Annotated in this window: 56 protein-coding genes (1 of these 56 cut by a window edge); 19 read left to right on the plus strand and 37 right to left on the minus strand. The window is 54.5% G+C overall.

Going from position 1 to position 57,532, the window contains the following annotated elements; translation table 11 throughout:
• Positions 1-285: 285 nt before the first annotated feature.
• Both BT142_RS13710 and BT142_RS13715 read right to left on the minus strand, forming a co-directional pair.
• A complete protein-coding gene (locus BT142_RS13710; protein WP_072418756.1) occupies positions 286-1,626 on the minus strand; it encodes a sensor histidine kinase in 1,341 nt (446 codons plus the stop codon).
• A complete protein-coding gene (locus BT142_RS13715; RefSeq protein WP_072418757.1) occupies positions 1,623-2,336 on the minus strand; it encodes a LytR/AlgR family response regulator transcription factor in 714 nt (237 codons plus the stop codon). The genes BT142_RS13710 and BT142_RS13715 overlap by 4 nt, the downstream gene beginning before the upstream one ends.
• 329 nt (positions 2,337-2,665) lie before the next feature.
• Between BT142_RS13715 and BT142_RS13720 the strand changes: the two genes are divergently transcribed.
• Positions 2,666-2,878, plus strand: coding sequence for a hypothetical protein (locus tag BT142_RS13720; RefSeq protein WP_139182247.1), 213 nt, complete (start codon positions 2,666-2,668; stop codon positions 2,876-2,878).
• 69 nt (positions 2,879-2,947) lie between these two features.
• Here the strand turns inward: BT142_RS13720 and BT142_RS13725 are convergent, their stop codons facing one another.
• The 10 genes from BT142_RS13725 to BT142_RS13770 form a co-directional block, all read right to left on the minus strand.
• Complete coding sequence (locus tag BT142_RS13725; RefSeq protein WP_072418759.1) at positions 2,948-4,408, minus strand: zinc ribbon domain-containing protein; 1,461 nt, start codon at positions 4,406-4,408, stop codon at positions 2,948-2,950.
• A gap of 3 nt (positions 4,409-4,411) precedes the next feature.
• On the minus strand, positions 4,412-5,479 hold the full coding sequence (hisC, locus tag BT142_RS13730; RefSeq protein WP_072418760.1) for a histidinol-phosphate transaminase: 1,068 nt from the start codon (positions 5,477-5,479) through the stop codon (positions 4,412-4,414).
• A 47-nt stretch (positions 5,480-5,526) separates the two neighbouring features.
• Positions 5,527-6,141, minus strand: coding sequence for a TIGR04100 family radical SAM protein (locus tag BT142_RS13735; protein WP_072418761.1), 615 nt, complete (start codon positions 6,139-6,141; stop codon positions 5,527-5,529).
• A 36-nt stretch (positions 6,142-6,177) separates the two neighbouring features.
• Entirely contained in the window at positions 6,178-6,678 is a 501-nt protein-coding gene (locus BT142_RS13740) for a hypothetical protein (protein ID WP_072418762.1), read from the minus strand.
• On the minus strand, positions 6,678-7,928 hold the full coding sequence (locus tag BT142_RS13745; RefSeq protein ID WP_072418763.1) for a hemolysin family protein: 1,251 nt from the start codon (positions 7,926-7,928) through the stop codon (positions 6,678-6,680). Before BT142_RS13745 ends, BT142_RS13740 begins: the two co-directional genes overlap by 1 nt.
• 19 nt (positions 7,929-7,947) lie before the next feature.
• Positions 7,948-8,964 (minus strand): PLP-dependent cysteine synthase family protein, encoded by a 1,017-nt coding sequence (locus BT142_RS13750; RefSeq protein ID WP_084659495.1) that lies wholly within the window; start codon positions 8,962-8,964, stop codon positions 7,948-7,950.
• Between the two features lie 142 nt (positions 8,965-9,106).
• Positions 9,107-10,363, minus strand: coding sequence for an ABC transporter permease (locus tag BT142_RS13755; RefSeq protein WP_072418764.1), 1,257 nt, complete (start codon positions 10,361-10,363; stop codon positions 9,107-9,109).
• Between the two features lie 17 nt (positions 10,364-10,380).
• Positions 10,381-12,228, minus strand: coding sequence for an efflux RND transporter periplasmic adaptor subunit (locus tag BT142_RS13760; protein WP_072418765.1), 1,848 nt, complete (start codon positions 12,226-12,228; stop codon positions 10,381-10,383).
• Positions 12,225-12,917, minus strand: a complete 693-nt coding sequence (locus BT142_RS13765) for an ABC transporter ATP-binding protein (protein WP_072418766.1) — start codon at positions 12,915-12,917, stop codon at positions 12,225-12,227. Before BT142_RS13765 ends, BT142_RS13760 begins: the two co-directional genes overlap by 4 nt.
• A gap of 12 nt (positions 12,918-12,929) precedes the next feature.
• Positions 12,930-14,327 (minus strand): efflux RND transporter periplasmic adaptor subunit, encoded by a 1,398-nt coding sequence (locus BT142_RS13770; RefSeq protein ID WP_072418767.1) that lies wholly within the window; start codon positions 14,325-14,327, stop codon positions 12,930-12,932.
• 265 nt (positions 14,328-14,592) lie between these two features.
• Between BT142_RS13770 and BT142_RS13775 the strand changes: the two genes are divergently transcribed.
• Together BT142_RS13775 and BT142_RS13780 are read left to right on the plus strand one after the other, a co-directional pair.
• On the plus strand, positions 14,593-16,863 hold the full coding sequence (locus tag BT142_RS13775) for a glycoside hydrolase family 95 protein (protein ID WP_084659490.1): 2,271 nt from the start codon (positions 14,593-14,595) through the stop codon (positions 16,861-16,863).
• A 21-nt stretch (positions 16,864-16,884) separates the two neighbouring features.
• On the plus strand, positions 16,885-18,744 hold the full coding sequence (locus tag BT142_RS13780) for a glycosyl hydrolase (RefSeq protein WP_072418768.1): 1,860 nt from the start codon (positions 16,885-16,887) through the stop codon (positions 18,742-18,744).
• Positions 18,745-19,404: 660 nt separating this feature from the next.
• Here the strand turns inward: BT142_RS13780 and BT142_RS13785 are convergent.
• Positions 19,405-20,061 carry an epoxyqueuosine reductase QueH gene (locus BT142_RS13785; RefSeq protein ID WP_072418769.1) on the minus strand — a complete coding sequence of 219 codons (657 nt, stop codon included), beginning with the start codon at positions 20,059-20,061 and terminating at the stop codon, positions 19,405-19,407.
• Between the two features lie 162 nt (positions 20,062-20,223).
• Between BT142_RS13785 and BT142_RS13790 the strand changes: the two genes are divergently transcribed.
• The 8 genes from BT142_RS13790 (at position 20,224) to BT142_RS13825 (ending at position 27,347) form a co-directional block, all read left to right on the plus strand.
• Positions 20,224-21,234 carry a stage V sporulation protein AD gene (locus BT142_RS13790; protein WP_072418770.1) on the plus strand — a complete coding sequence of 337 codons (1,011 nt, stop codon included), beginning with the start codon at positions 20,224-20,226 and terminating at the stop codon, positions 21,232-21,234.
• Positions 21,231-21,587, plus strand: coding sequence for a SpoVA/SpoVAEb family sporulation membrane protein (locus BT142_RS13795; RefSeq protein ID WP_072418771.1), 357 nt, complete (start codon positions 21,231-21,233; stop codon positions 21,585-21,587). Before BT142_RS13790 ends, BT142_RS13795 begins: the two co-directional genes overlap by 4 nt.
• Before the next feature lie 289 nt (positions 21,588-21,876).
• Entirely contained in the window at positions 21,877-23,091 is a 1,215-nt protein-coding gene (locus BT142_RS13800) for an ABC transporter substrate-binding protein (RefSeq protein WP_072418772.1), read from the plus strand.
• Between the two features lie 173 nt (positions 23,092-23,264).
• On the plus strand, positions 23,265-24,146 hold the full coding sequence (locus BT142_RS13805; RefSeq protein ID WP_072418773.1) for a branched-chain amino acid ABC transporter permease: 882 nt from the start codon (positions 23,265-23,267) through the stop codon (positions 24,144-24,146).
• Between the two features lie 15 nt (positions 24,147-24,161).
• A complete protein-coding gene (locus tag BT142_RS13810) occupies positions 24,162-25,235 on the plus strand; it encodes a branched-chain amino acid ABC transporter permease (protein ID WP_072418774.1) in 1,074 nt (357 codons plus the stop codon).
• A gap of 1 nt (position 25,236) precedes the next feature.
• Positions 25,237-25,995, plus strand: coding sequence for an ABC transporter ATP-binding protein (locus tag BT142_RS13815; RefSeq protein ID WP_072418775.1), 759 nt, complete (start codon positions 25,237-25,239; stop codon positions 25,993-25,995).
• Between the two features lie 13 nt (positions 25,996-26,008).
• Positions 26,009-26,719, plus strand: coding sequence for an ABC transporter ATP-binding protein (locus BT142_RS13820; RefSeq protein ID WP_072418776.1), 711 nt, complete (start codon positions 26,009-26,011; stop codon positions 26,717-26,719).
• A gap of 16 nt (positions 26,720-26,735) precedes the next feature.
• The gene (locus BT142_RS13825; RefSeq protein WP_072418777.1) at positions 26,736-27,347 is read left to right on the plus strand and encodes a cytidylate kinase-like family protein; all 612 of its coding nucleotides are present in this window, start codon (positions 26,736-26,738) and stop codon (positions 27,345-27,347) included.
• A 36-nt stretch (positions 27,348-27,383) separates the two neighbouring features.
• Here BT142_RS13825 and BT142_RS13830 read toward each other — a convergent pair whose 3' ends face one another.
• Genes BT142_RS13830 through BT142_RS13840 form a run of 3 tightly spaced genes read right to left on the minus strand, consistent with a single transcriptional unit; the run spans position 27,384 to position 29,417 of the window.
• Entirely contained in the window at positions 27,384-27,809 is a 426-nt protein-coding gene (locus BT142_RS13830; protein ID WP_072418839.1) for a GNAT family N-acetyltransferase, read from the minus strand.
• 26 nt (positions 27,810-27,835) lie between these two features.
• Positions 27,836-28,528, minus strand: coding sequence for a tRNA threonylcarbamoyladenosine dehydratase (locus BT142_RS13835; protein ID WP_072418778.1), 693 nt, complete (start codon positions 28,526-28,528; stop codon positions 27,836-27,838).
• Positions 28,521-29,417 carry a tRNA lysidine(34) synthetase gene (locus BT142_RS13840; protein ID WP_347497701.1) on the minus strand — a complete coding sequence of 299 codons (897 nt, stop codon included), beginning with the start codon at positions 29,415-29,417 and terminating at the stop codon, positions 28,521-28,523. The genes BT142_RS13835 and BT142_RS13840 overlap by 8 nt, the downstream gene beginning before the upstream one ends.
• A gap of 182 nt (positions 29,418-29,599) precedes the next feature.
• Here BT142_RS13840 and yajC point away from each other — a divergent pair, with 182 nt between their 5' ends.
• Positions 29,600-29,923 carry a preprotein translocase subunit YajC gene (gene yajC / locus BT142_RS13845; protein ID WP_072418780.1) on the plus strand — a complete coding sequence of 108 codons (324 nt, stop codon included), beginning with the start codon at positions 29,600-29,602 and terminating at the stop codon, positions 29,921-29,923.
• 57 nt (positions 29,924-29,980) lie between these two features.
• Here the strand turns inward: yajC and gltA are convergent, their stop codons facing one another.
• The 7 genes from gltA to BT142_RS13880 all read right to left on the minus strand — a co-directional run bounded on the left by gltA (position 29,981) and on the right by BT142_RS13880 (position 39,784).
• A complete protein-coding gene (gene gltA, locus BT142_RS13850) occupies positions 29,981-31,387 on the minus strand; it encodes an NADPH-dependent glutamate synthase (RefSeq protein ID WP_072418781.1) in 1,407 nt (468 codons plus the stop codon).
• On the minus strand, positions 31,387-32,217 hold the full coding sequence (locus BT142_RS13855) for a sulfide/dihydroorotate dehydrogenase-like FAD/NAD-binding protein (protein ID WP_072418782.1): 831 nt from the start codon (positions 32,215-32,217) through the stop codon (positions 31,387-31,389). Before BT142_RS13855 ends, gltA begins: the two co-directional genes overlap by 1 nt.
• Positions 32,218-32,359: 142 nt before the next feature.
• A complete protein-coding gene (locus BT142_RS13860; RefSeq protein ID WP_072418783.1) occupies positions 32,360-33,613 on the minus strand; it encodes a glycoside hydrolase family 10-like protein in 1,254 nt (417 codons plus the stop codon).
• A gap of 92 nt (positions 33,614-33,705) precedes the next feature.
• A complete protein-coding gene (gene gatB / locus BT142_RS20020) occupies positions 33,706-36,576 on the minus strand; it encodes an Asp-tRNA(Asn)/Glu-tRNA(Gln) amidotransferase subunit GatB (protein ID WP_072418784.1) in 2,871 nt (956 codons plus the stop codon).
• A 14-nt stretch (positions 36,577-36,590) separates the two neighbouring features.
• Entirely contained in the window at positions 36,591-38,045 is a 1,455-nt protein-coding gene (gatA, locus tag BT142_RS13870) for an Asp-tRNA(Asn)/Glu-tRNA(Gln) amidotransferase subunit GatA (RefSeq protein ID WP_072418785.1), read from the minus strand.
• A 24-nt stretch (positions 38,046-38,069) separates the two neighbouring features.
• Positions 38,070-38,348, minus strand: a complete 279-nt coding sequence (locus tag BT142_RS13875; protein ID WP_072418786.1) for an Asp-tRNA(Asn)/Glu-tRNA(Gln) amidotransferase subunit GatC — start codon at positions 38,346-38,348, stop codon at positions 38,070-38,072.
• Between the two features lie 167 nt (positions 38,349-38,515).
• Entirely contained in the window at positions 38,516-39,784 is a 1,269-nt protein-coding gene (locus BT142_RS13880; protein ID WP_072418787.1) for a diaminopimelate decarboxylase, read from the minus strand.
• Between the two features lie 232 nt (positions 39,785-40,016).
• Between BT142_RS13880 and BT142_RS13885 the strand changes: the two genes are divergently transcribed.
• From BT142_RS13885 to BT142_RS13915, 7 genes are all read left to right on the plus strand, one after another.
• Positions 40,017-40,220: a DUF951 domain-containing protein gene (locus tag BT142_RS13885; protein ID WP_072418788.1), complete on the plus strand. Its 204-nt coding sequence runs from the start codon at positions 40,017-40,019 to the stop codon at positions 40,218-40,220.
• Positions 40,210-41,283, plus strand: coding sequence for a peptide chain release factor 1 (gene prfA, locus BT142_RS13890; RefSeq protein ID WP_072418789.1), 1,074 nt, complete (start codon positions 40,210-40,212; stop codon positions 41,281-41,283). Before BT142_RS13885 ends, prfA begins: the two co-directional genes overlap by 11 nt.
• A 17-nt stretch (positions 41,284-41,300) precedes the next feature.
• Positions 41,301-42,326: an L-threonylcarbamoyladenylate synthase gene (locus tag BT142_RS13895; RefSeq protein WP_072418790.1), complete on the plus strand. Its 1,026-nt coding sequence runs from the start codon at positions 41,301-41,303 to the stop codon at positions 42,324-42,326.
• On the plus strand, positions 42,323-42,943 hold the full coding sequence (coaE, locus tag BT142_RS13900; protein ID WP_072418791.1) for a dephospho-CoA kinase: 621 nt from the start codon (positions 42,323-42,325) through the stop codon (positions 42,941-42,943). Before BT142_RS13895 ends, coaE begins: the two co-directional genes overlap by 4 nt.
• Positions 42,921-43,604, plus strand: a complete 684-nt coding sequence (locus tag BT142_RS13905) for a lytic transglycosylase domain-containing protein (RefSeq protein ID WP_072418792.1) — start codon at positions 42,921-42,923, stop codon at positions 43,602-43,604. Before coaE ends, BT142_RS13905 begins: the two co-directional genes overlap by 23 nt.
• On the plus strand, positions 43,555-44,964 hold the full coding sequence (locus tag BT142_RS13910; protein ID WP_072418793.1) for an aminopeptidase: 1,410 nt from the start codon (positions 43,555-43,557) through the stop codon (positions 44,962-44,964). Before BT142_RS13905 ends, BT142_RS13910 begins: the two co-directional genes overlap by 50 nt.
• A 135-nt stretch (positions 44,965-45,099) precedes the next feature.
• Positions 45,100-45,933, plus strand: a complete 834-nt coding sequence (locus BT142_RS13915) for a polysaccharide deacetylase family protein (protein ID WP_072418794.1) — start codon at positions 45,100-45,102, stop codon at positions 45,931-45,933.
• A 420-nt stretch (positions 45,934-46,353) separates the two neighbouring features.
• Here the strand turns inward: BT142_RS13915 and purD are convergent, their stop codons facing one another.
• The 14 genes from purD to purM form a co-directional block, all read right to left on the minus strand.
• On the minus strand, positions 46,354-47,706 hold the full coding sequence (purD, locus tag BT142_RS13920; protein WP_072418795.1) for a phosphoribosylamine--glycine ligase: 1,353 nt from the start codon (positions 47,704-47,706) through the stop codon (positions 46,354-46,356).
• Between the two features lie 158 nt (positions 47,707-47,864).
• Positions 47,865-49,316, minus strand: coding sequence for a hypothetical protein (locus BT142_RS13925; protein ID WP_072418796.1), 1,452 nt, complete (start codon positions 49,314-49,316; stop codon positions 47,865-47,867).
• A gap of 27 nt (positions 49,317-49,343) precedes the next feature.
• Positions 49,344-50,744, minus strand: coding sequence for a hypothetical protein (locus BT142_RS13930; protein WP_072418797.1), 1,401 nt, complete (start codon positions 50,742-50,744; stop codon positions 49,344-49,346).
• A gap of 41 nt (positions 50,745-50,785) precedes the next feature.
• Positions 50,786-51,628 (minus strand): hypothetical protein, encoded by an 843-nt coding sequence (locus tag BT142_RS13935; RefSeq protein WP_072418798.1) that lies wholly within the window; start codon positions 51,626-51,628, stop codon positions 50,786-50,788.
• 1 nt (position 51,629) lies between these two features.
• Entirely contained in the window at positions 51,630-52,382 is a 753-nt protein-coding gene (locus BT142_RS13940) for a hypothetical protein (protein ID WP_072418799.1), read from the minus strand.
• Between the two features lie 90 nt (positions 52,383-52,472).
• On the minus strand, positions 52,473-53,654 hold the full coding sequence (locus BT142_RS13945) for a phosphoribosylaminoimidazolecarboxamide formyltransferase (protein ID WP_072418800.1): 1,182 nt from the start codon (positions 53,652-53,654) through the stop codon (positions 52,473-52,475).
• A gap of 16 nt (positions 53,655-53,670) precedes the next feature.
• Positions 53,671-54,390, minus strand: coding sequence for an IMP cyclohydrolase (locus tag BT142_RS13950; protein WP_072418801.1), 720 nt, complete (start codon positions 54,388-54,390; stop codon positions 53,671-53,673).
• Between the two features lie 67 nt (positions 54,391-54,457).
• A complete protein-coding gene (locus BT142_RS13955) occupies positions 54,458-54,832 on the minus strand; it encodes a DUF6054 family protein (protein ID WP_139182245.1) in 375 nt (124 codons plus the stop codon).
• Between the two features lie 10 nt (positions 54,833-54,842).
• Positions 54,843-55,523: a CPBP family intramembrane glutamic endopeptidase gene (locus BT142_RS13960; protein ID WP_072418803.1), complete on the minus strand. Its 681-nt coding sequence runs from the start codon at positions 55,521-55,523 to the stop codon at positions 54,843-54,845.
• A gap of 74 nt (positions 55,524-55,597) precedes the next feature.
• Positions 55,598-56,008, minus strand: coding sequence for a DUF3592 domain-containing protein (locus tag BT142_RS13965; protein WP_072418804.1), 411 nt, complete (start codon positions 56,006-56,008; stop codon positions 55,598-55,600).
• A gap of 33 nt (positions 56,009-56,041) precedes the next feature.
• Positions 56,042-56,665 (minus strand): phosphoribosylglycinamide formyltransferase, encoded by a 624-nt coding sequence (purN, locus tag BT142_RS13970; protein ID WP_072418805.1) that lies wholly within the window; start codon positions 56,663-56,665, stop codon positions 56,042-56,044.
• A 40-nt stretch (positions 56,666-56,705) separates the two neighbouring features.
• Complete coding sequence (locus BT142_RS19890) at positions 56,706-56,834, minus strand: hypothetical protein (protein WP_278277574.1); 129 nt, start codon at positions 56,832-56,834, stop codon at positions 56,706-56,708.
• Between the two features lie 81 nt (positions 56,835-56,915).
• The gene (locus BT142_RS13980) at positions 56,916-57,482 is read right to left on the minus strand and encodes a DUF2262 domain-containing protein (protein ID WP_175444961.1); all 567 of its coding nucleotides are present in this window, start codon (positions 57,480-57,482) and stop codon (positions 56,916-56,918) included.
• A 20-nt stretch (positions 57,483-57,502) separates the two neighbouring features.
• Positions 57,503-57,532: the end of a phosphoribosylformylglycinamidine cyclo-ligase gene (gene purM, locus BT142_RS13985; RefSeq protein ID WP_072418808.1), read on the minus strand. It continues 1,005 nt past the right edge of the window; only the last 30 of its 1,035 coding nucleotides appear in the window; its start codon lies off the right edge, out of view; it ends in the stop codon at positions 57,503-57,505.

The raw sequence follows: 57,532 nt of genomic DNA on the forward strand, positions 1-57,532 counted from the left end.
GGGCAAAAACAACATCAAAACAGAGTTCATTTTGCTCGGGCTGGCATACAACATAAAGAAACTTTTTACGAAGATCTCGGGAAACCGACTCGGAATATCTCTTTTTGAACTAAAATCGGCATAAAACCAACAGAACAAAACACCCCCGAGTTCTCTTTTTGAAGAGGGCTTGGGGGTGTGCGCGCTGAAAATGCCTATTTTACAAAGCATTGTATTTGACGGGTTTGATGTGCGGATATTGAGAGGGAGTGCTGATGGTGCAACAGCTCCTTTTTTATGCCGTATTCATATCATCTGTTCCACATCGAAGGTCTCCCTGCCGTCGGGCAGCTCGATGACCGCGGTCGCCTTCACCGAACCGCTGCCCGAGCTTATGGTAAGCTCGCCGCCGTGTGCCTGACAGATGTCGTTGACGATGCGCAGTCCGTAGCCGTGACCCTTGCCTTTCGAGGTCATGATGCTGAAGGAACCCGCGGAACTGTTCTCGCACCTCAGCACGAACATACCGTTTTTCACGCCGCTTTTGAGGGCGATATATTTACACTCGGACTTCTCGGAACGCAGGCAGGCCTCAACAGCGTTGTCGAACAGGTTCGAGAACAGCGAGCATAGCTCCACGGGTTCGAGCCCCGAAGCCTTGCAGCCGTGCAGGTCGGTAGTCACATTTATGCCGTCAAGCCGTTCGTCGCTGAGCTTTACGGTCAACACCGCGTTCACGGTGCGGTCGTCGCAGTAGTTGACGTTCCTCACCGACAGCAGACCGCTCTGCATCGACGAGAGTATGCGCTCCGCCTGTTCGCCGCCGTCGGGCTCGTTCATCAGACGGATAGCCGTCGTCAGCTGATTCTGCATCTCGTGGCGCAGCTTCGATATCTCGTCGAACTTCTCTTCCGCCAGCTGGTAGTAGCGGTACTCGTTCTCACGCACGGCGCGGAGCTGTTCGAGCTCCTGCTCCGTCCTGATAAGGTCGCGCCGACGCAGGCTCCCGAAGTAGTGCATCAGCAGCAGCGTATACATCAGCGTCTGATAGGAGAGCTGGATGAGGTTGTCGGTATCGCTGAGTACAGAATTCTTTTCGACGCGGCTGTGCATCACAAGGAACATGAAATGCAGCGTCACGAAGAACGAGAGAATGTGCATATCGTAATGAATTCCCTGACTCACCAGCGATTTTCGGCGGGAAATCATGATGACCGCAACGTAGCCGAGAAACAGCACGTCGGTAAAGACTATGCGGTAGAATGCGAGCGTCGTGTCGTCGCTGCTCGCCAGATAGCCGTAGTTCGGTATCTCGTCGAAGATCACGACCGCGAGGGGTATCGTCAAAAACTCTAACGCGAAGGACAGCGCATAGAACGAAAAATACTGTATAAGCCGCCTTTTCAGCGAGCCGCCGAACATGGTCAGCACGAAGCACAGCAGTATCAGACCCCTCAGCCCCGCCTGCACGAAAGGAGGAGTTGACGGGAACATCAGCCCGAAAAGACCGTATGTTGCCGCCATCGGCACGAACCAGATAACAACGCTGAACATGAAGCTCTTCTTCGGTTCGCCCGTGCAGAAAAGGTAGAAGGTCGAGATCAGCTGCTGCACGAACAGTCCGAGCAGGTATACTACATCGCTCACAGTGTATCACCCACGTATTCAAAGTATCTCTGCCGCGCTTCCTTGAACCGCGACTGGCTTATCGGCAGTTCCATCCCGCCGCTGAGGGTGAAGATGTATCTGCTGATGGAGACCACGCAGGAAAGGTTCACGATGAAGCTCTGGTGACAGCAGACAAAACTGTCGGGCAGACGCTTCATAAGCTGTGACAGCTTCAGGTCGCGGAAAGTGCCTATTGGTTCACAGGACTTGTTGTACACGGTGAGTTTCCGCGCGGAGCTTTCGATGTAGGAAATATCGGAAACGCGGACGGTCTGCGCCGAATTCTTGCCCGTGGCGAAGGTTATGCACCCGTCGGAAGCGTGCTTGCGTTCGACTATCGCCAGAGCCCTTTTCACGCTTTCCTCCGCGAAGGGCTTTATCAGCATGGCATCGGGAGCCGACTCGAACACCTGTTCGCAGTAGCGCATATGAGCGGTCACGAACACGAGAGCCGCATCGGGATGGTCTTTCCTCATGGAATTCGCAAGCTCGATGCCGTTCCTGCCATCCTCAAGCTCGATGTCGAGAAAGATGATGCTGCACCCCTGCGCAGCGTACCCCGACGCAGTTTCGTAGTCTGTCGCCTCGAAGATCTCCGCGTCGGCACACAGCCTGCTCAGCATATCCGACAGCGTCCTGCACTGTGCAGGCTCGTTGTCATATATCAGTATCCTTTTCGTTACAGCCACCCCATCCCGAAATTAATTCACATCCCGTACCGAAAGGTCTCGGGACTCTTTTATTATATACCATTTTTCTGTCAAAGTCAATCAAGAATGTTAATTTTTTGTCAAAATTTGAGAATAGATAGTCAAACTATCAATTATTTATCAAAATTTCTGTTATTAAAATGTTTTTTACAGATAAAAAAACAGGAAATTCCCAAAAACTCTTGACAAATAAATATATACGCATTATAATTATATTATATAGATATAATTCTTTTATCCTACACGGAAAGTATGGATGGAACATAAGCTAAGGAGTGGTAAATGAAATGAAAGAGTTTTATTACACTATGATCGTTAAAGCTAATGGGCTCAAGGCCTATTACGGAAAACGAAATACAGAAGTGTTCCCGATAAAGGGCACCGTCGATGCCGAGGATTCGGCAGTCGGCTATGAATCAGAAGAGGAAGCGGTAAAGAATCAGAACTTCATTGAGAACTACTGCCGTACAATGGGTATTGCAGTGTCAGAAATGAAAGCCGTTGCTCTTGAAGGAGAATAAAACCCCCTTATGAAAATTTTATCGGTATCGCCCGAACTACCTATGAGCGATACCGACTTTTTTTTGCTTTTATAGCGGCTTATGGGAGAATCTGAAAGTCTTGTAGGTGTATTTGTCGCCTATCTTCGTATTCTTCCATTTGTCGAATTTTTCTTCGGAGCTTTGTTTGTCGCCCCATTTGTCCGTAATGACTATGTAGTACTTGCCCTTCCTGGCACCCTGTCTGAGGTCACCGTAACTCGGGTCGGTACCGTCCTTGTAGGTCACGATGCCCGAAAGGTCTGCCCACTTGGGTTCGTGGTCGCTTCCCTTGGTGTCCTCGGTGCGTATCTCGACCCACTTGTCGATGTCGTAGTAATACTTTGTATCGTACACGGGTTCGTTGCGGTAAACGGGTTCCTGGTAGGTCTCAGTCTCGTACTCCGTCCTGTATCTCGGAGTCTGAACTTCCTCGAACTGACCGTTTCCGAGGTCACGGTAGTGAGTATCGTAGCCGTCCTGTACCTGATGCGCCACCTGCCGCGTCCGCGTTTCGTAGTGGTCGAGGACCTGTCGGTAGGAGCGTATCTCCTCCTTTTTCTCGTGGAGATTCGCACCTTTCGGAAGGGTCCAGTCGCTTTCGTCAACGTTCTTGAATTCCTCAACGCCGACCGTTCTCTCCCACTCGAAGCCTGAGACTTCGGCGGTGCGCTTGACGGGGACGAAGATGAAGAGCAGTACCGCCGCCAGCACAGTGAACACGGCGAGTCTCTTCTTGAATTTTTCAACAGCCCTGTTTTTGTTGATCTGCCGCATCTGCTGAATGGTATTCACAGCTTCGCGCTTGTGTTCGCCGCAGTAGGGGCAGAATTTGTATTCAGGGTCGTCGGGAATGTTCGCGTGGCATTTTGCGCACACCCACCTCTTTCCGACAGACGGCGTTTCGTTCTCCGTCGGCTCGTAGTACTCCGTGTCATCGGGCTTTGCATCGCCGCATCTCGGACAGAAACGGTAGTTGCCGTACAGCCCGATCTTGGAACAGCACCCGCAGTCCCAGCGAAGCCTTCGCAGGGCGTGGCGTTCCTCACGCTTAGCGTGCCTTTCCTCGGTGGAGGAAACCGCAGGCTTTTCAGGCTCGGGATTCTCGGGCGAGGGAGCGTTCGGATTCGGAGCGCCGCATTCGGCGCAGTTGAGCGCTGTCGGCGGGTTCGTCTGACCGCAGTATCCGCAGGTCCAGTCTGCCGACGCACGCTGGACGGTTGGCTTTTCCAACTTGCCGAAGTAGTTCCGCGAAGCGTCGCCCTTCGGAGAGCCGCAGTTTCCGCAGAAGAGGTCTTCGTTTGCGTTCTGGGTACTGCAATAGTCGCAGACCCAGTTGGCGACGGAGCGCATATCACCCTCGGCGACATACTCCACCGCGTTCGGATCCATGTAATATTTCACATTCGCGGGTATCGGCGCACCGCAGTTGGTGCAGAACTTCTTGTCGCCGCGGATGTGTTTTTTGCCGCATTGGGGACAGTCCCAGTAGCCCCAGACGTGCTTTGACATAGGTCAGATCAGCTCCTTTACCGCCTCCACGAGTTTATCCATCTGTTCGTCCGTGCCGACAGTTATCCTGAGCCTGTTGGAGATGCGCGGCTTGTCCCAGTAGCGGATGAAGATGCCTTTTTCTCTCAGGTGAGTGAAGATCTCCTTGGCAGAGAGGGTCTTGTGCTCGGCGAAAAGGAAGTTCGTGCCGCTGTCGGGAATATCGAAACCGAGCTCTCTCAGTTCCTTTGTGATGCGCTCACGGGTCGCGATGACCTTTGCGGTCGTCTCGCGCAGGTACGCCTCGTCGTTGACCGAAGCCACGCCTGCCTCTATCGTCACCCTGTCCATCGGGTAGGAATTGTAGCTGTCCTTGACCGCGCCCATATAGCGGATAAGTTCGGGATCTCCCATCGCCATGCCGATTCGCATACCTGCCATCGAGCGCGACTTTGAGAAGGTCTGGGTCACCAGCAGGTTCTCGTACTTCTCGATAAGGGGAACTGCCGACTTGCCGCCGAAGTCTATGTACGCCTCGTCGATGATAACGACGCTGTCGGGGTTATGCTCCAGAAGCTCGGTAACGAAGTCAAGACTCTCGCAAATCGAAGTCGGGGCATTCGGGTTAGGGATGACCACGCCGCCGTTCTCGCCGAAGAAGTCGGAAACGTTGATGCGGAAATTCTCATCCACCGCAGGCGTTCTGAAGGGTATCTTCAGAAGTTCGCACCACACGGGGTAGAAGGAATAGGTCACGTCGGGGAACAGCACGGGCTTATCCGAGTTAAAGAACGCCCTGAACGCTGTAGCGAGCACGTCGTCCGAGCCGTTGCCGATGAACACGTTCTCGGAGGTCAGCTTGGTGCCGTTGAGCGAGTTGAGACGTTCCGCGACTGCTTTTCTCAGCGGTGCGGCGTCCATCGAGGGGTAAAGTCTCAGACTCTCCGCTTTGAACTTCGCGATGCACTCATTAACGGCAGGCGAGGGCGGATAGGGGCACTCGTTTGCGTTGAGCTTGATTATGTCATCACTTTTCGGCTGTTCGCCTGCTGTGTAGGGTTCGATGTTGATAAGGTTATCTCTCCAGCTCATAATATATTATCTGCCTTTCTGTAAAGGTTAATTTTCCGCGTCCGAGGTCAGTCGGGGATGTACTCTCTCACTCTCAGCTTCACGCCTGCTTTTTCGGCTACCGCTTTTGACTGTGCGACTTTTTCTTCGCCGATGATATCGACTACCGTCAGCACCACCTCGGGAACATAATCCTTAACCTCCGATGCGAATCTCAGCATAGCATCGAAGCTCCTGATGCCGAAGCTCGGTCTTGTTACCTCGTTGTACTCCTCGGCGGTCGGCGCGTTCAGGCTAATGGAGACGCAGTCGATAAGTCCCTTGAACTCCCCTGCCGTTGACCTGCCGTTTATCAGGTCTGACAGACCGTTTGTGTTGATGCGGAGCGGAGTCTTTGTATGCTCCCTCAGCCACTTCGCAACCTGCTTGACCATCTCGATCTCGCAGGTCGGCTCGCCGTAGCCGCAGAAAACTATCTGCTTGTAGCTGTCGAGGTCGCGCTTTGAAAGGTCGGCGGTTATCTCCTCGAAACTCGGCGTATGTTCGAGCCACAGGGGGTCCGAGCCGTAGGCGGTGTCGCCGTTCTGTCTCAGGCAGAAGGTACACGCACAGGGACATTTGTTCGTAAGGTTGAGGTACAGGCCTTCGCCGACCTCGTAGGAAATTGTCATTGCTTTTCTCATACTTTTCACCATCTATCCGTTTTTTTGTACTTATCGTTATTTTTTGAGTATCAGCCGCAGGCTCGCGAAGAATCCCACAAACATTGAGAGCACCATGCTGAACAGCAGAAGTTTCCACGCGGTCTGCTGATTTGCCATAAAGGTCGCGAAGCTCACGCCGCCGACTATCTTTCTTGCGGTGCCCTCCGCGCCGAGGGACGAACAAAGCAGTGCCAGCGCGAAACGCGTGTTTATCAGCGCCGAGAACGCCGAGATGCCGCTTCCGATGGAAGAGAACAGAACGCTGTAATTCTCGCGCTTATGGTACACGATGATACCGCTCGCAAGATGCATCGCCGTCAGCACAAGGAACGCCGCGAACGCCGCGAAGAAACCGATGCCCAGTGCGACATTCGGATCCTTGTCCTTGTTCAGAAAGCTCATTATCGCAAGGAGAAGCGCCCCCAGCGAGAAGGATGCGAGCATCGCGAACACCGCAAAAGCGCGGTTCCTTCTTACATCCTTAGGTATCTCTTCGGTCTTTATCTGTTTTGGCATTATCCATCTTCCTTTTCATTCTTTTGTACGTATCTGACGATCAGGCTGTCGATGCGCTGGTCGTTCTCCATCGAGACGGTGACGGAAAAACCGTCCAGCTCGACTGTTTCGCCGTCGGTGGGGAAACGTTCGAGACGTTCTGTCACCCAGCCGCCGACCGAGTTCGCGTCAGCCTCGATAAGATCCTCGTCAAGTTCGGCTTTTTCGAGGAAGTCGGAGACCGAAAGCTCGCCCGAGACCTGCCAGCTGTTCTCGCCGAGGCTGATGAAGCTGTCATCCTCCTCGTCGCGCTCGTCGTATATCTCGCCCACAAGCTCCTCGATTATGTCTTCGAGGGTGCAGATGCCTGCCGTGCCGCCGTACTGATCGACCACGACCGCCATGTGGACTTTCTTCTTCTGCATCAGCTTCATTACCTCGGAAATACGCTTCGTTTCGGAGATATACACGGGGCTCGACATTATCTCGCCGATATCCCTACCTCCCTCCATGTACAGCTTGAAGAAGTCTATCTCATGGACGATGCCGACTATCGAATCCAGCGACTTCTCATACACGGGAAGGCGCGAATAGCTGTTTTCGAGGAACACCTGACGTATCTTCTCCATATCGAAGCCGCGCTCGATACCGATGACGTTGACGCGTGGCACCAGCACCTCTTCGATGGTAGTCTCGTCGAAGTCCAGTGCCGAGCGGACAAGTTCGCTCTCCTGTTCTTCGAGCACGCCCTCGGTCTCGCTCTCGTCGATGATGTATTTGAGCTCTTCTTCGGTAAAGGACGGCTGTTTTTTCTTGCCGCCGAGGATCATATCCACGCCCTTCTTCACGAACCCGAAGAACCATATGGCGGGGGTGAGTATGAACATCGCCGCCGAAAGTGGTGCGCTCATCAGCATCGAGAAGCTCTCGGCGTTCTCCTTCGCCAGGGATTTCGGCAGTATCTCGCCGAATATCAGCACCAGCACGGTCAGCGTCAGCGTCGCATATGCCACGCTGTTCGAGCCGAACTTTTTCGTGAACAGCACCGTCGTCAGCGAGGACGAAAGGATGTTCACCACGTTGTTGCCGATGAGTATCGCCGTCAGCGCCTTATCGAAATTCTCTGTTATGTCGAGCGCCTTTTTCGCGCTCTTTTTTCCCGAAGCCGCCATATTCTTGAGTCGTATGCGGTTTGCGGACGAAAACGCTGTCTCGGTCGCAGAGCATACTGCCGACAGCGCGAGCAGTATACAGATAATAAACACGTCCATGTTTTTTTGAGACCTTACCTCACATTCCTACAGTTCTCACGCCGAGGAGTTTCAGATGTCGGGTCATGTACTCTTCCCTGACCTCGAACTCACTGCAATAATCGGTCGAGAGATATTTCTTGTTGTCGTCTGCGAACACGGTGACGATGGTCTTATCGCCGCCGATGCGGTCGCCTGCTTCGAGTGCTCCCAGCAGATTCGCGCCCGAGGATATTCCGACGCCGATGCCGAGCTCTCTCGACAGACGCTGAGCCGCGATTATCGAATCGATGTCGTCTATCGACACCACGCCGTCGCACTCGTCGAGCTTCATTATCTGTGGGATGAACTCATCCGAGATGCCCTGTATGCGGTGCGAACCCACCTTGTAGCCCGTTGAGAGGGTAGGCGAGTTGAGCGGTTCCAGGGGGAACAGCTTGCAGTCTGGGTTGACGGTGCGCAGTCTGCGTCCGATACCCATGATAGTGCCGCCTGTTCCCACGCCTGCGACTACCGCGTCGGCAGTCAGCCCGAGCTTTCCGAGCTGAACGATGATCTCCGCGCCCGTCGTCTCGTAATGCGCGGTGCAGTTGTCCTCGTTGGAGAACTGACCGGGCAGGAAGACCTTCGGGTCGTCATTCGCCAGCTGTTCGGTCATGGCTATCGAGCCTAAGAAACCGCCCTGTTCACGGGAAACGGGGCATATCTCCGCGCCGTAGCTCTTGATAAGATTCACGCGCTCGATACTCATCCAGTCTGGCATGAATATGCGGACGTGATTTCCGAGATACGCGCCAACCGCCGAGAACGAGATGCCCGTATTGCCGCTGGTGGCTTCCACGATGACGCTGTTCTCGTCCGCAGCTCCGCTCTCGTATGCGCGGCGCATTATGTAGAGCGCCACCCTGTCCTTGATGCTGCCCGAGAGCTGCAAAGCCTCGAACTTAGCGTAAACGGTGCGTTTTTCGCCCTTATACTCGCAATCTATAGCCAGCAGGGGTGTATTTCCCACGAGCCTTTCAAGCTCTGTGAACTTCTTTCTGATAATTTCATTCATATACATTATTCCCACTTTACAATTAATAAAATAGCATACGCATTTATTATATCACACAAATACAAAAATTGCAAGCCCCGAACACTTAATTCCCGAAAAAACAGCGGACAGCCTGCCGAGCTGTCCGCCGTAAAGTGACGTATTATTCGTATCTGAGTGCGTCGATCGGGTCGAGACGTGCCGCCTTTATGGAAGGCAGCAGACCGAAGATGATGCCGACCGCCATCGAGAATACGACCGAAACGATTATCGCAGGGGTCGATATCGCGACGGGCACTTCCGCCATCTTCGAGACGATCTGCGCAAGTCCGATGCCTGCTCCCACGCCGATGATACCGCCGATACTCGTCAGCACCGAAGCTTCGGTCAGGAACTGCATGAGTATCTTGCCGCGGCGTGCGCCGAGGGCTTTTTTCAGACCTATCTCTCTCGTTCTCTCGGTAACGGACACGAGCATGATGTTCATAACGCCAATACCGCCCACGAGAAGCGAGATGCTCGCGATCCAGATGAGCATATTGTTTGTGGAGCCGCTGAGCTTCTGGAGTTTTTCCGCCTGTTCCAGAAGGTTCTCGCTCTTGTACTTGATGTTCGAGTCCTTCTTGACGCTGAGTCTGTCGTTGAGTATCTCCTCAGCCGCCTTGCCTGCCGCGGTCATGGCGTCGGTATCCTTTACCTTTATGACCACGTTCTGCGGAACATCGAACTTGAAGGATATCGGCCATGTCTCGGAGGGAATGTAGATGACTCCGCCCTCGGATTCCGAATACACCTTGTAGTCGTCGATGCTGTTGATGACAGGCTCGAACTGCGAGCTCTTTACCACAACGCCCACCACCGTAAACGGCTCGTTTCCGATCTCAAGGGTCTTGCCGACAGGGTCATCCAAACCGAAGATAGACTTCACCACCGCATTGTTGATGATGCAGACCTTGCGCTGACCCGAATAGTCGCGGGCGGCAAAGCCCTTGCCCTTCATTATCTGGAAGCCCATCGTATCGAAGTAGTTCTCGTCCACGCCGCAGACGTTTCCGCCCTCAAGCATGGTGTTGTTGTAGAACAGTCTGTCAACGTATGTCTGCAAACGGTAAGCCGTGCAGTTCTGAACGTCCTTGACCGCCATCAGTTCGTCGATGGTGCTCTTGTCGATGACAGGCACGCCGTCGGGGATGTCCGTCCACTGGAACTCCATCTCGGAATCGCCCTGCATCAGCGTTATCTTAACGGTGTTCTCACCCGAACCGATAAGGTTGTTTTTTATCTCTTCATTCGTGCCCTTGATGGTCGAGACTATCGCGATGATAGCCGCGATACCGATGATGATACCGAGCATCGTCAGGAACGAACGTATCTTATGTGAAAATATGCCCTGAAAGGACAATCTGATATTTTCAAACACAGTTATCCCTCCAATCTTTAATCCCAGATGTTGACAGGCTCTTCGGAATCACGGGTCTTTACGCCCTCTCTGACATCCTTGCCGTACGGGAAGCATATCTTGTCCTTCAGCGAGATGCCGCCCTTTATCTCGACGCACTCGCCGTAAAGCTCCTTGCCAGACTTCACGTACTGCTTTTTGAGCAGGCCGTTCTCGTCGGCTTTCATAACGTAGTAGCCCGCTCCCTCGCGGTGCAGATACCACATGGGAAGATATATCGAGCCCGAGGACTGATCCTCGTCAGTCGGCATCTCGCCCATCGCGGATACCTGTATCCAGCTGTCGATGGTAAGGGAGTTCTCATCCTCCACCGTACCCGTCACGATGAAGGTACTGCTGTTGGGGTTGTCGTTCCAGTTGAAGCTGTAGTACGAAACAGGCTCATCCTTCACACCTGTCACATTGATGGTGAACATCTCGCCCGTCTGGTAATTCATGCCCATGAGCTGTGTGCCCTTGGCGAACTGACCGAGGTTCAGCTCGCCCACCTGTATCTCCACGCAGGTCGCCTCGTCGCCTCTCACTATGATGTATGACGAATCCAGCAGGCTCGCGTCGATATCAAGGTCTGCGTCTATCTCTTCGCTGAGGTTCTCACCGTCGTCGCCGTCTTCAAACTCGGCGTCTTCATTATCTTCGCTGTTTCCGCTGAGCGTTTCCGAGCCAACCTTTGCCACGATGCCGTCTATCTTCGCGACTATCTTTCCGTCGCTGAGCTTTTTCAGGCTCTCCTCGTATTCGAGCTTTTTCGTGCGCAGGTCGAGCTGGAGATCCTTGATGTTGTTCTCCTGAGTGCGGATCTTGCCGTCGAGATCGGCGCGACTGTACATATAGTTCTCGTTCGCGGGAGTGCTGTCGTTTGCCTGATCGTTGCCGAAGTCGTAGCCGCCGTCGTCGATATCGTCGGGTTCGTAGTCGTCGGAGATATCGGGCAGGCTGTCATCGAAGTCGTCGGGGAAGCTGTCGCCGCTATCCTGTGGACCTGTGTACACGAAGAAACTGCCGCACCTGCCCTCGCCCGAACCGTCGTAGCTCACCATTCCGTCCATCACGGTAACGCCGTCGTTGACGTGCCATGTGTAGACCGAGAGCTTTTCGTCCGCGGCGCCGTCGAGCACCCACATATACAGCAGGTTCCCTTCCTCGCTGTAGACGTTGAGCACCACCTTGCGCTTGGTGTTCTTTATCTGGGACATGAATGGCGCTGCCACCTCGGCTTCAAACGCCATGTTGAAGCGGAAGGTACCGTCCTCATCCACCTCGCTGACCTGCTGAAAGGTGCCGAGCCTGTCGATGAGTTTCAGCTCGGGCTTATCGGGGAGCGAGCTGTCATCTTCGGAAGAGCTGTCCTCCGAGTCCTCGGGGAAATCGGGCTCGTCGGGGTAAACAGGGTCGGGAGTGTAAGGCTTCATCTCCGAGGGGAGCAGCCCCTTGAGCCTTGTGAGCTCCTTCTCCGCCTTCTTAATATTCTGTTCGATAACGCCAATCTCAGCCTTTTTCTGTTCAGACTGGAGTTTGAGCAGGGTCGTGTCGAGTTCAACGAGGACGTCGCCTTTCTTCACGTAGTCGCCTACCTTGACCTTGACCTCCTTTATCTGATCCTCAGCCCCCAGACCTACCGTCTGAGTGTTCGAGGACACGACTCTTCCGTCAAAAGTCGGGTTGTCCTGATAGCTGTACCAACCGTATTCATCCGAAAGCATGGAAACGGGGACAACGTCAACTATCCTCTTGTCGTTCTGGGATTTCTTGTATCTGTCATATCCGAACTTGCCGCCGCCTGCGAGAAGCGCAAGGCAGAGCAGCGTGATTATCGCCTTTTTCATGCCTTCTCCTCCTCTCCGGTGAACAGTTCACCGTCGCGGATATAAACTATCCTCTTTGCACGCTCGGCTATTTCGGGAGCGTGGGTTATCATCACAACGGTAACGCCTTCCGCGTTGAGCTCGGAGAAGAGCCCCATCACCTGCTCGCCCGACTTTGTGTCGAGAGCGCCCGTCGGCTCGTCCGCCAGCAGAAGTCTCGGCTTGTTGACGATAGCTCTTGCGATGGCTACCCTCTGCTTCTGACCGCCCGAGAGCTGTGTTGGCTTATGGTACATCCTGTCCTCAAGACCCACCCTTTCGAGGGCAATCTTTGCGCGTTTGCGGCGTTCGCTTTTTCTCACGCCTGCGTAAAGCAGCGGCAGCTCGACATTTTCGAGAGCCGACTGTCTCGGCAGCAGGTTGAAATTCTGGAACACGAAGCCTATCTTGCGGTTGCGGATATTCGAGAGCTGCTTGTCGCGGCACTTTGCAATATCCTCGCCGTCGAAGATGAACATTCCCGCGGTCTGCTTGTCAAGGCAGCCGATGATGTTCATCATGGTGGATTTTCCCGAACCCGAAGGTCCCATGATAGCCACATACTCCCCGTCGCTTACCGAGAAGTTGATGTTTTTGAGCACGGGCACGGGCGTTTTGTCGATATAGTACGCTTTGTCTACGTTTCTCAGTTCTAATATTGTCTCTGACATACGCTCACCGCCTTAGCCCACAGCAACGGCTTCGCCGTCAGCGCCGTTTTCAGCGGCTTCTGCATTCTCTGCATCCTCTGCGGCCTTTGCTTCTTCGCCATTTCCGGCATCTTCGCTCTCGGTCACTTCTTCACCTTCGGCTGTCTCGCCGTCTTCGTTCTCCTCGTATTCGGCCATGTCGCCCATATCCTCGCCGTTGTCTTCTTCGCCGAAATCAACATCGGGGATATCCATCTCGTCGATATTGGTGGTGACAGCCATGCCCTCTTCGATAGAGCCCATCGGGTAAGCGATGCTGTCGTTCTTGTCAAGGCCGCTGATGATCTCGCAGTCGCCCATATCCTCGTCGCGGTCGCCGACCTTGACCTCGCGCTTTTCAATGCGCTTGTCCTTGCCCTTTACCCAGACATAGGTCTTGCCGTTCTCTTCAACGAGGTAGTCGGAGTAGAGCCAGATGCCCTTCTTCTCCTTTATCTCGGCGCCCATGCCGTAGTCGGGCACGATAATTATGTGCTGACCGAGCATCAGACCTTCAAGGGTCTCGGGCTCAACGGTGAAGCTGTACTTTGTGCTCTGTCCGCCGCCCTCATCCGAGCCGTAGTAATCATCCTGATCCGACCTCTGGGGGTTGTTGTCGATAGTTTCTATCGTACCGTTCCATGTGGTGTCGTCTATCCTCGACTTGATGATGACGGGCATACCCACGTATATGTTATTGATTGTCATTTCGTTGACAGTGCCTTTGAGCACGTAGTTGTCGCCCTTGGATATCTTCACGACGATGTTGTCCGAAAGGGTCTCGAAATTGTTCAGGTCTGCGACTTCCTTGACCACACCGTCTGTGGGAGAAGTCACGGAAGCGTTCTTTATAGACTTTTTCAGCTTCTCGTTTGCAGCCTTCTTGGTCTTTACCTCGTACTCCGAGGTAGCGATTTCGCTCTTGAGGGAAAGTATCTCAGCTTCGAGGGAGACAGCCTCATCCTGAGTAGCCTTTGCCTTGAGCTTTTCCATATCCTCAAGCTCTTTTTTCTTTGTCTCGACGTCATATTCAAGGCGCTCGACCTCGATGACTGCGGTGTCGAGTTCAAGGTTCATCGACTCCACGTCGTAAGTGAAGAGCACGTCGCCCTCCTTGACCGAATCACCGACCTTCACGGCTATGGATTTGAGGGTCTTCGTGCTGTCGTACTTCACGTCCTCTGTCTTCTGTGCCTCGACTACCCCCGAAAACATGATGCCCGAAAGCGACAAGCCGTCATTGCTCATCACGTCCGAGACTTTCTGGACATATACCGTGCCGTCAACCTTTGGTGTGTCGTTTTTCTTCCAGAGCTTGAAGCCGGCAAAGCCCGCGCCTGCTGCTATGGCGGCAACTATTGCCCCCACAGCGATCTTCCTTCCTACTGACATTTGTTTGTCCTCCTTTTGTTCTCTGTGGCAGGGGGAACAGATACGCCCCTGCATTGTTAATTATATCACAAAAAAACATTCTGTCAATAAGAGTTGGCATTTTTAAGAAAATCGTAAGAAAAATATCACCCGCCACTCAAATTCCGCCGCCGCTGACCGCTGAAAGCATCGTGATAATTTGCCGAAAAAAAGACAAAAGCTATTGCAATTTACGGGGCGGTGTGTTATAATGATATAGATTAGGCAACACCGAAAGGATGATAGTATGGCAAACAAAGCCTCGTCATATATGTGGTATGACTCCCCTGCCGAGGAATGGGATCACGCTCTGCCCGTGGGCAACGGCAGGATCGGCGGCATGGTATTCGGTCAGCCGCTCCGCGAGAAGATCATGCTCAATGAGGATTCGGTCTACTCGGGCGGCCCGAGAAAACGAAACAATCCCTCGGCCCGCGAGAACCTCGATAAGGTACGCAGCCTTCTCTTCGACGAGAAGATCGAAGAGGCTGAGAAGATCATACTCGACACATTCTGCGGAACTCCGCCGAACGGCAGACATTATATGCCCCTCGGTCAGCTGGATATCATCCATGAGGAGACCGAGTGCGATTACGGCACACGCTCCCTCGACCTCGAAACGGCAGTCGCGGCGACTGCCTACTCCATCGGCGGCGCGGACTTCACCCGTGAGGTGTTCTGTTCCGAGCCCGACAATGTCATGGCGATGCGCATAGCCGCTTCCAAAAAGGGTGCGGTTAATATCCGCGTCGGCATCGACGGACGCGACGATTATTTTGATGACAACTCCCCCGTTTCCGATGACGCGATTCTTTTCTACGGCGGCACGGGGTCGGAGGACGGAATAAAATTTGCGGCTTACATCAAGGTCATGAGCGTGGGCGGCAGTGTCTCGCGGTACGGTAATTTCATCCGCTGCGAAGGCTGCGATGAAGTGGTCATCCTGCTGGCGGCTCAGACGAGCTTCCGCTTTGCCGACTACAAGCAGCAGGCTAAGGCAGACGCAGAAGCCGCGGCACTGATCGGTTACGAACAGCTGAAGGCAAGACACCTTGACGACTACAAGAGCCTTTACGGACGGGCTTCTCTCGATCTGGGCGGCAGCAGCAAACTGCCGACGGACAAGCGTCTCAAAGCCTTCGCAGAGGGCGGCAGGGACAACGCGCTCATCACGCTCTACTGGAATTTCGCCAGGTATCTGCTCATCGCCGCGAGCCGCAGGGGCACGCTGCCGACCAATTTGCAGGGCATCTGGAACAAGGATATGTGGCCTGCATGGGGCTGCCGCTTCACCATCAACATCAACACCGAAATGAACTACTGGGGCGTCGAGACCTCGAACCTGTCGGAGCTTTCCGAACCGCTGTTTGAACTCATCGAACGCATGAGACCCAACGGCAGAGAGACCGCCCGCGAAATGTACGGCTGCGGCGGCTTCATGGCGCATCACAACACCGATCCCTGGGGCGACACCGCTCCGCAGGACCTCTGGATACCTGCCACTCAGTGGGTGTCGGGCGCGGCCTGGCTCTGCCTGCATATATGGGAGCATTATCTCTTCACCCTCGACAAGGATTTCCTGCGGGACAAGTACCCGACGCTGAAAGAGTGCGCGGCGTTCTTTGAGGATTTCCTCATCGAGAACAGACAGGGACAGCTGGTCACCTGCCCGTCCCTCTCCCCCGAGAACGTGTACATAACCGAGAGCGGCTCGAAAGGTTCGCTTTGTATCGGACCTTCGATGGACAGTCAGATTATTTACGAGCTGTTCACGGCGGTCATAGAATCGTCCAGAATTCTGGACTGTGACAAGAAACATTCCAAAAAGCTCGCGGCTATGCGCGACAGACTGCCCAAACCCGAGATCGGCAAGTACGGTCAGATCAAGGAGTGGGCTATCGACTACGACGAGGCCGAACCGGGTCACAGACACGTTTCACAGCTGTTCGCGCTATATCCCGGCGATATGATCTCGGTGAGAAAGACCCCCGAGCTTGCGAAGGCTGCAAGGGCTACCCTCGAAAGAAGGCTGTCCCACGGCGGCGGTCACACGGGCTGGTCGAGAGCGTGGATGATAAACTTCTGGGCAAGGCTGTACGATGCCGAAAAGGTCGCGGAAAACGTCCGCCTGCTGCTGACGAACTCGACGAGCATCAACCTGTTCGATATGCATCCGCCCTTCCAGATAGACGGCAATTTCGGCGGCGCGGCAGGCATCACCGAGGCACTCCTGCAAAGCACGAACGGTGAGCTGGTGCTTCTGCCCGCGTGCCCGAAACAGTGGAAGCGCGGCAGTTTCAAAGGTCTGCGTGCGAGAGGTGCGCTGACGGTCAGCTGCGAGTGGGACGAGAAAGGACTCACCGCCGAAGTCACTGCGGACAGGGACATCGACATTCTGATAAGCTCGCCGCGGTACCGCCTACAGGCAAAGATCGGCGCGGTGACTTCCTATGAGACCGATAAATGTCAGGTTGAATTCAGGGCAGGCGATACTGCACGTATCACCGTTGCTATATAAAAGGAAAGGAAAAGAAAAGGTATGAGATCAAGAAGGATAGCGGCTGCGGCTGCGGCGGTCGTCATTTGCGTGACGGCTCTCGGCTCATGCGGCACATCTATGAACAAGAACGAGAAGATAAACGACTCGGAGTCGGCTGAAAGCTCGGTCTCCGCAGATTCGGGCGACAGTTCGGAGAGCAGTTCCGAGGGTGACGGCGGCGACACGGCTGTTCCCGTTTACAACGAGACCAACTTCGACGCTGTGACCGTTCCGTATGTGGAGTACTCAAAGACTTATCAGGCAGAGTCGGGAACGATCATCGGCGATACCGCTTCTGTCAAGAAGGACAGGGCTTCCTTCAAGGGCGAGGGTTACGTTTCGGGTGCGACCCGCGACAACTGGTCGATGAGCTTCGACCTGCCCGAATCCCAGTTCTACAACATCTCGGTACAGACTGCCGCTGACAGCGCGGTAAACTGCCGCCTGTACATAAACGGCCGCGAAGTGTGGATATTCCGCACCGCGGGCGACGGCAATTTCAGCGAGAAGAACCTTGAGAACATATGGCTTGAAAAGGGCATCAACGAGATAACCGTTCAGTCCACTGACAATCTCGTGGACATCGACTTCGTGAAGATCGAGTCGAATGCGGATATCAGTGCCCTCAACCCCGACCTGTCGGCAGCGGTGCTCTCGAACCCGAAGGCCAGCTACCGCGCTCAGGCGCTCTATCAGATACTCTGCTCCAACTACGGCAAGCAGGTGTTGACCGCTCAGCACGACACCGCAGGCGGAAGCTCCGAAACTGCCGCTGTCCAGCAGCTTACAAAGAAAGCGCCCGCCGTCCGCGTTTCGGACATCGGTCTGTACACCAAGCAGAACCCCAAGGACGTTACTCAGGCGATAAACTACTTTGAGGCAGGCGGTCTCATCGGCTACGACTGGTACTGGATAGACCCGACGGGCGACAAGAACTGCGACAAGTTCGAGGTCAAGGACGTGAACTTCGACTTCAAGAAGGCTGTTCCGAAGACGGTAGATAAGCCTGCACAGTATCCCGATGACGACGGCGATGGTCTGCCCGACGAGGGTGCAGAGCCTATCTCGCCCGCATCTTCCGAGCCCGAATACTCCATCGAGGAGATCGCGGCGTGGGACAGCGACACCATCGAATACTACTACAACAACGGCGACATCTCCAACGAGCTGTACTGCATCCTGAACGATATCGACAAGATCTCGGGCAAGCTGGCAAAGCTCCAGGAAGAGGGCGTGCCCGTACTCTGGAGACCGCTACCCGTCGCAAGCAACGGACTTTACTGGTGGGGCACCGACAAGGAGACCTACAAGTGGCTGTGGAAGCTGATGTACACCCGCATGACCACCTACCACGAGCTGAACAACCTCGTGTGGGTATGGAGCGCTCAGAACGCCGACTGGTACGTGGGCGACAATTACTGCGACGTGCTGTCCGTTGATGTCTACACCGACGGCAACCGCAACGCGCAGATAAACACCCTGCTGTTCCTCAACAATCTCTGCAAGACCAAGCCGCTCGCCATGAGCGAGTGCAGCAATCTGCCCGCTATCGAGAGCGTGCTTCAGGAGAAGGCCTTCTGGGCTTACACCGCCCTCTGGACCGAGCCGTATCTTTCCACCGAGATGGGCGTTTACGCCACCGACGAGGAAGAGAAGGTCAAGGCGGCAGGTCGCTTCACCGAGTTCTACAACAACAATTACACCCTCACCCGTGAGGAGCTCCCCGACCTCGTGGCAGTTGCAAGGGCTATCCGCTCCGAGAAGAAGGCTGCCGAGAAGGCCGCCAAGGAAGCCGAGAAAAAAGCTGCCGAGGCTGCCGAAAAGAAATCCTCCGATGAAGGTTCTGACGAGAACGAGTAACTTTTTCGGGACAGTTATAAAAAGCAATACCGCTGTGAGAGTTCCTGCTCTTACAGCGGTATTTTTCTGTCGTTTCATATATCGGTTTTAAGTAAATCAGTAAAATCACTTAATGATTTTCGCTGGCATTTGATGTTAAATGTTTGAAATTTTGTACAATTACGTGAAGTAAAGTGTCAGACTTTGTAAGGTACGACAAATCAATTGTAAATTATCTTTATTATATATGTGCAACGTTGACAATCAACTATAAATGAGGTATAATTAGTATATAAAGAAACCACTTAACAAAAGTTTCGTGCGAAGGCCGCACCTGCCGAACCGTCGAAAACGGTGATATTTAAGGAAAATCAATGTAGAAAGAGGGGTCTCGTTATGAGATGAGAAGAAGACGTTTTAACGAAAACACTGTCGAAAATACCGCGTTATGCCGAAACTGTTGCTGTCACCGCATAAATATATGTGATGTCGGCGCAGCGTCGCCATGTGGCACCTGCCGCAGACGTCAGAAAAAGTATTTTCCGAAAATTGCATTCCTCCCATGACCCTTTTCCCACCACCTTCGGGGTCATATGATATATTGCCATCTTTCTATATTTTCCTTAAATAGGTCGGCAAACCGGAACAGGTCGCTCTCGAAAGAGAGCGACCTGCTTTCGTTTATTCGTGAAGTATCGCGGAGTTCTCTCTGCCTGCGCGGCGCTGTTCGGCTTCGCGCTTCGAGAACACGCAGCCGCAGTAGTCCTGCCGATAGAGCGAATACACCGCCGACAGCTCGATGGAACGCTTGTAGCCGCCCTTTTTCTTCAGGTCGAGGGGCAGCGCTCTCACGGGGTAGACTTCAGCAAGCTGTTCGGAGATCTCGTTGAGCTTCGGGGCGTTCTTGTAGGGGGAGATGGAGAGGGTCGTGCCGAAGTAATCGAACCCGAGCCGCGCCGCAAGCTCCGCCGTCTTTTCGAGCCGCAGCCGATAGCAGACAAAACACCGCTCGCCGCCCTCGGGTATCTGCTCAAGCCCTCTGACCGCCGAGTAGAATTCCTCTGGGTCGTAGTCCCCCTCGATGAAGCTGACGGGATGTCTGACGGGCAGTTCGGAGATGAGCCGTTTCTGCTCCTCGACACGGTGGCGGAACTCCTCTTCAGGGGAGATGTTTGGGTTGTAGTAGAATATCGTGACCGAGAAATGCTGCGTCAGGTATTCGAGGGTGTAGGACGAGCAGGGTGCGCAGCAGCTGTGGAGCATCAGCGTCGGGACTTCGCCCTCGGGGATGGAAGAAATGAGCTTTTCAAGTTCAAGCTGATAGTTGCGTTTGTTCATGATGCACCTCGATAATTGATAAAAAATGATAATAAACAGCGTCCGCGCCGTTTTTCTGAGCCGTTTCGTTTTTCAGTATAGCACATTTTTTCGCGGATGTCTATATCTGCGGGTATATATCTTCTTTTTCGGGCAATATTATCCTAAAAAAGGAGTGAACTTATGAAACAGACTCACATTTTCTCACAGCCGCCTTCGATCATCTCATCGGCGGCGGTCGGCGGCAAAATGGAGAGCGCAGGACCTCTTGCCGACTGCTTTGACAAGATAAACGACGACCCGTACCTCTCCACCGACACCTTCGAGAAAGGCGAGAGCAAGCTGCAAAAGGAAGCCATGCTCCACATGATGGACAAGGCAGGACTCTCCCCTGCCGATTTCGGGGCGGTGTTCGGCGGTGACCTGCTCAACCAGTGTACGGGCACCACCTACGCCATGCGCGACCTCGGGATACCCTTTCTCGGCATCTACGGCGCCTGCTCGACCATGGCTGAGGGGCTCATCATGGCGAGCGTTTTCGTGTCGGCGGGAGCGGTGCAGAGGGCTGCTGCCGTCACCTCATCTCACTTCTGCTCGGCGGAAAGGCAGTACCGCTTCCCTCTTAACTACGGCGGACAGCGTACCCCGACCTCGCAGTGGACGGCGACAGCGGGCGGAGCGCTATGTGTGTCCGCCGAGGACAGACCGCCCTATGTTCGAGGCTACGCGGTGGGCGTCATCGAGGATCTGGGCGTGACCGATGCCGCGAATATGGGCGCTGCGATGGCGCCTGCCGCCTGGTCTACAGTCTCGGCTTTCCTGCGGGAGACGGGCAGGCAGCCGCAGGACTTCGACATGATACTCACGGGCGACCTCGGCAAGGTCGGCAGCAGGCTCTTCTGCGAGCTCGCTGAGCGCGAGGGGGTCAACGTCCGCGGCAACCACGCCGACTGCGGAACCATGCTCTACAGCTTCGAGGAGCAGGACGTCCACGCAGGAGGAAGCGGATGCGGTTGCTGTGCTTCGGTGCTCTGCGGTCTCATCCTGCCGAGGATAGCCTGCGGAGGACTGAAAAACGTGCTGTTCGCGGCGACAGGTGCGCTTATGTCACCCACCGTCAATCAGCAGGGCGAGTCGATACCGTCCATATCCCACGCGGTGTGGCTCTCAGCCGAAAAGGAGGAAAAAGCATGATATTTCTGTACGCATTTCTCGTGGGAGGTCTGCTCTGCGCTGTGGGGCAGCTGCTTCTCGATCTGACGAAACTCACCCCTGCAAGGATACTCACGGGCTACGTCGTGACGGGGGTCATACTCGGCGGACTGGGGCTTTACCGACCGCTCATCGACGCGGCAGGGGCGGGCGCATCGGTGCCGCTGACGGGTTTCGGCTGTCTCATCGCGGAGGGAGTGAAGAAAGCGGTGGACAGCGACGGCTCCCTCGGGATACTCACGGGTTCGATGACGGCAGGCGCGGCAGGCATCACAGCAGCGCTCATTTTCGGGCTCGCGGCTTCGATGTTTGCAAAAAGCTCGGCACGCGAGTGACAAAAAAAGTGCGGAATAACGCGGAAATTCTACTATTTTTATCAATTTAAAACGTTTTTGCGTGACTCCTTCATTGTAATAAAACACTGAAACATGATACTTTTGTTCAATGTCCATATAAAGTCCGTTAATGGACGTTCAATAATTTGTAAGGAATAACATTGACAAACCCCTCCATAAAATGATATTATTATATATACAAAAGTATATAATGCATTGGGACTTTACCGCATGACTGCATTTTGGCGGCTTTGCGGTATCGTCAAACATCATTAAGGAGTGTCAGATTATGAAAATGTTAAAGAAGATCCTCGCATTTTCTCTCGCAGCAGTAATGGCAGGCAGCTGTCTCAGCTCCTGCGGAGTAGCGGAAAATGCAGCAAACAACAAAGGCGGTGACGGCGCTGCTTCGGACGCCAAGACCATCGTTATCGGCGGCAGCGGTCCTCTCACAGGCGGCGCAGCACAGTACGGCGTAGGCGTCAAGAACGCTATGGAGCTGGCTGTGAACGAAGTAAACTCTTCGGGTATGCTGGGCGACACCAAGCTCCAGCTCATCTTCGAGGATGACGAGGCTGACCCCGCTGATAAGGCTGTCAACGCTTACAACACCCTCAAGGACAAGGGCATGGACATCATGATCGGAACCGTTACAACAGGTTCCTGCCTCGCTGTCATCGATCAGACTTACGCTGACGGCATCTTCCAGATCACTCCCTCGGCTTCGGCTCAGGACGTTATCAAGAATGACAACTGCTTCCAGGTATGCTTCACCGACCCCAACCAGGGCAAGGCTTCGGCTGACTACATCTCGGGCAACAACATCGCTCAGAAGGTCGCGATCATCTACGACAGCTCCGATGCTTACTCTTCGGGTATCTACAACACCTTCAAGTCCGAGGCTGAGACTCTCGGTCTCGAGGTAGTTTCCGAGCAGTCCTTCACCAAGGATTCCAAGACCGACTTCTCGGCTCAGATCAGTGCCTGCAAGCTGGCGGGTGCCGAGCTGGTATTCCTTCCCATCTACTATCAGGAGGCTTCGCTCATCCTGTCCCAGTCCGCTTCCGCAGGCTTCTCGCCGATATTCTTCGGCTGCGACGGTCTCGACGGTATCCTCTCTGTTGAGAACTTCGACACCTCGCTCGCTGAAGGCGTTATGCTGCTGACTCCGTTCGCTGCTGACGCTAAGGATGAGATGACCTCCAAGTTCGTAAGCAACTACAAGGAGAGCTACGGCGGCGAGACCCCGAACCAGTTCGCAGCTGACGCTTACGACTGCGTAATGATCGTTGCAAAGCTCATCAAGCAGGAGGGCATCACCGCTGATATGTCCGCTTCCGAGATCAACGACAAGCTGAAGGCAGCTATCACAAACGTTGGCTTCACCTACGACGGACTTACCGGAAAGACCATGACATGGAACGCTGACGGTGCAGTTTCCAAGAATCCTAAGGCTGTTATCATCAGAGACGGCGCTTACGCTTCCCTCGACGAGAACGAATAATCAACTATCACGACCAAACGACCGATGGCGGCAATCACTGTTCGCCGTCGGTTTTTTGTTTGGGATAATATTTATATAAAATATATATTATTTTCAGATTTCCTATTGCAATCGGCGTATTAATATGTTATAATATTTGTGTTTGGTAAATTATTGGAAAGGACTGCTGTTCTATGGGATTCTTGGACAACCTTATCAACGGCATAAGTCTCGGCAGTATCTACGCGGTCATCGCACTGGGCTACACCCTCGTTTACGGTATCGCGAAAATGCTGAACTTTGCTCACGGCGACGTTATTATGGTCGGCGGCTACGTCATCTTCACGATGATGACCACCCTGCACGTCAACCCTTACCTCTCGATACTCATTTCGATGGCCGCCTGTACTCTGCTCGGCATCACTATCGAGAAGATAGCCTACAAACCGCTCCGTCAGGCGACAAGCCTTTCGGTGCTGATAACCGCTATCGGCGTCAGCTACTTCCTTCAGAATATGGCACTTCTCATCTTCGGTGAGAAGCCCGTTACCTTTACTTCGGTCATCAACCTGCCGAAGATAACCCTCTTCGACGGACAGATAATCATCAAGAGCGAGACTACCGCCGCGATAATCGTTTCCGTGCTTATCGTTGTGGGGCTCTCCCTATTCGTGAACAAGACCAGAAGCGGCAGAGCGATGCTCGCGGTCTCGGAGGACAAGGACGCGGCTCAGCTCATGGGCATAAACGTAAACCGCACCATCTCGCTGACCTTCGCCATCGGCTCGGGTCTTGCGGCTGTTGCAGGCGCACTGCTCTGCTCCACCTACCCCGTGCTCTCAAATACCACAGGCGCTATGCCAGGTATCAAGGCGTTCGTGGCGGCGGTATTCGGCGGCATCGGCTCTATCCCCGGCGCTATGATAGGCGGTCTGCTCATCGGCATCATCGAGATACTCGGCAGAGCCTACATCTCGCCGCAGCTTGCAGACGCTATCGTGTTCGCGGTGCTCATCATCGTGCTGATGGTGAAGCCCACAGGCATACTCGGTAAAAAGGTAAGCGAAAAGGTATAAGGGAGGACGTTCTTCATGAAGCTGAAAATCAAGCCTGCAACGCGCAGGAGCTTCGTTACATACGCGATAGTCACGGCGGCTTTCATCGCAGTCGAAGTGGCCGCATCGCTCGGCAGAACGAGCAATATGTTCATCGGTCTGCTCATTCCGTTCTGCGTTTATTCTATTGCGGCAGTGTCGCTGAACCTCACTGTCGGCATTCTGGGCGAGCTCAGTCTCGGTCAGGCAGGATTCATGTGCATCGGCGCATACTCCAGCGCGATATTCTCGTGCATGACTAAGGACACCATCACAAACGCATTGGTACGCTTCCCGATGGCACTGCTCGTCGGCGGCGCGTTCGCGGCGATATTCGGAGTGCTTATCGGCATCCCCGTGCTCAGGCTCCGCGGCGACTACCTTGCGATAGTCACCCTCGCATTCGGCGAGATAATCAAGAACGTGTTCGCGGCACTCTACGTCGGAAAGGACAGCCGCGGTCTGCACTTCTCGCTGACAAGCTCGGGCGACCTTGGGCTCGAACCCGGCGGCAAGATGATAATCAACGGCGCACTCGGCATCTCGGGCATCCCGAAGGACTCGACCTTTGAGATAGGCTTCGTGGTGCTGATGCTGACCCTCGTGATAATCTACAACTTCATCAATTCCCGCACGGGCAGAGCGGTAATGTCCATCCGCGACAACCGCATCGCAGCCGAATCAATCGGTCTGAACATCACAAAGTACAAGCTCATAACCTTCGGTCTGACCGCGTTCCTCGCAGGTATCGCAGGCGCACTCTTCTCCCACAACCTTGCTATCCTTCAGGCTTCAAAGTTCGACTACAACCTGTCGATACTCATCCTCGTGTTCGTCGTTCTCGGCGGCATCGGAAGCGTAAGGGGCAGCGTTATCGCGGCTGTCGTGCTGACCTACCTGCCCGAAGTGCTCCGCAGCATCAACAGCTACAGAATGCTCATCTACTCCATCGTGCTCATCGTCATGATGATATTCACATCGAACGCAAAAATCCGCGGCTTCTTCGCGGGAAACCTCATGAAGCTGAAAGCTATGTTCGGCAAACAGACTGCGGCAAAGGAGGGCGAGTGATATGGCACTTCTCGAAGTCAAGAAACTCGGTATCTCGTTCGGCGGCCTGCGCGCTGTTGACGATTTCTCAATCAGCATAAACAAGGGCGAACTCTACGGGCTCATCGGCCCGAACGGCGCAGGAAAGACCACCATCTTCAACCTGCTGACAGGCGTGTACAAGCCCACTGACGGCAGCATCACCCTCGACGGTGTGAACCTCACAGGCAGGAGCACCATCGAGATAAACAAGGCAGGCATCGCACGTACCTTCCAGAACATCAGACTTTTCTCGAACCTCAGCGTGCTGGACAACGTCAAGGCAGCCCTCACCAACCGCTACACCTACTCGACGGTGACGGGCATATTCAGACTGCCGAAGTACTTCTCCGCAGAAAAGGCGATGAACGAAGAGGCGATGAAACTGCTGAGCGTTTTTGAACTGGACGGCGAGGCGGATACCATCGCCGCGAATCTCCCCTACGGCAAACAGCGCAAGCTTGAGATAGCCCGCGCGCTGGCAACTTCGCCGAAGCTGCTGCTGCTCGACGAGCCCGCCGCAGGCATGAACCCCAACGAAACTGCCGAGCTTATGAACACAATAAGACAGGTAAGGGACGATTTTGACATGACCGTGCTGCTCATCGAGCACGATATGAGCCTTGTATCGGGCATCTGCGAACGGTTATCTGTACTGAATTTCGGACAGCTGCTCTGTGAGGGCAAGACTGCCGAGGTGCTCTCGAATCCCGAGGTCATCACGGCATATCTCGGCGAATAAGGGGGACGGCAGTATGGCAATGTTAGAGGTCAAGGACCTTTGCGTAAACTACGGCATGATTAAGGCTCTCAAGGGCATCTCCTTCGATGTCAATGAGGGCGAGGTAATAGCGCTCATCGGCGCGAACGGCGCGGGAAAGACCACCACGCTCCACACACTGACGGGTATCCTACACGCAAAGTCGGGCTCGATAGTGTTCGAGGGCATGGAGCTCACTAAAACTCCCGCACACAATATCGTGAAGCTGGGCATCGCACACGTTCCCGAGGGACGGCGAATCTTCCAGCAGCTGACGGTGCTCGACAACCTGAAGCTCGGCGCATTCATCAGAAACGACAAGGACGGCATCGCAGAGGACATGGAGAAGATTTACAAGCGCTTCCCGCGTCTTGCCGAGAGAAAAAGCCAGATAGCAGGCACCCTCTCGGGCGGTGAACAGCAGATGCTCGCTATGGGCAGAGCGCTGATGTCGCGTCCGAAAATGATAGTCATGGACGAGCCGTCGATGGGTCTTTCGCCCATCATGGTGAGTGAGATATTCAACATCATCACCTCGATACGTGAGGACGGAACGACAGTCCTTCTCGTTGAGCAGAACGCGAAAAAGGCGCTCTCCATCGCGGACAGGGCATACGTGCTCGAAACGGGCAAGATAACTCTTTCGGGCATGGCAAGCGACCTTATCAACGATGAAAAGGTCAGAAAAGCATATCTCGGCGAATAAAAAGGAGGTTCAGACTATGGCACAGATAATCACCATCGCAAGAGGAATGGGCAGCGGCGGACGAACCATCGGAAGGATGCTGTCCGAACAGCTCGGAATGAAGTACTACGACAAAGACCTTATCAAGCTCGCCAGCGAGGACAGCGGCATCAACGAAGCCTTCTTCGGACGCGTTGACGAGAAGCTCAAGACCTCGTTCATCAAGCGCGGCGGCGTGTACAAGGGCGGCGTTATCGACCCGTCCAGCAAGGAGTTCACGTCGGACAAGAACCTGTTCAACTTTCAGGCGAAGATAATCAAGGAACTTGCGGACAAGGAACCTGCTGTCATCGTCGGACGCTGCGCAGACTTTATCCTCCGCGACAGAGATGACGTTATCAGGCTGTTCATCCACTGCGACGAAGATACTGCGGTGAAGAACGTGATCGACGCTTACGGCGTTGAGGAGAAGGAAGCTCACCGCATAGTCGAGCACACCGACAAAGACCGCAGCGAGTACTACAAGCACTACACGGGCAGAAGCTGGACGGACGCGCGAAACTACAACATCTGTCTGGACACCAGCCGACTTGATTACGACACCTGCGTGGAGATAATCAAGGGCTACATCGCTATCATTTCAAAGTAACGAAAAACCGTCGGAACACCTCCGACGGTTTTCTTTTTACGTATCAATACGTTCGTATTCGACCAGCGCCATGTCTCGGTAGGTCAGGTCGCCGCGTGCCTTGAAGCCGAGACGCTCCCAGAAAGCATTTCCGACCTCATTTCGACTGAATACCACAAAGCACACTTTTCCGATACCGCATCCAGTAAATGCGTCGAGCACCGCTTTTACAAGCGCTCTGCCTATCCCCTGCCCTCTGCGCTCGGGACTGACCGCTGTATGATAGATATGTCCGCGCCTGCCATCGTGACCTCCGAGAATGCACCCGATCATCTTTCCTTCCGAAACGGCGACAAAGCAGGTAGTGGGGTTTCGCTCAAGGAAACGCGCTATCCCCTCCCGTGAATCGTCGCGGTCGTTGAGCCCCATGCCTTTGCAGGACAGCCACATCGAATAAACATCGTCATAATCCTCGATGGTCATCGTTCTGATCTCAAAAGCCACGTCGCTCACTCCTTTATCAGGTCTTTTATCACTTCGCCCGCTATGATGAGCCCCATCACCGAGGGCACAAACGCCGCCGAAGCAGGCACTCGCTTTTCACCGTCGGTGCGCTTTTTCGGCTCTTCTTCAGAATAGACCGCCTTAACGCCCGTGATGCCGCGCTTTTTCAGCTCGTAACGCACCACCTTTGCCAGCGGACAGACCTTCGTTTTCGAGATGTCTGCCACCCGAAACGCCGTGGGATCGAGCTTGTTGCCAGCACCCATCGCCGAGATGACGGGCACGCCTGCCGCCTTCGCCTTCTCGATTATGGCTATCTTGCCAGACACCGTGTCGATAGCATCGATAACATAGTCGTACTGCGTGAAATCAAAGCTGTCGGCATTCTCGGGCAGGAAAAAACACTCGTGGGGATTGACGGTCACCTCGGGGTCGATGTCGCGGATGCGGTCGGCGGCAGCCTTCACCTTCGGCTGACCGAGGGTGCTGTGCAGGGCGATTATCTGACGGTTGAGGTTCGAGAGCGCCACCGTGTCGCTGTCGATGAGGTCGAGCGTGCCGATGCCGCTCCGTGCAAGCGCCTCCACCGCGAAGCCGCCCACGCCGCCCACGCCGAACACTGCCACGCGCTTGCTGCGAAGCCCTGCCACTGCCTCCTCACCGAGGAGCGCTTCTATTCTCGAAAGCTGTTCACTCATCGCCGTCACTGCCCTTCTGCGGTTCGGCGACCGTGCCGCGGACGCTCCTGCCCTCGTCGTAGCTGTCGAGGAAGTGATGATACTCGTCGCCGAGGTGGTAGGAGATTATCGTCTGCAAGTTCACATTCTCCACGCTGCGGAAGATGTTCTTATCGACGGCGGGATTCTTTGCGCGGAGTTCTTTCAGCAGCATCTTGACCTCCTGACGCTTCGACTCGCCGATGCCGTCGCCGCTCATATGCACGCTCTCGGTGAAACGGCAGGCGCACTGTATGAACTCCAGCCCGTTGTGCCTGCACCAGTGGATGATGTCATCCTCGCGCACCATGTACAGGGGACGTATCAGCTCCATGCCCTCAAAATGCTCGCTGTGGAGCTTCGGCATCATGGTCTGCACCTGCGAGCCGTATATCATGCCCATGAGTATCGTCTCGATAACGTCGTCGAAATGGTGTCCGAGGGCTATCTTGTTGCAGCCCATGTCCTGCGCGGTCTTGTAGAGATAGCCGCGGCGCATCCTCGCGCAGAGGTAGCAGGGGTTCATCTCAATCTTGTAGACGGCGTTGAAGATGTTCGTCTCGAAAATGTGTATCGGTATTTCGAGCTTTGCTGCGTTTTCCTCGATACGGCGGCGGTTTTCGGGGTTGTAGCCGGGGTCCATGACGATATACTCCACCTCGAAGGGTATCTTCGAGTACCGCTGAAGACGCTTCATGCACATCGCCATCAGCATCGAGTCCTTGCCGCCCGAGATGCAGACAGCTATCTTGTCGTTCGGCTTGATAAGCTCGTAATCCTTGATGCCTTTGAGGAATTTCGACCACACGGTCTTGCGGAATTTGCCGACCAGCGTCAGCTCATATTCGTTTGCCAGTTCCAAAGAGCACACTCCTTTTTATTTCTACAGTATCACTATGATATTATACAACGTTATTATGAACTTGTCAAGCACGGGCGCACCCCATAGCCCGCCAAATGTAAACAATTTGTTGATACTATTGAACTTGCTGTCAAACTGTGGTATAATAAATTTTGTTAGTTTGAAAAATCAACTTCTCGGAGGAAACAAGTATGGATACATTAACTCTTTTCACCGCAACGGCTTCAAAAGCATCCGCATATTCGACCATCATCATGTTCGTGCTGGTCATCGTGTTCTTCTATTTTCTGATAATCCGTCCGCAGAAAACTCAGGAAAAGAAGGAAAAGGCGATGCGCGACTCCCTTGAAGTCGGCGATGAAGTTATCACAAACGGCGGCATCGTGGGCATCGTGTTCTCCATCAAGGACGACACCGTGGTCATCGAGACAGGCAGCGACCGCAGCAAGATAAGAGTCATGAAGTGGGCTATCGCCAAGAACCTCACCGTTCACGACGGCGACGAAAGCAAATGATCCGATCACAAAAAATCAAACTCCCGACGTTTATAACGAACGTCGGGAGTTTTTTTATCACTGTTTATTTCTGATGAACTCGTCGATGGAAGCCGCGGCTTTTTTGCCTGCGCCCATCGCAAGGATAACGGTCGCCGCACCTGTTACAGCGTCGCCGCCTGCGTAAACGCCGTCCTTTGTGGTGGCGTTTGTCGCTTCATCGACAACGAGACAGCCGCGCTTGTTGGCTTCGATGCCGGGGGTCGTGCTGCGGATGAGGGGATTCGGGGAAGTGCCTATCGCCATGATGACCGAATCGACATCAAGGGTGAAATTGCTGCCCTCGACCTCGACGGGGCTGCGTCTGCCCGAAGCGTCGGGCTCGCCAAGCTCCATCTTCACGCACTCGATGCCCGTAACGTTGCCGTCATCATCGCCGAGGATGCGCACGGGATTGTTCAGCAGCCTGAACTCGATGCCCTCCTCCTGCGCGTGATGGACCTCTTCGCGGCGAGCGGGGAGCTCCTCCATCGAGCGGCGGTAGATGATGTACACCTTCTCCGCGCCCAGTCTCATCGCCGAACGTGCCGCGTCCATAGCAACGTTTCCGCCGCCGACTACCGCAACGTTCTTCGCACGTCTTATCGGGGTGTCGTACTCTTCAAGGTAAGCCTTCATCAGATTGATGCGGGTCAGGTACTCGTTCGCCGAGTAAACGCCCACCAGCGCTTCGCCGTCGATGCCCATGAATCTCGGCAGACCTGCTCCCGAGCCCACGAACACGGCTTCGTAGCCCCTTTCCATTATCTCGTCAATCGAAAGCACCCTGCCGATGACCATGTCGGTCATTATCTCAACGCCCAGCGCCTTGAGACCGTCTATCTCCTTCTGAACGATAGCCTTCGGGAGCCTGAACTCTGGGATGCCGTACATCAGCACGCCGCCTGCGGTGTGGAACGCTTCAAAAATAGTCACCTGATAACCCAGCTTCGCAAGGTCGCCTGCGCAGGACAGTGCGGACGGGCCGCCGCCCACTATCGCCACCTTGTGACCGTTCGGCTCGGGTCTTGTGTTCTTCTCGGACAGCTCGGGATGGTTCATGGCGTAATCGGCGCAGAATCTCTCCAGTCTGCCGATAGCCACAGGCTCGCCGTTCTTGCCGCGGACGCACTTGCTCTCGCACTGGCGCTCCTGGGGACACACTCTTCCCGTAACGGCAGGCAGGCTGTTGGTGCCCTTGATTATCTCATACGCCCCGATGAAGTCGCCCTCCTTCACCTTCGAAATGAACTCGGGGATGCGGACGCTGACGGGACATCCCGTCATGCACAGGGGTTTATTGCAGTTGAGGCAGCGCTTTGCCTCATTTATCGCCTCTTCTTCGGTGTAGCCGAGGCTGACCTCCTTGAAGTTACGCGCACGAACGAGGGGCTCCTGCTCGGTGACGGGAGTCTTGTTCGGCTGCATATTCGGTTTTTCCGCCATTATCTGACACCTCCCGTAAGTCTGCACAGATGATCGTGCTCTGTCTTTTTATAGGTACCGTTTCTTCTCATCAGCTCGTCGAAATCCACCTTGTGACCGTCGAAATCGGGGCCGTCCACGCAGGCGTAGCGTATCTTTCCGTCAACGGTGACGCGGCAGCCGCCGCACATACCCGTGCCGTCGATCATGATCGGGTTGAGCGACACGAGAGTTTTGATGCCGTATGGCTCGGTGGTCTTGCAGACGAATTTCATCATCGGTACAGGGCCGATGGCGATGACGAGGTCGTAGTTTCTGCCGCCGTCGATAAGATCCTTCAGCTTGTTGGTAACAAAGCCGTGATAGCCTGCCGAGCCGTCGTCGGTACAGAGATAGAAGCCCGTAGAAACAGCCTTCATCTCCTCTTCAAGGATGATGATGTCCTTTGAACGGAAGCCTGCGATAAGGTCTACCTCAGCCCCCGACTCAAAAAGCTGCTTTGCCTGCGGATAAGCGATAGCGCATCCTACGCCGCCGCCCACCACCGCGACGCGCTTTGCACCGAAGTATTCGGTAGCCGTTCCGAGAGGACCTACCACATCAAGGATGCTGTCCCCCTCATTAAGCTGTGCGAGCTTGTGAGTCGAAGCGCCGATCGCCTGAAAAATAATGGTGATAGTACCCTTCTTCTCGTCATGATCCGCGATGGTCAGCGGAACTCTCTCGCCGTACTCATCCACGCGGTATATTATAAACTGTCCTGCCTTTGCCTTAGCCGCGATGTACGGAGCTTCGATCTCCAACAGCACGGTAGTTTCATTGAGCTGACATTTGCGCATTATCTTAAACACACATTATCCCCCGTTTCCTTTTTCACTTTTACGCTTTAGGATTTTAATATACATATGTCTATTATACATCATAATTTGCAATTTTTCAAGGGGGTTCCTGCATTTTTATCACAGTCATCCATGTTTAAGCAAAAATATCACATTATTTTGTGAGCATAGTCATAATACACTCCCTTTCGATGCATGATCTGGTGTCTTTTTCCGCCGAAAGCTGTCCGAAGCTGTACACCGCAAACCCCTCGCACCCTGCCGAGAGCGCGTCCTTTATCTGCCTTGCGATTATCCCCTGCTCCGAAACGAACTCCTCTTCTGCGCTGTCGCCTTCGGTCTTGTACAGCCCCAGTCCGCAGACCAGCGCCACGTTTTCGCCCGTGCAGAGCGCTCTCCACTCCGCCAGCGTTTCCGAAAAGGGGCAGACGGTGTTCTCGTACCCGAAGTACAGCTGGGGCGCGATGTAGTCTATGAACCCGTCCTCGGCGCACCACCTCTTCACGTCCGCGAACATGAACTCGTAATTGTTGCCGATGTTCCCCTGGGGCGACACCCCGAAGAGCATCTCCTCGTCCGCCGACTTCACCGTGTCGTGGATCAGCTTCACCATCTCCGTGCAGTTTTCCATCCTCCATTCTGCAAGCGGCAGCTCCGTACCCGATTCGGCGTAGGTCTCACTGTCGAAGGACGGGTCGGTGGTGGGGTAGAAATAGTCGTCGATGTGCAGACCGTCGATGTCGTATTCGCAGAGCTCACGCACCCCTGCCGCTATGTACTCCCTGACTTCTGGTACAGCAGGGTCGAGCCAGTAGAAGGGCGTGCCCTCGGGTGACGAGACATACTCGGGGTAGACCTCGGGCTCCGCGAACCACTCGTACAGCTCGTACCCCTGCAAGCGCTCCATGTCCGCCTTCGTCTCACACCGAAGGGGATTTATCCACGCGTGTACCGACAGCCCCCTCTCGTGCGCGAGCCGAACCGTTATTTTCAGCGGGTCGTAGAGCGGTCTGCCCTCGCTGTCGGCGGGAAGGCTCTTGGCAGGCGGATACAGCTCCGAGGGATAGTACGCGTCCGCGAACGCCCTGACGTGCAGATACACCGTGTTCAGCCCCGTCTCCGCGATGAGGTCGAGAGCCCCCGACATTTTCGCCGAGAAGCTGTCGGCATCCTCGGCGAAAAGTCCGTTCATGTCCATGTAGGTGAGCCAGACGGCTCTCTGCTCCCCGAAGTTGAGCGCCCCGTACTGCGGCATCTCGTTCGGCAGATACCTGACAGCCGTCGGGGCTTCTGCCGTGCTCATATTTTCGACCGAGCGGGTCTGCACGGACGTTTTCGCTCCGCTTCCCTGCCACGCGCACCCTGCCAGCATCACCGCGGAAATAATCATCGCAACCGTTTTTTTCATCATCGGCACTCCTTTTAACAGCTTGTACTGATTATTATGCATAAGAACCGCAGAATATGAAAAGGCACAGCCTTCCGACTGTGCCTTTTTGATTACGGGATAAGACGGTTGATGTCTCTCGGGAACATACTGGTCTCACGGATGTTGTTTCTGCCGAGGAGCTTCATGAGAAGTCTCTCAAGGCCGATTCCGAGACCGCCATGGGGCGGCAGACCGTACTTGTGAGCGTCGAGGTAGCTCTCGAAGTCGGCGGGGTCAAGACCCTGTGCGAGCATCTTGTCTACCTGCTCCTGGTAGTCGTTGATCCTCTGACCGCCTGAGGTTATCTCAAGACCTCTGAACAGCAGGTCGAACTTGTATGCTTCCTTGGGATCCTCGCGGCTGTTCATAGCGTAGAACGGCGGCTTAGAGGACGGGAAATGGGTAACGAAGATGAAGTCGCTGTTGTACTTCTCCTTAGCGTACTTGCCGAGGTTCACCTCGTCCTCGGGGTCGAGGTCGAACTTCTTGCCGCCTGCGGCATTGTCACCGCGGAGCAGTGTCAGCGCGTCGATGAACTTGATCGAGGGTATCTCGGTGATATTCGGAACGTCCACTTCGAGGAGTGTCAGCTCGTACTTGTAGTTCTCCTTCAGGTACTCCATGATGTGGCGGAGCATCGCGGTCTCCATCGCCATTACGTCGTACATGGAGTCGATGTAACCCATCTCGAAGTCAAGACCTATGTACTCGTTGATGTGACGGCTGGTAGCGTGCTTCTCCGCACGGTAAACAGGCGCGATCTCATAAACGCGGTCGAACACGCCGACGCAGGCCTGCTTGTAGAACTGCGGCGACTGGTTCAGGAACGCATTCTTGTGGAAGTAGTCGAGGCGGAAGATGTTCGCGCCGCCCTCAGCGCCCTGAGCAACGATCTTCGGGGTGTGTATCTCGGTGAAGCCGTTTGCTCTCATGAACTCGTGCATACCGTGAACAAGACCCTCCTGGAGCTTGAAGATAGCTCTCTCGTAGGGGTTGCGGAGTGCCGCCACGCGGTTGTCGAGCTTGGTGTCGATGGAGCAGTTGAGCTTGCCCTGAGAAATTTTCAGCGGCAGGTCGGCTGCGGGAGTGCTGATGAGACGGATGTCCGAAAGCACGATCTCAACGCCGTTGAAGTCCTTCGGGTTCTCCTGAACTGTACCCTTCACCCATACGAAGTCGCCCTCTTTGAGACCCTGGATGCTGTCCTTGCAGGCTTCGCTGTGAACGGTCTGGATGGTGCAGTTTGCTGTTCTTACAACAACGAATGCAACACCCGCCATCTTTCTGAGTCTGTGAACGCAGGCCTTGAACTCAACGGTCTTGCCTACATTGTTCAGCGCGTCGGAAAGAGCGAATTCCTTGATGAGCTTGTCGGTGCCGACCATCACCATGTAGTCGCCGTCCTTGGACGGAACATACTTGTCGGGATTTGTATACTTAGTGAGCTTGGAGAGGTCTCTGCCCTGCTCTTCCTCAGCAGTCTCGACCTCAACAGCCGCGCCTGCCGAAGCCGCTTCGAGCTTCTGCTCCAGCACTTCCTTGATTATCTTCGGAGTAGCCACGCCCTTGAGCGACTTGGTACACTGACCCATGATGAAGCCGAATACCTTCTTCTCGCCGCTTGCGTACTGCTGTACCTGCGAAGCGTTCTCGGTGAGGATGCTGTCGATAACGCTTGCCACCTTATCCATATCAACGGAGATGATATAGCCTGCGTCCTTAGCGATCTTCTCGGGGTCGCCGCCGTTTTCAGCCATTACGCGGAATACGGCCTTAGCGTCGTTCTTCGAGATCTTCTCCTCGTCTGCGAGCTTGACTACGGTCGCCAGCTCTTCGGGAGTGAACTTGATGTTGTCGAGGTCTATCTCGCCGAGATTGATACGTCTCATGAACTCGGTGAGGATGAATGCCGATACCGACTTCGGAGCGTTGTAGGTCTTGAGCGCTTCCTCGAAGAAATCGGAGATGGGCTTGTTGTTTACAAGTGTCTGAGCGTCTACCTTCGAGAGCTTGTATTCGCCAGTGTAGCGTGCAAGGCGGACGTTCGGCATCTCGGGGAGCTTCGCCTTGATAGCGGCGAGCTGTTCGTCGGTGAGGTTCACCTGTAAGATGTCGGGCTCGGGGAAGTAGCGGTAGTCGTGAGCGTTTTCCTTGGTACGCATCGACTTGGTAGCGTCGCGGTTAGCGTCATAGCGGCGGGTCTCCTGAACGACCTTCTTGCCTGCTTCGAGAAGAAGTGCCTGTCTGCGCTCCTCGTACTTGATAGCGCGTCCCACCGACTTGATGGAGTTGATGTTCTTGATCTCGGCACGAGTACCGAACTCCTTGTCGCCCGGCTTCATGATGGAGATATTTACGTCGCATCTGAGGGAGCCCTGCTCCATCTTACAGTCGCATACGCCTGCGTACTGAAGGAGAAGCGAGATCTGCTCAACGTAAGCCATAGCCTCCTCGGCGGAGCGCATATCAGGCTCGGAAACGATCTCGATCAGCGGGATGCCGCAGCGGTTGTAGTCTGCGAGAGATACGCCGTTGTAGTCGTCATGAACGAGCTTGCCTGCGTCCTCTTCGAGGTGGACGTGGTTGATGCGGATGTCCTTCTTCTTGCCGTTTACCTCTATCGGGATAGCGCCCGCACCGATGATCGGGTAGTAGAGCTGGGATATCTGGTAGGCCTTCGGAAGGTCGGGGTAGAAGTAGTTCTTGCGGTCGAATACCGAGAACTTGTTTATCTCACAGCCGAAAGCGTAGCCTGCCTTTACCGCATATTCAACGGCGGTCTGGTTGATGACGGGCAGAGTACCGGGCATACCCGTGCAGACGGGGCAGCAGCGGCTGTTGCGCTCTCCGCCGAACTCAGCGGAGCAATTGCAGAATATCTTGGTCTTGGTAAGAAGCTCGGCGTGTATCTCAAGACCAATGACAGTAATATACTTTTCCATTTGTCTTTTCCTCCTTAGTCAAGCTTCGGTGATACGGGCTTAAAGGTCTGCTCGAAAGCGTCGGCGAGCTGGATGACGGTCTGCTCGTCGAAGCGTCTGCCGACGATCGAAAGTCCGATGGGCATACCCTTGTCGCTGTAGCCGCAGGGCGTGGATATTGCAGGGAGACCCGCGATATTCACGGTAACGGTGCAGATGTCAGCCTGATACATCTTTACAGGGTCGGATACCTGCTCCTCGGGGCGGTAAGCAACTGCGGGAGTTGTGGGCGTGATGATCGCGTCGCACTTCTCGAAGATGCCGTCATACTCGGCGCGGATGACCTGTCTCAGAGCCATAGCCTTGCCGTAGTAAGCGTCATAGTAACCGCTCGAAAGTGCGTAGTTGCCGAGGAGTATGCGGCGCTTTACCTCGTCGCCGAAGCCCTCGGAACGGGACTTCTTGATAAGCTCTTCGTAGCTGTCCGCCTCAGCGGTGCGGTGACCGTACTTGATGCCGTCGTATCTCGACAGGTTGGAAGCCGCCTCGGCAGAGCTGATGAGGTAGTAAGCAGGAACAGCGTACTTGAGGGACGGCATGGAGCAGTCCACAAGCTCGGCGCCGAGGGACTTGTAAGTCTCGGCAGCTGCGAGCACGCTCTTTCTGATCTCGTCGTCGATGCCCTCACCGAAGAACTCCTTCGGCAGAGCGAGCTTCATGCCCGTAAGGGGCTTGCCGATCTTCGCCGCGAAGTCGGGCACGCTCTCGCGGGAGCTTGTGCCGTCGTGGGGGTCGAAGCCGCAGATGCAGTCGAGTATCTTAGCGCAGTCGTAAGCCGAGTGCGCGATAGGTCCGATCTGGTCGAAGGAACTTGCGAAAGCCACAAGACCGAAACGGGAAACTCTGCTGTAGGTAGGCTTGATGCCCGTAACGCCGCAGAATGCCGCAGGCTGTCTGATAGATCCGCCCGTATCCGAACCGAGGGATGCGGTGCAGAGCTCAGCTGCAACAGCCGCCGCCGAACCGCCCGACGAACCGCCGGGAACGCAGTCGGTGTTGTAGGGGTTGCGGGTCTTTGCGAAAGCCGAGGTCTGGGTCGAGCCGCCCATCGCGAACTCGTCCATGCTCGCCTTTCCGAGCATAACGATGCCCTGTGCGTTCAGGCGCTCCATAACGGTAGCATTGTACTGGGGCACGAAGTCCTCAAGTATCTTTGAAGCGCAGGTGGTGCGGACGCCCTCTGTGCAGATGTTGTCCTTGATAGCCATCGGGATACCAGTCAGAGCCTTTGCCTCGCCCGCGTCGATGAGCTTCTGAGCCGCGTCAGCCTGTGCGAGAGCGCCCTCTTCGGTAACGGTTATATAGGACTTTATCTTTCCGTCACGCGCTTTGATATTTGCGATGTACTCCTGTGCAAGCTCTTTCGCGCTGATCTTCTTAGCGTCGAGAGCCTCACGCTGAGCACGGATAGTCTTTAATGAACTGTCCAAAATATTTCACTCCTTGATATGAGATTATTCTACTACCTTCGGTACGACGAATGCGTTGTCGCGGTTGACAGCATTCGCGAGGACCTTCTCGGTCGGCATGGAATCGTGTTTCTCGTCGGCACGCAGGCTCTCGAGGAAAACGTTGTGATTATCCTTATGAGCGTCGTACTCAACGTCGTAGCCCTTGACGCCGTCCATAAGCTCGATGATGTCGGTCATCTCGGCGGCAGTCTTTTCGAGCTGCTCGTCGGTAAATTCGAGCTTGCCAAGCTCGGCAAGGTATTTTACCATATTAAGATCCATAAATCTTCTTCCTTTCTGTCGAAATGGCGCACTGCGCCATACTAACATCTAATTATACCACATCGCACGGCTCATTTCAAGGGCTTCGGGCGTATTTGTGAAAAAAATTCATATTTTCCATAATAGAACAGAGCCGCAGAAGTATCGTCTTCTGCGGCTCGCGCTGCTTACTTGATATATTTGTCGAGGATACCGCAGAAGTCGAAGGTGCGGAAGTAATCCGCAGGTGTCTCTGCGCGGCGTATCATCTTCACGCTGCCGTCCTCCTGAAGCAGGAGTTCTGCGTGGCGGAGTCTGCCGTTGTAGTTGTAGCCCATAGCGTAGCCGTGAGCGCCCGAATCGTGTATCACGAGCAGGTCGCCGATCTCTATCTCGGGGAGCATACGGTCAACGGCGAACTTGTCGTTGTTCTCGCAAAGGCTGCCTGTAACGTCGTACTTGTGGTCGCAGGGAGCGTTCTCCTTGCCGAGAACGGTGATGTGGTGATAAGCACCGTACATCGCAGGTCTCATGAGGTCGCAGGCGGTAGCGTCAACGCCGATATATTCCTTATATATATGCTTCTGGTGAATAGCCCTTGTCACAAGATGACCGTAGGGAGCAAGCATATATCTGCCGAGCTCGGTGAAGATCGAAACATCGCCGAGACCCGCGGGCACCAGTATCTCGTCGAACGCCTTGTGGACGCCCTCGCCGATGACCTGAATATTGTTCGGTTCCTTGTCGGGGGTGTAAGGGATGCCGACGCCGCCCGAAAGGTTGATGTACTTGATCGAGATGCCTGTCTTTTCCTTTATCTCAACTGCCAGCTCGAAGAGTATGGAAGCGAGCTTCGGATAGTACTCGTTGGAAACGGTGTTGGATGCGAGGAATGCGTGCAGGCCGAAATTCTCCGCGCCCTTTTCTTTCAGTATCTTGTAACCCTCGATGAGCTGTTCCTTGGTGAAGCCGTACTTGGCGTCGCCGGGGTTGTCCATGATGTCGGTGCCCAGCTCGAAAACTCCGCCCGGATTGAAGCGGCAGAAAATGGTCTTGGGTATACCGCAGAGCTTATCGAGGAACTCTATGTGGGTGAAGTCATCGAGGTTGATGAAGCCGCCCAGCTCCTTTGCCTTGAGGTAGTCCTCCTTCGGGGTAACGTTCGAGGAGAACATGATGTCGCTGCCCGAGAAGCCGCAGCACTCGGAAAGCATCAGCTCGGTGAGCGAAGAGCAGTCAACACCGCAGCCCTCTTCCTTGAGGATGCCGAGGATGTAGGGGTTCGGGGTAGCCTTTACCGCGAAGTACTCACGGAAGCCCTTGTTCCATGCGAACGCCTTGTTCAGCTCGCGTGCGTTGCGGCGGATGCCTGCCTCGTCATAGATGTGGAAAGGGGTAGGGTAGGTCTTAGCGATCTCTTCTGCCTGTTCCTTTGTGATGAACGGTGTCTTGCTCATTGTATATCAGTCCTTTACTGTGCTAAAATAAAAAGATATTTTAATTATAGCTCTTTTGTATGGATACGTCAAGCAAATTGCTGAAAATTAACACAAAATACACAATTATGACATTTGAAGTATACAGAAACTGTCTGATTGTAAACTTTATGCGCATACGCTTGATATTAAGCGTACAATATGGTATAATAAGGTGTTAATTACAATAGGTATCGGAAAGCGTGGTTTTGGTATGGACATCCAGAAGGGCGATACGCTCGTTATGAAGAAAAAACACCCCTGCGGCTCGAACGAGATGCTCGTCCTCAGAACGGGCATGGACCTGAAACTGCGCTGCGTCGGCTGCGGCAGAGAATTCATGATACCCCGCTCTAAGGGCGAAAAAAATATCAAAAGCATAAACAAAGACGGAAACGGAGGCACTGATGGACGCTAAATTTGAAGCGGTCGCCGTTCGGTTCGAGGAGATAGGCGAGTTGCTGACTCAGCCCGACACGGTAAACGACAGCAGCAGATACGCCGAGCTGATGAAGGAATATTCGCGTCTCGGACCCATCGCCGCCAAGATAAAAGAATATGAAAAGGCAGAGACCGAAAACACCGAGGCGAGGGAAATGCTCGCAGAGGGCGGTCTTGACGCCGAGATGAAGGAAATGGTCAGCGAACAGCTCACCGAAAGCGCCGATGCTCTTGAAAGGCTCGGCGAGGAACTGAAAATAATGCTGCTCCCCCGCGACCCCAACGACGACAAGAACGTTATCGTCGAGATACGCGGCGGCGCGGGCGGCGAGGAGAGCGCACTTTTCGCACACTCGCTCTACAGGATGTATCAGCTCTACTCCGCCTCAAAGGGCTGGAAGACCGAGCTCATCCACATAAACGAGACCGAGCTGGGCGGCTGCAAGGAAGTCACTTTCTCGGTGGAGGGTCAGGGCGCTTACTCCCGTCTCAAGTACGAGAGCGGCGTTCACCGCGTTCAGCGCGTGCCCGAGACCGAGTCGCAGGGACGCATCCACACCTCGACAGTGACGGTGGCGGTACTTCCCGAAGCCGAAGAGGTGGAGCTCGAACTCAACGAAGCTACCGAACTGAAAATAGACGTTTTCCGCGCTTCGGGCGCAGGCGGTCAGCATATCAACAAGACCGAGTCGGCTGTCCGCATCACACATCTCCCCACGGGTCTCGTGGTGGAATGTCAGGACGAGCGCAGCCAGTACAAGAACAAGGACAAGGCTATGCGCGTTCTCCGCTCGCGGCTGCTGGAAATGCAGCGCGAGGCTCACGACAGCGAGATAGCCTCACAGCGCCGCTCGATGGTCGGCACAGGCGACCGCTCCGAGAGGATACGCACCTACAACTTCCCCGAGAGCCGTATCTCCGACCACCGCATCGGTCTGACGATATACAAACTCGACAGCTTCCTGAACGGTCAGCTCGATGAGGTGATAGACGCCCTCGCGCTCGCCGACCGCACAGCACAGCTCACGGAAAACAATTGATTCGGAAGGACAAGGATATGGATTCAAGATACGAGACCGAGCTGCTGACCTGCTCGCCCGAGGATATCAGACGGGCGGCAGAGCTTATCCGCTCGGGCGAAGTGGTCGGGATGCCGACCGAGACTGTGTACGGTCTTGCCGCCAACGCCTTCGACGAAAAGGCTGCCGCAAAGATATTCGCGGCAAAGGGCAGACCCTCAGACAATCCGCTGATAGTACATATCAGCGACATCACGATGATAAGCGAGATAGCCGCCGAGCTACCGCAGCTGGCAGTCACCTGCGCAAAGCGCTTCTGGCCGGGTCCCCTCACCATGGTGCTCCCAAAGACCCCGAAGATACCTGATTCGGTGTCGGGCGGGCTCAATACCGTCGGCGTGCGGATGCCCTCGCATCCTGGTGCCCTCGCACTCATCGCCGAGTCGGGAGTGCCCCTTGCGGCACCCTCCGCGAACCTTTCGGGCAGCCCCTCGCCTACCACCGCAGAACACGTCATGAACGATATGAAGGGCAGGATACCTGCTGTCATCGACGGCGGCGAATGTGAAGCGGGCGTCGAGTCCACCGTCATCTGCTTCGAGCAGGACGCGATAAAGATACTCCGCCCGGGACGCATCACGGCTCAGATGCTCATGGAAATAACCCCCGACATCCGCATAGATAAGGGCGTGCTCCACCGCATCGACAACAGCGAGCCCGTCGCTTCCCCGGGGATGAAATACAAGCACTACTCCCCGAAAGCCGAGGTGTTCCTCATAGACGGCACTTCCGAGCAGTTCGCCGAGTATATCGCGAAACAGGACATGAAAAATGCCCTCTGCATCGTGTTCGACAGCGCCGATATGGGCGGTCTGAAAATGCCCTTCATCTCGATAGGCAACTCCGCGGTGGAACAGGCACACGGGCTCTTCTCGGCTCTGCGCAGCGCCGACAAACGCGGCGCAAAGGTCGTTTACGCGCGCTGCCCTAAGACCGACGGCGTAGGGCTTGCCGTCTACAACAGACTTATCCGTGCGGCGGCGTTCAGGGTGATAAAGCTTTGAGCGCACACGTTATCGGGCTGACGGGTCAGAGCGGATCGGGCAAGACCACCGTCGCGCAGGAGTTCCTGCGGCAGGGGTTCTGCCACATCGACTGCGACAGGCTCGTACACCATATGCTCGCCGAGGAAAGCAGATGCACGGCGGCTCTGCGTGAAAATTTCCCGCAGTTCTTCGACGGCGGAAATTTTGACCGTCGGCGTGCGGCGGCTCTGCTCTTTGCAGACCGTGACCTGCTCGACCGCTACAACGCGGTGTTCTTCCCCTTCATCACCGAGGAGATAACCGCCCGCATCAGCGCTGCCGAACAGGAGGGCTGCGAGTTCATACTTCTCGATGCTCCCACCCTTTTTGAAGCGGGGGCGGATACGCTCTGTGAGCTGATTGTCGCCTGCGTTTCGGATGAGGAGAACCGCATCGTGCGCATCACCGAACGGGACGGCATCGACGAGGAAAGCGCACGCCGCAGGATACGCTCACAGCACAGCGAGGAATTTTTCCGCGGGAAGGCGGATATAGTTATAGAGAACAACGGCTCGTATCCCGAGCTGCTCAGATCGGCGGAGACTGCCGCCGAAAGGATAAAGGAAAGTGTAAATGGCAAAGAAAAAGAGCAGTAACAGCACACTCGGTCTCGCTGTGTTCGTGACCGTTATGCTGCTTCTGGGCATGGGTCTGTACCTTGTGTTCAGACGTCCCGAGATACAGCAGACCGTGCCGAAAGCTAAACAGTACTTCACCTACCCCACCGATTACGAGGAGTATGTGATAAAGTATTCCAACGAGTATGATATCGACGCTCGTTATATTTTCGCGGTCATCCGCACCGAATCGTCTTTCGTTGAAACTGCCGAGAGCGAGGTCGGTGCAAGGGGGCTCATGCAGATAATGCCCGACGCCTTCGACTGGATACAGTTCCGTCTCGATGACGACCGCGGACTTACCTTCGACGATATGTATACCCCCGAATACAATATTCAGTACGGTACATATATGCTCTCGTACCTGTACGAAAAGTTCGGCAGCTACGAACTTGCTTCGGCAGCTTACCACCAGGGCATGAATGCCGTTTCGGGATGGATAGACGACGGTACTATCGACCCCGAACATTTCAGCGTGGATGAGAACCTCGACGCTATGCCGTCCGACCTCACCCGCGACTACATCTACAAAGTAATGAAAGCATTCGATAAATACAAGGAGAATGCACAATTAGAGGAGGATATCAATAATGGAAAACAGCAAAACAGCAGCGGAGATCCTGACGGAGAAACTGCTTGAAGACCCGAAAAACGCAGCTCTCATCATGAGCGATGAGGAGATAGCTTCGGCTGACGAGTTCTGTGAGGGATATAAGTCGTTCCTCTCAGTCGGCAAGACCGAGCGTCTCGCCTGCAACGAAGCCGTAAGGCTCGCCGAGGAAGCAGGCTTTGCTCCCTACGAAAAGGGCAGAGAGTACAAGGCAGGCGACCGTTTCTACTTCGTTAACCGCGGTAAGGCGATCATTCTCACCGTTATGGGCGAGAAGCCCCTTGCAGAGGGCATCAGGCTCGCGGCAGCACACATCGACTCCCCGAGACTTGACCTCAAGCAGCATCCGCTCTACGAGGACAAGGATATGGCTCTCTTCAAGACCCACTACTACGGCGGCATCAAGAAGTACCAGTGGACGACCGTTCCCCTCGCACTTCACGGCGTAGTTATCCGTGCGGACGGTTCGAGCGTTGAGATCAACATCGGCGAGGACGACGGCGACCCCGTATTCTGCGTGACCGACCTGCTCATCCACCTTGCAGACGCTCAGATGAAGCGCACCCTTGCTGACGGCGTCCGCGGCGAGGAACTGAACATCCTCGTAGGTTCGCGTCCCTTCAGAGACGACAAGGCTTCCAACCTCGTCAAGCTCAACATCATGCGCATCCTCAACGAGAAGTACGGCATCACCGAGCACGATTTCGTTTCGGCAGAGCTTGAGGCAGTTCCTGCCTGCAAGGCTGTTGACGTGGGCTTCGACAGAAGCATGGTTGGTTCCTACGGTCAGGACGACAGAGTGTGCGCTTACGGCGCTCTCATGGCTATCCTCGGCTGCGACGCTCCGACCTACACCTGCATGACCGTTCTCACCGACAAGGAAGAGATCGGCAGCGAGGGCAACACGGGTCTCAACAGCTCCTACCTGCCCTACTTCATCGACGATCTGGCTGAGCTCCAGGGCGTCAAGGGTCACACCGTTATCAGCAACTCCATCTGCCTGTCGGCTGACGTTAACGCCGCAGAAGACCCGACCTTCGCAGACGTTACCGAGTCCCGCAACGCTTCCAAGCTGGGCTACGGCGTAGTGTTCACCAAGTATACGGGCGCTCGCGGCAAGAGCGGCACTTCCGACGCTTCCGCTGAATTCGTCGGCCGCATCCGCAAGATGATGAACGACGGCGGAGTTATCTGGCAGACAGGCGAGCTCGGCAAGGTCGATGCAGGCGGCGGCGGAACTGTAGCCTGCTATCTGGCAGATCTCGACATCGACGTTATCGACCTGGGCGTGCCCGTACTCTCGATGCACGCACCTTTCGAGATCACCTCGAAGCTCGATACATACCAGTGCTACAAGGCCTGCACCGTATTCTTCGACGACAAGCAGTGATCTGACACAAATCAAAAAAATTTCGGAGCAAAGGTCCATCCTCTGCTCCGATTTTTTATGAGAATATTTCACAGGCATTTTTCTGATTTTTCTGCGGATACTATCTTTGAATCCAAACCGAAAGGAAGTATCTCAATGAAAAAACTGCTTTTTACCGCCGCGAGTGCGGCTGTCCTGCTCACGAGCTGCGGTTCGGCTGACCATGACATCAGCTCTCAAGACATGGCGGACTCCCCTGCCCTCACCGACCGCGAGACTCAGGAAGAACACATCGTGACCCCCGTTCAGGGCACGCCGCCCCTCACCGTCAAGATCGGTTACGGTCAGGGCGTCGAGGTGGATGACAAGAACCGCCCCATCGGCGCCCTCGACTTCAACGAAAAGTACGGCAGATGGAACGCCACCGCCATCAACACCGACTCAAAGAAGATACTGCTGACCTTCGATCAGGGCTACGAGAACGGTCTCACAGGTCAGATCCTCGACACGCTGAAAGAAAAAAAGGTCAAGGCGGTGTTCTTCGTGGTGCAGGACTACGCCGAGCGCAACCCCGAACTCGTTCAGCGCATGATCGACGAGGGGCACACCATCGGCAACCACAGCGTCTCCCACCCGTCCATGCCTTCCCTATCGCCGACTCAGTGCGCCGACGAGGTGAACGGTCTGAACGACTATATGGAGCAGAACTTCGGCGTCCGTCCGACCCTCTTCCGTCCCCCGATGGGCGAATTCTCCGAGCTGTCCCTCGCTATGACCGACCGCTGCGGCTGCAAGTCCATGCTCTGGAGCTTCGCCTACGCCGACTGGGACGTAGACAACCAGCCCGACCCCGCCGAGGCTAAGCAAAAACTCGTCGGTGCCGCCCACGAAGGCGCCATCTACCTTCTCCACTCGGTCTCCCAGACCAACGCCGACATCCTCGGCGACTTCATCGACGAGGTCCGCGCTGAGGGGTTTGAGTTTGAATAGGGACAGTGGTGGAATTATTGGGGGAAACCCTTTTGAAAAAGGGTTCTCCCCCAAACCCCTTTCCTAAAACTTTTAATATGTTGTTATATAGACGTGTTTGGGAAGATGGGCTCTCGACATTTCATGAGAGAATGACTATATGTAGGGTGGGGGCTTGCTCCCACCGCTTTTTTCGCTTTCTAATATGCAGAAGGCGCGAGGACATTCTGTGTTATCATTCACGGTTGACACGGGCGATTGATGTCGCCCATACATAAAAGAAGAAAAAACGGTGGGGAGCACCCCACCGAATATTTCTATCCTAAAAAAATTTTAGTCTCACATTACGCAGAGAGAGCCAAACGTCCCCCACACATCTACCTGCCGACATATTAAAAGTCTTTGGAAAGGTGGGCTGGGGTAAAACCCGCACTCTCTCACTCACTGACGCAGATAGACGCCGTTTGACTCGATGTAGTCTTCCATGTCGTCCTTGTAGTAGAGGTCAAGGGGGTCGGCGTGAGCTTTGAGGGCGCGCTGACCGATGTCGTGGCGGAAGTGAACGCCGTCCCAGGTGATCTTGTCAACAGCCTCGTAGGACTTGCGGAGAGCCTCTGCGAGGGTGAGGGCGGTGCAGGTCACGCCCAGCACTCTGCCGCCTGCGGTAAGGAACTTACCGTTGTCGAGCTTGGTGCCTGCGTGGTAAACGAACGCGCCGTCTACCTGACCCTTGTCGTCAAGACCCTTGATCTCGATACCCTTGGGATAGCTCAGAGGATAGCCGCCCGAAGCCATGACCACGCAGGAGCAGCTTCCGCTCTTCCAGCTGATCTTGAGGTCGCCGAGTCTGTGCTCGTAGATAGCCTCGAAGATCTCGCAGAGGTCGCTGTCCAGCATCGGGAGCACCACCTGAGTCTCGGGATCGCCGAAGCGGCAGTTGTACTCGATGACCTTCGGACCCTTCGGGGTTATCATCAGACCGAAGTACAGGCAGCCCTCAAAAGTTCTGCCCTCGGCGTTCATAGCCTCGATGGTAGGCTTGAAGATAGTCTCCATGCACTCCTTTGCGATAGCGTCGGTGTAGTAGGGATTCGGGGAAACGGTGCCCATACCGCCCGTGTTGAGACCCTCGTCGCCGTCGAGAGCGCGCTTGTGATCCATCGAAGAGATCATCGGAACGACGGTCTTGCCGTCGGTGAAGCTCAGAACGCTCACCTCGGGACCCGTCAGGAACTCCTCGATAACGATCCTTGCGCTGGACTTGCCGAATTTCAGCTCGTCGATCATCTCATGAACAGCCTGTATCGCCTCTTCCTCGTTCTGCGCGAGAATAACGCCCTTGCCCAGTGCGAGGCCGTCAGCCTTGATTACCGCAGGATAGCTGTTCTGCTTTTTCAGGTACGCGATGGCGGGCTCGCTCTCGGTGAATACCTCGTAAGCCGCAGTCGGGATGTTGTACTTTTTCATCAGCTCTTTCGAGAACACCTTCGAGCCCTCGATGATAGCCGCATTAGCCTTCGGGCCGAAAGTCATGAAGCCCTTCGCCTGAAGCGCATCCACCATGCCGAGCACCAGCGGATCGTCGGGAGCGACTACGACCATGTCGGGCTTTAACTTCTCAGCCAGCGCAACAACTCCGTCAACGTCCGTCGCCGCAACGTCAAAGCACTCCGCAAAACGCGATATACCGCCGTTTCCGGGTGTGCAGTACAGCTTATCTACCTTGGGGCTCTCAGCCAGCTTCATAATAATGGCGTGCTCTCTTCCGCCGCCTCCAACTACCAAAATGTTCATACTGATCTATCCTTTCGTTTATGGATTCCGCCCCGTTCGGCGCGGTTTTGTGCGGGTGTATTCTCTGTGGGAGAACCTTCGCCTTAGCTTCGCACGGCCAGAAGAAAGGTTCTCCCACAGACCCCCTTCCAAAGACTTTTTATACTTTTTTTGTGGGGTTAATTGGTTTGCTCTGATATAATTACGGTGTCGATGAGTCTTGAAAGTTCGTCGCCGAGGTCATACAGGACGTCGCCCTCGCCGCCGAAAGTTATGTCGTACTCGGTATTTTTCAGCGTAATTATCAGCATCCTCGTTTTCACATTATCTTTGCCGTTTATCACGAGGTTGCCTGCCTGAACTCCGCCGACGCTGAATTCCGAGCTTACGAACGCGCTCGCGCCGTCCTTGCTGAACTCTTTCTCGTAGGCTTCGGCAAGCTGTGAGCTGTAATTCTGCCCGTGTTCCTTACCGTCCGAATACGCCTTTGAGCTGAACGAGAAGTAAGCCTTGCCCTTATAATTCTCGTTCTCGCCCCTGTACATCCCGACGATACTGCCGTCCTTGTCGGCGGTGACTTCCCACTTGTTCTCATCCACCGTGAAGGTCAGCTCACCCAGCGAAAACTCGCGGTCTTCCGCAAGCTGTTCCTGCTTTTGGGTCTCTGCCTGCGAAGCGTCTGCCTCGCTGATATCCTCGCGTTCGCCCGATATCTCCATACCCGTGATGAGCTTTTTCTCCTCATTGGTTATATAGAGGGGCGGGAAGGCGTTTTCCTCACCATTCTCATGCTTTTCCGTCAGCTTGAAGATGATGATATACTCCTTGCCGATGAACAGACGGTTGTGAACAGTACACTTATTTGAGCCCTCTGTCAGGTCGTTCTCGAACTCGGACGTCCTCATGTCCTCTATCCCTAAATTCTTTTCAGCACCTTCCGAAAATAGCTTTTTTCCGAAATACTGTTCCGCATAGGTGTTATACTGATCTTCCGTAAGCGTTTTTCCGTACAGCTCGGGGTTATACAGCACGCTGATCGTACCAGTGATGCCGTCCTCGTTAAAGATGCACGCCGCGTTCGGTGCATTTTCGCGCACCCCGTCGAAATGCCATTCATCGGGGAGCGTGAACTTGACGGTAGTGCCGAAGGTCAGCTCGTTTCCCTTACACGACGGCGCGAGTTCTCTGTAGCCGACCTGCTTCTTCTCCTCATTTTTTTCGACAGGAGCGCGGTTTCCCGTTGCCGTGGCGATATCGACCTTTCTGTATTGTTTCGAGGTGTCGATGCCCTTCGCGTAAAAGGTCGCGAAGATCGCCGCCGAAACAGCCACGACCACCAGCGTACAGCCTGCCGACAGCAGGTCGATCAGTCTCTCGCGTTCGCTCTTCGGGGCTTTGACGGTCTTGTTGAAGCCGCTGAACGGGCTCCCGAAGTAGTTGTCCATCCCTGCGAACGGCGATCTTGAAGGCTTCGGCGGGGGCGGTGCAGGTCTTGCCGCCGCCGATTTCGGAACGGGCACTATCCTCGGGTTTTCGTCGGTGGTCATCGGCTCACCGCCGCAGATGTCGCAGTACTTCGGGTAAGTGCCGAGTATCATTCCGCATTTTGAACATTTCAGCAGTCGTGCCATTTCACACCTCCTCCGCGGACACCCTCATCATACGGTATCCTCATTTATCTTAAACGTCCCGAGCATCTCGGTTATGCTGTCGTAAGCGTCGGGGTATCCTTTCTCGGGCAGCATCCAGTAGAACATCGCCGCGAAATCGCCCTGCTTCACGATCTTCATTTTCAGCTGATAGACCGAACCGTCGTCTTCGTTGACGGTCATGTGGAGATCGCCGCTGTCGTACTTGCCGAGCTTGTCCTCACCCACGAACTCCAAAGTGTACTTTTCCTTCGCGCCGAGATTCTTCGAGTAGTAGCCCGCAAGTTCAAGCGGCGTGTATTTCCCTATCAGACTGCTGTGGGAGTACACCGCGAAGAACGCCGCGTCCTCCTCGCCCTTGAAAATGAACGAGCAATCCTGATCCTGATCGGGCTCGTTGACGATCGTCCACTTGTCGGGGTCCACCCATATCGAAGCGTAATCGCAGATTATGCGGTTTACGCTGTCATACTCGGTGGGCACCGTATAGTTGTGAAGGTTCACGCCCTCAAGCGAGCCGCCGCTCTCCGCGGAAGTCTTTTCGATCTCAAGCGTGTGCAGCATATCAAAGTAATCCTCGGGATAGCCCTCGATGTCGAAGCGTACCAGCACATCGTCAACGCTCACAAATACAATGCCCGTGGTTTTATCCTCCGCATCGTCGGTGTAGCTGACGAGATGCCCCGAATACTTCCCGATCCTGACCTCCTCAGGTTCATAGATCGTGCATCCGCTCAGCGTCATGGAAAATATCTTGTAAAAATGATTCGCCGCGTAGATACTTCCGCACCTGTGGGACTCGTCACCGCTGTTGTAAAAACAGCTCACAGTCAGCTTCTTCCCGCCGTTTTTCACTGTGATCTCGTCCGCCGAGCTTTCGCCCTCCACCGACCAGAGCTTTGTGTCGGCGCTGATCGAAAAATACTCGTTCGAGATGATGCCGCTGTCCGCGTGATGCTCACAGCGCACGTTTTTGTAGTAGTCCAGGTCAGAGGCCTCGTCAAAGTACTCGTTCGGGTCAAAGTCGGGAACGGAAATGCTGTTGGCGAACAGACTGCCGTACTCGTCCCGCCAGCTTTGCATACCCTCATGGACCATACTGTCCGTGTCGATGCTGAAGCTCGGTCTTGATGACGTATCATCCTCCGAATATACGTGGGACTTTTCTTTAAGCGTGCCGAGATCTACCTTCGTCAGCATCGGTATCAGAGCCGCCGCAGCTCCGCCAAGTACCAGAAGCGTACCCGCCGCAGCCGCCGCGTTCATGCCCATGTTCTTTTTCAGTCGCTGTCTGCGCTCCGTCTCGGTGTTCATTCCCCTTTCGGGGGGAACGGCGCCGCAGCTCGGGCAGCAGTAATCGCCTATCCCGATCCCCGAACCGCAGAAGCTGCAAATGTTATCTCTTGCCATTGTTCTTTCTCTTTCTGAAATGTATCAACAGTGTACCGTCCTCAGCTAACCACGAGGTGTCCCAGAAAGTAACCCAGATCATAGGATGCTGCGTCTTCCAGGTCATTTTGCTGCGTACACTCCCCGATTATCACCAGATCCTTTACCTCGGTAAGATAGGTTATGATGTCCATGCCGTCCTCATGGCAGGTGATAATCATCCATTTCCTGCCTGCGATATCGGTCTCTTCGCTGTCGTGGGGACTGTACGGATTCAGCTCCATGTAGTAGCCGCAGACCTTCTCGAAGTCGAGCATCTTGTCCGCAGGTTTTCTGAGCACTTTCACATACATTAACGAACCAAAGTTCGAGCCGTCGCTTGCCTTATAATAATATGGCAGTTTCACACGGTCATCGCAGGTGACCTTTCCGAAACACGGTTTATCAGGGATCAGGATCTTCGCGGCATCCTCAAAAATCACCGTCTGTCCGTCAGTGGTACACTTCACACAGTTGTTACTGTTCAAAAATTCGTACACATCAGCCTCGGGAAGCTCGGTCTCCGGCGGTTCGGTCTCGGTCAACTCTGCCGCGGAAGTCTCCGCAGCGGCAGTCGTTTCCGCAGGGGGCTCGGTACTTTCCACGGGCGCTTCTATCATGGGTATCGCAATAGTCGTGACCATCGTCCCCGTCTGAGCCGCCGTCTCCTCCGCGCTATCAGCCGCCGAAATTTCCGTGCCGCTGTCAGCCGTCAGATCGCCGCTGTCCTTCCGCAGAGCGAGCCACACCGCGACCCCGATAAGCGCCGCGGTCAGCACCGCCGTCACGCTCCCGAAGATCATATTTATCCGCTTGTTGAGCTGTTCCGCCCTAAGCTCCTCTGGCTGTCTGCCGCCGAACGCCATATCAGTCGGTGAACTTCACGGACTCCGCCATCTTGATGAAATCTTCCGAAGCCGCCTCGAAACCGTCGCCGATACCGTTGAGGTTCATGACGAGATGCAGGTCGCCGTGGAAGCACTCAACGAACGTGAACCTGAAAATGATTCCGTCGCCGAGGTCGGTGGTAGCGTTGGTAAGATAACCCTTTTCGCCGTCGATCTCGATATCCTTGTTCTCGATGTCCTTGCAGCCCATCGCTTCGAGATCCTTGATGTTGATGTCGTGAGCCTCGTCAAGGGTGGGAACGGTCTGCTTGGTCGTGTCGATCTTGTCCGCGATCACGGAAACTGCGGAAGAGTTGTCGTTCGAGCGCAGGTACGCAGTGGTAACGAGCGCCGCATCTTCATCCTCAAGCGTCCAGACGTCACTGTTGACGTTGAAAGTCAGCAGGCGGCCGTCGAAAACGCCGTCTTTCAGGTCACCCTGAACTATCCTGCCGCCGTCATTGTCTTCCCTGTACACGAAACCCTCTGCGGTGATATTGCCGTTACCGCTATCTTCCGAGTCCGATTCAACGGACTCTTTGCCTTCATCGTCCGGATTTACGGACTGATCCTCCGTGCTCTCAGCAGTGCTGCTGTCTGATTTTTTGGACTGCTCTGCAACAGAAGAGCTGCCCGTCTTATCATTATCTTCCTTATCCTTGGCTCCGCAGCCCGCAAAAGCCGCCGCCATAACAAAAGCAGCCAGAACTGCGATGATTCTCCTGGTCTTCATCTTCACGATCTCCCTTACTATCCTTATTTTTGTACAGATATGTTTGCACGCAGCAGTGCCCGTAAGCCCTGCTGCGCACCATTGCAAACATTAGTGATGGAACAGTCTGATGCCGGTGAACGCCATCGCCATGCCGTACTTGTTGCAGGTCTCGATAACGTTGTCGTCGCGGATAGAGCCGCCCGGTTCAGCGATGTACTTAACGCCCGACTTGAAAGCTCTCTCGATGTTGTCGCCGAAGGGGAAGAACGCGTCAGAACCCAGCGCAACGTCGGTGTTCTTTGCGAGCCATGCCTTCTTTTCCTCGCGGGTGAATACCTCGGGCTTCACCTTGAAGATGTTCTGCCATGTGCCCTCTGCCAGCACGTCCTCGTACTCGTCGCCGATGTAAACGTCGATAGCGTTGTCGCGGTCAGCTCTGCGGATGTCGTCCTTGAACTGAAGACCCATTACCTGCGGCGACTGACGGAGCCACCAGTTGTCAGCCTTCTGACCTGCAAGGCGTGTGCAGTGGATACGCGACTGCTGACCTGCGCCAATGCCGATCGCCTGACCGTCCTTCACGTAGCAGACGGAGTTGGACTGAGTGTATTTCAGAGTGATGAGCGAGATGAGAAGATCCATCTTCTTGTCATCGGGGATGTCCTTGTTCTCGGTAACGACGTTTGCGAGCATATCGTTGTCGATGAGCAGTTCCTGTCTGCCCTGCTCGAAGGTCACGCCGAACACCTGCTTGCGCTCGATGGGGTTCGGAACATAGCTCTCGTCGATCTGAATGATGTTGTAAGTGCCCTTGCGCTTGGACTTGAGTATCTCCAGAGCCTCAGCCTCGTAACCCGGAGCGATAACGCCGTCGGATACCTCGCGCTGGATCATCTTCGCGGTGGAAACGTCGCAGACGTCCGAAAGTGCGATGAAGTCGCCGTAGCTGGACATTCTGTCAGCACCTCTCGCTCTTGCGTAAGCGCAGGCAAGGGGGCTGAGCTCGCCGAGATCGTCCACCCAGTAGATCTTCTTGAGGGTATCGGAAAGCGGCTTGCCTACGGCAGCGCCCGCAGGCGAAACGTGCTTGAAGGAAGTCGCAGCAGGCAGTCCCGTGATCTTCTTCAGCTCGCGCACCAGCTGCCAGCCGTTGAACGCGTCAAGCAGATTGATGTAGCCGGGCTTGCCGCAAAGCACAGTGATGGGCAGCTCGCTGCCGTCCTCCATGAACACCCTTGAGGGCTTCTGGTTCGGGTTACATCCGTATTTTAAAAGCATTTCGTTAGCCATTGGTAATTCCTCCAGTTCAAACCTTCTCAAACTTATTAACGATCTCAGTCTTCTCCTCGCCCGTTGCGATGTCGATGAATCTCACGAACAGCGATACCTTGTTGTCGGCGTTGAGCGAATCCCACAGACCCTTTGTGAACTCCCCGATGTCGTTGGGGATGCTGACCTTCTTGGGCTCACCCTCGAAGCTGGGCAGGGGCGAACCGTCGCCCATGTAGGTGTGGATGAAGTGACCGATGCCCGCAACGGGAGTCGAGTATGTGAAGGTGAAGCGCTCCACGCTGGAAGGGTCGCCGTCTGCGGACTTGAGTATCGACATGGCGTAGTTGTACTGACCGTCGCCGAGGTGCATGATACCCGATATTCTCGGAGTGTAGTTCGGAGCGTCGTCCTCGTACTCTCTGGTGCGAAGGCTCTGCTCAAAGGTCTGCTGCTTGTCCATCAGCTCATAGATAGTGTCGGTCTGATCGCCGTTGGTAACGATGGTCTTGTTGCCGAGCTTTCTCACTGGCGAGTAGATGATAAGGTGCGGATCGCTGAGCTTGCTTGGATCGGCAGCCTCAGTCTTGATGCCGTCCTCAGTCTCGGTGAACACGCGGTTGCGGCTGTTAACGCTGCGTCCCATGATGAAGTACGCGGTAACAGCGCTCTTTCCGTCAGCCGATCTTCCGATGACGATACCTCTTCCCGGGTAGCTGTTGCTTCTGAGTTCTTCGTAAATGTCCAGAGTTTTCATTGTGGATTACCTCCTTGAAATTTGATAAAAGTTAATATATAAAGTGATAATACCTGTCTGATGTTTTTCAGTCATCGAATTCTTCGTGCTCTTCTTCGCACGGCACGGGCTCGAATCCGCTCTGTAGCAGGATCCGTTCCGCATCCTCGGCAAAGGATCTGTTTGCGCCCCAGGAGAGATTGAGAAGTCCGCCGCCGCCTGCCGAACCGATAACCACAGCACCTGTGCTGTCCATTTCTCTGGACAGCAGTACGGTCAGCGCCGCATAATTGCCGTTTCTCATAAAATATCTCTCAAAGGATAAAAGCACCGCGCTGCCGCCGCATACCGTTTCCCCGCAGATAAATTCGGGTGAAAGACCGTACCTGAGATCTTCGGCGAGCTGTTCCAGCTGCATATCATCCAGAGCACAGTCCTTTTTCATTTTAATTATCTCTGCCATAGTGTTTACCTCACGCGATCAGATCGACCATGATGTCCCAGAACATATGCAGCGTTATCGGAACAAGGATATTCCTGTTCTTTATAAATGTAAGGCTGAAAATGATGCTGAGCACCATAATGGTGATGAATCCGCCGTTTGCGAACACCGCCACCAGCATCCCGCGCTTTATCCATATCGGGATATGTATCAGCAGGAACAGCAGGGCATTCAGCAGTATGCATGGCCATTGTTTCTTCTTTTCATCGCTGAGCGCGACATTCAAAAGCCAGCCGCGGAAGACCATCTCCTCCGTCAGACCCACAAACAGGTATCTGACGATCTGCACAGCCCCGAAATCGATGCTGATCTTCAGCGCCCCTGCCGCCTGATATTTCGGCAGGATTATCAGCGCCGCGAACAGCACGAACACAGGTATGCTCTTCAGCCAGTCCGCCTTGCTCGTGAACATCTCTTTGAGCGAGATATACAGCTCGTCCGAATAATGCCTCACCAGAAGCACCGCAGGCAAAGTCCATGCAAGATTCTTGATGATGACCGACTTCACGACCTCCGAAGCGACCGCATTCGGCACCGCTTCATCGATCTTCCCTTTGATGACCAGCTCAAAGACTGCCCATACAGCATAGAACACAACGGCAAATATCACCGCAGCCTTGCCCTTTGATAAACTCTTATCTGTTTTTTCCATGTTACTTTCCTTGACTTTTGTTAATCTTTTCACATCAGACCGTTATCTCTTTTTTCTTTCCCTTTCGGGCGGTCCTACTGTTTTTTCATCACTATAAGCGCCTTTATGCAGCTCACGAGCCCCACGACAGCGAACGCTCCGCCCGCTATCCTGAACATTGACGGCGATGAGCTCACCCCTTCAAGATAGCAGTAGGACGGTTCATTCGGGTCGTAAAACACCGTTACGCCCGACCCCTCCGAGACTCTTCTGCTCGTATACAGGCTCTCCGAATAGGTCTTTCCATCGACCGAATACTCAACAGTGACATGATAGTCCCTGTCGTCGCCCGTACCCGACTCCATGACCGAGACTGCCGTGCCGCTCACCTCAGCGGTGCAGCGCGACTTCCTCGAATCCCGACCGTTAGCTATCAGCGTCGCCGTCAGCACACCAACGATCATGCAAATCAGACCCATTATCAGGTCTCTCTTGGCTTTGCTCATATAACTGTACCTTTCTCCCGAATGCGGAAAAGCTCAGTCAACGTAAGCCCTGCCGTCGCGGACGGTTATCCTGTCCTCACAGAACAGCGCCACCGACTTTGGCAGTATCTTCCACTCAACGTTCTCCATGATGCGTTTCTGGAGCGTTTCGGGAGTGTCGTCGTTTCTGACCTCAACGGTGTCCTGCATGATTATCGGGCCGCCGTCGCACTCGGGGGTCACGAAATGCACCGTCGCGCCCGAGACCTTCACGCCCTTTTCCAGCGCCGCCTCGTGAACGTGCAGTCCGTAGAAGCCCTTTCCGCAGAAGCTCGGGATCAGTGCAGGGTGGATGTTCATCATCCTGTAGGGGAATGCCTCGAACGCCTGCTCGTCAAGTATCGTCATGAAGCCTGCGTAGACCACCAGGTCAGCCTTTTCCTCGATGAGCGCATCCGTAACAGCCCTCGTATAGCTCGCGATGTCGGCGTATTCCTTCCTCGCGATGACGCGGCTCTTTATCCCTGCGTTTGCCGCCCTTTCGAGCGCGTAAACGCCTTCCTTCGAGGAGATGACGCAGGTGATGCGTCCCTCTTTGATGATACCGCTGTTCTGCGCATCGATAAGCGCCTGCAAATTAGTTCCGCCGCCCGAAACGAGCACGCATATATTCTTCATTGTTACACCTCTTAATACGAATAAGCATTGCAGCATAAGTTCAGGAGTCAGAATGTTTCATTTTATATGTAATGAACAATATACCTGCCGCCGCTATAAGATCGACTATACTTGCCGCCAGACGGGCAGTTTTTGAGATCTCGATCTCCATTATACCGATCGCTGCCATGCACAGACTGACTACAATTATAATGACAGCCAGTATGATCTTTGCTTTTTTCACACTTATCACTACAAAAATATCCTGCTTTTATATACCCTCGCAGACAGCCGTGCCGTCTGCCATGAGCTTAACGTGTATCCTGTGTCCTGCAAAATAATCGGGTTCACAGCACAGTTCTAAGAATACGTCATCTGCCATATCAAGAGACTTCTCGAACTCCACCGTGATGTCAACAGGATAAAAGCTTGTTGAAAACTCCTCATCAGTGACTTCAACTTCTTCATCAGCCCCCTGACTTTCCCAGTCGCCCGCAAGCTCTGCCATGCCGCCTTTTATCATTGAACGTGCGACTTCGGGACGTGACTTTTCCGCAAGTTCCATTATTTTAAGAGCCGCAGTCACTGTCCTTTCGGGCAGACCCTCGGGAATATCAAAGCCGTCCATTATCTGCTCGTATTCGTCAAGAGTTATCTCATCATTCTCATATCTGCGGCGGGGTCCTTCGGCTAATTCATCAAACAGCCTGTCGCTCTCCTCGCCCAGCAGTTTTCTTTCAACATATATGGCAAAACGGACTTTCCTGCCCCACAGCGGAACACGTTCGTCAGTCTCGTAAAAGCCCATGCTCATGTCCTTGAAATCAGCAGAAGTCATAAACTCAGCGCCCCTTTTCATCAGCAGATGATAACGCCCTCATCACTCTC

This window comes from Ruminococcus sp. YE71, from assembly GCF_900119155.1.
GTDB lineage: Bacteria > Bacillota > Clostridia > Oscillospirales > Ruminococcaceae > YE71.

Bases quoted from the DNA above. Each gene is read 5' to 3' on its own strand.
- BT142_RS13720 (WP_139182247.1), top strand. From the start codon at position 2,666: ATGATCGTTAAAGCTAATGGGCTCAAGGCCTATTACGGAAAACGAAAT.
- BT142_RS13725 (WP_072418759.1), bottom strand. From the start codon at position 4,408: ATGTCAAAGCACGTCTGGGGCTACTGGGACTGTCCCCAATGCGGCAAA.
- hisC (WP_072418760.1), bottom strand. From the start codon at position 5,479: ATGAGCTGGAGAGATAACCTTATCAACATCGAACCCTACACAGCAGGC.
- BT142_RS13735 (WP_072418761.1), bottom strand. From the start codon at position 6,141: ATGAGAAAAGCAATGACAATTTCCTACGAGGTCGGCGAAGGCCTGTAC.
- BT142_RS13740 (WP_072418762.1), bottom strand. From the start codon at position 6,678: ATGCCAAAACAGATAAAGACCGAAGAGATACCTAAGGATGTAAGAAGG.
- BT142_RS13745 (WP_072418763.1), bottom strand. From the start codon at position 7,928: ATGGACGTGTTTATTATCTGTATACTGCTCGCGCTGTCGGCAGTATGC.
- BT142_RS13750 (WP_084659495.1), bottom strand. From the start codon at position 8,964: ATGAATGAAATTATCAGAAAGAAGTTCACAGAGCTTGAAAGGCTCGTG.
- BT142_RS13760 (WP_072418765.1), bottom strand. From the start codon at position 12,228: ATGAAAAAGGCGATAATCACGCTGCTCTGCCTTGCGCTTCTCGCAGGC.
- BT142_RS13765 (WP_072418766.1), bottom strand. From the start codon at position 12,917: ATGTCAGAGACAATATTAGAACTGAGAAACGTAGACAAAGCGTACTAT.
- BT142_RS13770 (WP_072418767.1), bottom strand. From the start codon at position 14,327: ATGTCAGTAGGAAGGAAGATCGCTGTGGGGGCAATAGTTGCCGCCATA.
- BT142_RS13775 (WP_084659490.1), top strand. From the start codon at position 14,593: ATGGCAAACAAAGCCTCGTCATATATGTGGTATGACTCCCCTGCCGAG.
- BT142_RS13780 (WP_072418768.1), top strand. From the start codon at position 16,885: ATGAGATCAAGAAGGATAGCGGCTGCGGCTGCGGCGGTCGTCATTTGC.
- BT142_RS13785 (WP_072418769.1), bottom strand. From the start codon at position 20,061: ATGAACAAACGCAACTATCAGCTTGAACTTGAAAAGCTCATTTCTTCC.
- BT142_RS13790 (WP_072418770.1), top strand. From the start codon at position 20,224: ATGAAACAGACTCACATTTTCTCACAGCCGCCTTCGATCATCTCATCG.
- BT142_RS13795 (WP_072418771.1), top strand. From the start codon at position 21,231: ATGATATTTCTGTACGCATTTCTCGTGGGAGGTCTGCTCTGCGCTGTG.
- BT142_RS13800 (WP_072418772.1), top strand. From the start codon at position 21,877: ATGAAAATGTTAAAGAAGATCCTCGCATTTTCTCTCGCAGCAGTAATG.
- BT142_RS13805 (WP_072418773.1), top strand. From the start codon at position 23,265: ATGGGATTCTTGGACAACCTTATCAACGGCATAAGTCTCGGCAGTATC.
- BT142_RS13810 (WP_072418774.1), top strand. From the start codon at position 24,162: ATGAAGCTGAAAATCAAGCCTGCAACGCGCAGGAGCTTCGTTACATAC.
- BT142_RS13815 (WP_072418775.1), top strand. From the start codon at position 25,237: ATGGCACTTCTCGAAGTCAAGAAACTCGGTATCTCGTTCGGCGGCCTG.
- BT142_RS13820 (WP_072418776.1), top strand. From the start codon at position 26,009: ATGGCAATGTTAGAGGTCAAGGACCTTTGCGTAAACTACGGCATGATT.
- BT142_RS13825 (WP_072418777.1), top strand. From the start codon at position 26,736: ATGGCACAGATAATCACCATCGCAAGAGGAATGGGCAGCGGCGGACGA.
- BT142_RS13830 (WP_072418839.1), bottom strand. From the start codon at position 27,809: ATGACCATCGAGGATTATGACGATGTTTATTCGATGTGGCTGTCCTGC.
- BT142_RS13835 (WP_072418778.1), bottom strand. From the start codon at position 28,528: ATGAGTGAACAGCTTTCGAGAATAGAAGCGCTCCTCGGTGAGGAGGCA.
- yajC (WP_072418780.1), top strand. From the start codon at position 29,600: ATGGATACATTAACTCTTTTCACCGCAACGGCTTCAAAAGCATCCGCA.
- gltA (WP_072418781.1), bottom strand. From the start codon at position 31,387: ATGGCGGAAAAACCGAATATGCAGCCGAACAAGACTCCCGTCACCGAG.
- BT142_RS13860 (WP_072418783.1), bottom strand. From the start codon at position 33,613: ATGAAAAAAACGGTTGCGATGATTATTTCCGCGGTGATGCTGGCAGGG.
- gatB (WP_072418784.1), bottom strand. From the start codon at position 36,576: ATGGAAAAGTATATTACTGTCATTGGTCTTGAGATACACGCCGAGCTT.
- BT142_RS13875 (WP_072418786.1), bottom strand. From the start codon at position 38,348: ATGGATCTTAATATGGTAAAATACCTTGCCGAGCTTGGCAAGCTCGAA.
- BT142_RS13880 (WP_072418787.1), bottom strand. From the start codon at position 39,784: ATGAGCAAGACACCGTTCATCACAAAGGAACAGGCAGAAGAGATCGCT.
- BT142_RS13885 (WP_072418788.1), top strand. From the start codon at position 40,017: ATGGACATCCAGAAGGGCGATACGCTCGTTATGAAGAAAAAACACCCC.
- prfA (WP_072418789.1), top strand. From the start codon at position 40,210: ATGGACGCTAAATTTGAAGCGGTCGCCGTTCGGTTCGAGGAGATAGGC.
- BT142_RS13895 (WP_072418790.1), top strand. From the start codon at position 41,301: ATGGATTCAAGATACGAGACCGAGCTGCTGACCTGCTCGCCCGAGGAT.
- BT142_RS13905 (WP_072418792.1), top strand. From the start codon at position 42,921: ATGGCAAAGAAAAAGAGCAGTAACAGCACACTCGGTCTCGCTGTGTTC.
- BT142_RS13910 (WP_072418793.1), top strand. From the start codon at position 43,555: ATGGAAAACAGCAAAACAGCAGCGGAGATCCTGACGGAGAAACTGCTT.
- BT142_RS13915 (WP_072418794.1), top strand. From the start codon at position 45,100: ATGAAAAAACTGCTTTTTACCGCCGCGAGTGCGGCTGTCCTGCTCACG.
- purD (WP_072418795.1), bottom strand. From the start codon at position 47,706: ATGAACATTTTGGTAGTTGGAGGCGGCGGAAGAGAGCACGCCATTATT.
- BT142_RS13925 (WP_072418796.1), bottom strand. From the start codon at position 49,316: ATGGCACGACTGCTGAAATGTTCAAAATGCGGAATGATACTCGGCACT.
- BT142_RS13930 (WP_072418797.1), bottom strand. From the start codon at position 50,744: ATGGCAAGAGATAACATTTGCAGCTTCTGCGGTTCGGGGATCGGGATA.
- BT142_RS13935 (WP_072418798.1), bottom strand. From the start codon at position 51,628: ATGGCGTTCGGCGGCAGACAGCCAGAGGAGCTTAGGGCGGAACAGCTC.
- BT142_RS13940 (WP_072418799.1), bottom strand. From the start codon at position 52,382: ATGAAGACCAGGAGAATCATCGCAGTTCTGGCTGCTTTTGTTATGGCG.
- BT142_RS13945 (WP_072418800.1), bottom strand. From the start codon at position 53,654: ATGGCTAACGAAATGCTTTTAAAATACGGATGTAACCCGAACCAGAAG.
- BT142_RS13950 (WP_072418801.1), bottom strand. From the start codon at position 54,390: ATGAAAACTCTGGACATTTACGAAGAACTCAGAAGCAACAGCTACCCG.
- BT142_RS13955 (WP_139182245.1), bottom strand. From the start codon at position 54,832: ATGGCAGAGATAATTAAAATGAAAAAGGACTGTGCTCTGGATGATATG.
- BT142_RS13960 (WP_072418803.1), bottom strand. From the start codon at position 55,523: ATGGAAAAAACAGATAAGAGTTTATCAAAGGGCAAGGCTGCGGTGATA.
- BT142_RS13965 (WP_072418804.1), bottom strand. From the start codon at position 56,008: ATGAGCAAAGCCAAGAGAGACCTGATAATGGGTCTGATTTGCATGATC.
- purN (WP_072418805.1), bottom strand. From the start codon at position 56,665: ATGAAGAATATATGCGTGCTCGTTTCGGGCGGCGGAACTAATTTGCAG.
- BT142_RS19890 (WP_278277574.1), bottom strand. From the start codon at position 56,834: ATGGCAGCGATCGGTATAATGGAGATCGAGATCTCAAAAACTGCCCGT.
- BT142_RS13980 (WP_175444961.1), bottom strand. From the start codon at position 57,482: ATGACTTCTGCTGATTTCAAGGACATGAGCATGGGCTTTTACGAGACT.